The organism is Cobetia sp. 2AS, assembly GCF_029846355.1.
In the GTDB taxonomy this organism is placed as follows: domain Bacteria; phylum Pseudomonadota; class Gammaproteobacteria; order Pseudomonadales; family Halomonadaceae; genus Cobetia; species Cobetia amphilecti.
Genome location: NZ_JARWKQ010000008.1, coordinates 57,672 through 111,161, shown reverse-complemented (window position 1 = coordinate 111,161; position 53,490 = coordinate 57,672). Strand labels below are relative to the sequence as shown.

Genomic DNA, 53,490 nt, shown 5'->3' with positions numbered 1-53,490 from the left:
CTTAGCGCCGATGGTAGTGTGGAGTTTCTCCATGTGAGAGTAGGTCATCGTCAGGCACTTATACCGAACCGCCCCTGCAGCCTTGCTGCAGGGGCGGTTCTCTTTGTGCGCAGAAAAAGAAAGCCCGGCTCCCCCAGGAGTCGGGCTTTTTGCGTTCAATGTGCAAATACGGTGCCGAGAGACTGACAGCATGAGGTGCCAGGCAAAATGCCGTAGTCTCTGAGCACGACTCTTCGATGACGGGCTGGGCGATGGATGAGCTGATGTTGGTGGGCGTCATGATGGCGTTGCTGGTACTGGGTGGTTCCTTGATGGGGTGGCTCAGCATGCTGCGCATCAAGGCGCTGGAGCAGCGACTGCGCGATATGGAGGCCAGGCTTGCTCGCGAGCTTCCTGCTCATGGCGCTCCGGTTATGCACACCCCCTTGCAAGAAGGGGGTGTGGACAAATCGCCTGTCGAAGTGCCGCCCCGGGAAGGACTGGCAGCAGTCGATGCAACGCCATCGATCAGTGACTCGCGGACCACTGCATCATCCAGTGGCGGCCACTCTCTGTCCTACCGGCTACTTCAGCGCTTGTTGCATGGCGCTGCCTCCAGTCGTTCAGGCGAGAAGGGGCAGGGCGCAGATGCTGCAAGAAAGGCATCAGAGGTGCTGCCGGGGGGCATGTCACGTCTGCTGACGGTCCTTCAGGAACACTGGATGATTCTTGTGGGTGCCTTGTCTCTGGTGATGGCAGGCATCCTGCTCGTCGGGTACTCCCTTGAGCAGGGCTTGCTGGGGCCGGGGGTACGGCTGGCACTGGGTCTCGGGTTCGGCCTGAGCATGACGGTACTGGCCGAGTGGCTGAGACTGCGTACGTCCCAGTCATCGAGTCTGACAGGCGCCGTCAGCGGTGCCGGCAGTCTGGTGCTCGCGGCGAGCCTGCTGGCTGGTCATTTTCTGCTTTCGCTGGTGTCCATGCCGGTCACCTTCGTGCTGTTGGCAGCCTTGAGTCTGTGGATGCTGGAGCGTGCGCGGCATCATGGGCCGTGGCTGGCAGCATTGGGCATGTTGGGCGGATATGCTCTGCCCTTGGCGCTGCCCATTCACCAGCAGTGGCAGGAAGCCTCGACCTTGCTGTTGCTGGGGTATGCGGGTGTGATAGCGGCAGCGTGTCGTGTGCTGTACCGCCAGGTCGCGGTGAGCTGGCTGTATTGGGGCGGTCTGGTGGGAGCGCTCGCCTGGTGGTTGCTGTTGATGCCCTTCGGTATCTCCTCTGGCACGACATTGCTGGTGGGGCTGTTGCCCTGGGTGGGTGGTGTATGGCTGGCCGTGCTGGCGTTGGGGTATCTGTGGGAGGAGGCGTGGGAGTCATCCACGGGCACCGTAGAAAAGGATGAGCGACAGGCGCAGGCTTCACTTGCGACATGGTTGCCCTGGCGCGCATCTCTTGAGCTGCGCCGGCACTGGCTCGCCGGGAGCCTTGTCTCAGTGAGCGTCGTGCTGGGACTCTGGCTGCCCTGGCTGGGCAGTCTCGTGCATGGCGTCTCCTTTGGCTCATTGGTGGCGCCTTCCGATATGGCCGGCTCCGGTGTGTCCCTGTGGCATCGGGGGTGGCTGGCTAGCCTCATGCCGATGCTGGTGATTGCCTGGTCTAGTCGCCGCCATGCGGTGCTGTGGTCGATGGTGGTTGCTGGCAACGGACTCTGGTTGCTGGTGTGGGGGCTTGCTCTGACGGCATCGCTGTCGAGCAGCGCGATGTTCAGCCCGCTGATACTGAGTGTCGGCTTGTTGTCGCTGGCGAGTTGGCGACCACGTCATGATGCGGGTGAAGGAGCAGAGAGGCCGCTTGCAGCCTGCTGGTGGGCATTGGCGACCATGGTGCCGCTGCTGGCATGGGCTCTGGCCCTCTGGCAGGACGCCATGCCATGGGCGGCCGAGGCGAACGATGCAGGGAGGCTGATCAACACAGGGCTGGTCAACACAGGATTGCCGCCATTGGTCTGGGGGCTGGTGTGCTGGGCAGGTGCCATGCGCTTCCAGGCGCGCGAAGGCGCTCAGCTTGCCGCAGGACTGTGGCTGCCGGCGCAGGCCGGAATCTTCCTTGCCCTGGTGGCAGTGCTGGAGGGGCCATCGCTGACCCTGGCGCTGGCGTTGCAGCTATTGGGTTTGACCGCTTGTGAATGGCGCTGGTATCGCGAGGGGCATACCACGGCGCGCTCCGTGTTTGCTGAGCTGTCACGCTTGCTGGCGTGGGGTGTCGTGGCTCGCTTGATGTATGGCATGGCGCATGACGACTATGCCGATATCGCGCACTGGCCACTGCAGATACTGCTGCCGGTATTGGCCTGTGTTGCCATGACCAGTCTCGGCATGCGCCACCGCCCGCGGACACAGCGCTGGCTGGAAGGTGCCGTTGTCCAGCTTGCCGTCGCGACGGTGGTGATGGAAATCCGCTATGTGTTGACCGGTGGAAAGCCCTTCGAGGGCAGCCTCACCCTGGCGGAGCTTTCCCTGCAGGTGTTGGCGCTGGCCGGGGTGGCGGCAAGCTACGCCTGGCGTGCTCGTGGAGGCGACGCTGATGCGCGGGCAGGGACGCAGCTGTATCGCGTGCTGGCACTGGTGGTCGGCGGAGCGGCCGTGGTTCTCTGGAGTGTCGGCGTGCTGGGCATCTTCAACCCGCTCTGGCACCCGGGGGATGTCGGGAGCTGGCCGCTGGTCAATTGGCTTCTGCCGGCATACGGCCTGCCTGCACTCGGCGCCGCGATGCTCTGGCGCATGACATCCAGGCGCGCACCGGACGTGGATGCGGGAAGCGCCGCGTCACGCTCACGAATGCGCGGGCTGAGCGAAGTGCTCGGTCTGCTGTCAGCCGGATTGTGGTTGGCGCTCAACTTGCGTCACTGCTGGCATGGCGCTGAGCTGGGGCTATGGCAGGGCATCGAGCAGGCGGAGCTATATGCTTACAGTGTGCTGATGCTGGTCGTCGCGGCGGCGCTGGTCGTGAGTGGTGCCAAGGTGGGGCAGCAATACTGGCAGCGTATCGGACAGGGCATTCTGATCCTCACCGTGATCAAGGTGGGGGTGTGGGATACCGCCACCCTGGAGGGGCTGTGGCGAGTAGGTTCATGGCTGGGACTGGGCAGTGTCCTGATGCTGCTTTCCGCCTTGTTCAATCGCCTGGCGGGGGCGGGAATGCGTGCAGGGGAGCGGAATTGACGAAAAGAGCGTTATCTTTGGTCGTTGTTCTTGGCTCGCAAGCCCATGAATCCGATAGAATGTGCGCTTTTGCACAGGGACAGGCCTCCGCATGACCATCCGTGATCTCATTCGTCTGCTTGGAGATGGTGGCTACCACTCCGGAGAGGCCCTGGGCGAAGAGCTCGGGGTGTCGCGTACGGCGGTCTGGAAGCAGCTCAAGAAACTTGAGGCGCTCGACATTCCGCTGGAAGCCATCAAGGGGCTTGGCTATCGACTGGCCAACCCCATCGAGTTGCTCGATGGTCAACAGATCATCGAGGCGCTGCCGCGCGAGACTCGCAAATACCTGACGCGCCTGTTCGTCGAGGAGTCGGTGGACTCGACCAATACCTTCATCCGCGAGCGCTTTCGTCAGGGAGCCGGTCATGCCGAGGTCTGTCTGGCGGAGGTGCAGTCGGCTGGGCGTGGCCGTCGTGGGCGTGAGTGGGAGACTCCCTGGGGGCGCAGCCTGGTCTTCTCGCTTGGCTGGCGCTTCGAATCAGGCGCCGCATCGCTTGAGGGCCTGAGTCTGGCGATCGGCGTGGCGGTGGCGGAGGTGCTCGAGGCCGATGGCCTGCCCGCGCGCCTCAAGTGGCCCAACGATGTCCTGCTGCAGATACAGAAGGATCAACCCAAGATCGCCGGTATTCTGGTCGAGGTCACAGGTGATGTGTCCGGTCCCTGTGACGTCGTCATCGGTATCGGCATGAACATCGAGTTGCCGGCCTCTAGGCGCGAGGCGATCACCCAGCCGGTGGCTGCGGTACGTGACATCATTCCCGGTGCTTCGCGCAATCGCTATGCCGCGCGTCTGATGGAGTCATTGCTGGCGCTGTTGCCCGAGTTCGAGTCACAGGGCTTTGCCGGATGGCAGGCGCGCTGGAATGAGCGCAATGCCTTCAAGGGGCGTGATGTGGTGATTCTGCGCGGAGACAGACGAGAAGAAGCCGTGGCAGAAGGTGTCGATGTCAATGGAAATCTCGAGGTGCGCATGAATGGCGAAACCATCACTCTCGCCGGTGGCGAGATCAGTCTGCGCGCCGTCTCATGATTCTGGATCTTGATATCGGCAACACCTTGTCAAAATGGCGTCTCAAGGACACCGTTTCCAGCGAGATCCGCTCGCGCGGCGCCGTCTGGACGCGAGAGGAGTGGCGGCCGGGCGCGGACATTCCTGACCTGGATGTCGTCACGGCCGTGCGTATCTCCAGCGTGGCGCGCAAGCAGGTGCTGGATGAGACGGTGGAGTTGCTGCGCAAGCAGGTCGGCGTCGTGCATGTCGCGCACTCGACGCGGGAGGCGCTGGGCGTCACCTGCGGCTATGAAGAGCCGCAACGCCTGGGCGTCGATCGCTGGTTGGGCGCACTCGCCGGCCATCATCTCACCGGGGGCTGTTGCAGCGTCGATTGCGGTAGCGCGATCACGGTGGATTTCGTGCTGCCGGGTGGCAAGCATCTGGGGGGGTATATTCTCCCGGGACTGCGTCTGATGAAGGAAAGCCTCAAGCTGGGTACGCGCAATGTGGCCATCGACCCGGATACCGAGGTGGATACGCTGCTCGCGCCGGGTCGCAATACGGTAGAGGCCGTCAATCACGGCATCTACATGGCGGCCGTCAGTGCGGTCAATCGTCTCTATGCCGAGGTCTGCGATCGTGAAGGGGTAGCCTTGCCGCTGCTGCTGACCGGCGGTGACGCGCGGGTGGTGGCGCGCGGTCTGCGGGTGCCGCATGCGCTCTGGCCAGACATGGTGTACGCCGGCCTGGAGGCGCTGTATCCACTGACCGCTGCCGAGCGGGCAGGGCGCCTGTCAGGTGCGCCCGACCAGCCGCGAGTGCCTGATCTAGAAAAACTTCGCTCAGGGCTTGCGCTCACCCAGATGCTTTGACATACTACGTCCCGTTCTGAGGCGATACATTCCCTCAAGCGCTTGAAGTAGAATGAAATCAAGCACTTGACAGCGTATCCCAAGCGACGTAAGATGCGTCGTCACAGATGGTGGGGTTCCCGAGTGGCCAAAGGGAGCAGACTGTAAATCTGCCGCGAAAGCTTCGAAGGTTCGAATCCTTCCCCCACCACCAGATTCGCTTATGATGCCGCGTGCATCAGGGCAGCAAGAGTTGGAAAGCGGGCATAGTTTAATGGTAGAACCTCAGCCTTCCAAGCTGATGACGCGGGTTCGATTCCCGCTGCCCGCTCCAGTTCATCTCGCCAGTCGAGATTGCGCAAAGGTTTTGCTCGTGTAGCTCAGGGGTAGAGCACACCCTTGGTAAGGGTGAGGTCGGCGGTTCAAATCCGCCCACGAGCTCCATACAACGGAAGGGCGAGTCGCAGTTTGGCTCGTCTTTTTTGTTTCCGACGACCTCCCAGGTCGCGGTCAAAGATAAGGCTTGTCAGTTTGGGTTGTCTCAGCTATGATGGCGCCCGCTGTTCATTCAGCCTTGTTTTTAGTCTCTGGAACACGCAAGTGTTACAGGCCAGTAGCTCAATTGGCAGAGCAGCGGTCTCCAAAACCGCAGGTTGGGGGTTCGATTCCCTCCTGGCCTGCCATCCTTCCCCAGGATGGTATTCGACTTCTTACCGATTCTCGATTCTAGCGATCGCTGCACCCTTGAGGAGTCTCTTTGATGAAACAGAACGCCGAGGTGCAGGAAGCGCGCCACGACGGGTTCAAGTGGTCGGTCGTTGTCATTCTTCTTGTGCTGGCTGTTGCTGGCAACGCCTATTTTGCTGACCAAGCGCTGCTTTATCGCGTGCTTGGCGTCGTCGTGCTTGGTGTTGCAGCGGCTGCTCTGGCGATCACGACCAACAAAGGCCGTGATGTTGTCGAGCTGGCAAGTAGTGCGCGCCGCGAGATCCAGCGCGTCGTTTGGCCGACCCGACAGGAAACTGTCCAGACAACTGCCATCGTGCTGGGTGCCGTGCTTATCGTGGGCCTGTTGCTATGGCTCATCGATACCACCCTCGGCTGGCTGATGTCCGGCATCGTCAGTTAACGGAGTTTCCATGTCCAAGCGTTGGTATGTCATACACGCCTATTCCGGTTTCGAAAAGCAGGTCATGCGTTCGCTCAACGAGCGTGTGAAGCTTTACGCCATGGAAGATCACTTCGGTGAGATTCTCGTGCCGGTCGAAGAAATCGTCGAAATGCGTGACGGCAAGCGCCGCAAGAGCGAGCGCAAGTTCTACCCGGGCTACGTGCTGGTCGAGATGGACATGAATGATCAGTCCTGGCACCTGGTGAATGAAACCCCGCGCGTCATGGGTTTCATTGGCGGAACCCCGGAGAAGCCGGCAGCGATTACCCAGAAAGAAGCCGACGCCATGCTGCGTCGCGTTCAGGATGGCACCGACAAGCCGCGTCCGAAGACTCTCTTCGAGCCGGGTGAAACGGTGCGTGTCACTGATGGTCCGTTCGCGGACTTCAATGGCGTAGTCGAAGAAGTGAATTACGAAAAGAGCCGTCTGCAGGTCAGCGTGCTGATCTTCGGGCGTGCTACGCCGGTGGAGCTAGAGTTCTCCCAGGTCGAGAAGGACTGATCTCAGGATCATCATCTCACCTGTTTGAACACGAGCATCACGGCAACACGACGGGTCGCCTGAGGCGGCCCGGTTTTACGGGGAGCCGCAAGGCGCTACCACCCATACTGGAGTCCTATCATGGCCAAGAAAGTACAGGCTTACATCAAGCTGCAGGTTGCAGCCGGTAAAGCTAACCCGAGCCCGCCCGTGGGTCCTGCCCTCGGTCAGCACGGTGTCAACATCATGGAGTTCTGTAAAGCGTTCAACGCCGCTACCCAGAACGTCGAGCCGGGTCTCCCGACTCCCGTGGTCATCACTGTCTACTCCGACCGTAGCTTCACTTTCGTCACCAAGACGCCGCCTGCGGCCGTCCTGCTGCTGAAAGCGGCTGGTCTGAAGTCCGGTTCTGGCGAGCCGAACAAGAAGAAGGTCGGTACCGTGACTCGCGCTCAGCTCGAAGAGATCGCGACCACCAAGGAACCGGACCTGACAGCTTCCAATCTGGACGCTGCTGTTCGCACCATCGCCGGTACTGCCCGTAGCATGGGCCTGAACGTGGAGGGTCTTTGATCATGGCCAAGATTTCAAAGCGCGCCCAGGCGATCAACGCGAAAGTTGAATCCGGCAAGGTCTACAGCGTCGAAGAAGCTGTTGCTCTGCTGTCCGAGCTGTCCACCGTCAAGTTCAAAGAGACCATCGAAGTCTCTCTGAACCTGGGTGTTGACCCGCGTAAATCCGATCAGGTCGTTCGCGGCGCTACCGTGATGCCGAATGGCACCGGTAACGAAGTGCGCGTCGCTGTCTTCACCCAGGGCGCCAACGCTGAAGCAGCGAAGGAAGCCGGTGCAGACGTGATCGGCATGGATGACCTGGCAGAACAGGTCAAGAAGGGCGTGATGGACTTCGACGTCGTCATCGCCTCTCCGGATGCCATGCGCGTTGTCGGTCAGCTGGGCCAGATCCTCGGTCCGCGCGGCCTGATGCCGAACCCGAAAGTCGGTACCGTGACCCCTGACGTCGCGACTGCCGTGAAGAATGCCAAGGCTGGTCAGGTGCGTTTCCGTACTGACAAGAACGGCATCATTCACGCCGGTATCGGCAAGATCGACTTCAGTGCTGACTCCATTCAGGGTAACATTGACGCCCTGGTGGCCGAAGTCAAGAAGCTGAAGCCGAGCACTTCCAAGGGTATCTACCTGAAGAAGATCACCCTGTCCAGCACCATGGGCCCGGGTCTGACTGTCGATCACGCCAAGTACGCGTAAGGCAGTCTCAGAATGTTTCACTTTGCGGTCCCCGTGCTCAGCCGCGGGGCGCCGTCAAAGACCGCAGGCGCTGGCCTTGTCACCTCGGTGACAGGGCCGGCTTAATCGCGCCGCGATGCTTGCATTGCGCGTAGCCTGCGCAGATGGTGTCCCAGCCCTGCTGGTGGCAGCCATCCTCCAAGACTCTCCCGCGCAGTTCTGGTGAGAGAGATGGTAAACCACTGGGGAATTCGTTCCCCGGCACGAAATGGAGTCAACACCGTGGCTTTAGGTCTCGAAGACAAGAAGGCAATTGTTGCTGAGGTCAGCGAAACCGCCAAGGGTGCTCTCTCCGTAGTCGCTGCCGACTCTCGTGGTGTAACTGTTGGTGCAATGACCGAATTGCGCAAACAGTGCCGCGAAGCGGGCGTCCAGCTGCGTGTTGTTCGCAACACTCTGGCTCGTCGTGCGCTGTCCGGTACCTCTTACGAGGTGCTGAACGAGTCCTTCGTCGGCCCGACTCTGCTTGCATTCTCCATGGAACACCCGGGCGCTGGCGCTCGTCTGTTCAAGGAATTTGCCAAGCAGGTCGAGGCGTTCGAAGTCAAGGCATTGGCCTACGAAGGCGAGTTCATCCCGGCGGCGAATATCGACCGTCTGGCATCTCTGCCGACCCGCGATGAAGCACTGTCCAAGCTGCTGTCTGTCATGAAGGAAGCTTCTGCAGGCAAGCTGGTCCGTACTATCGCAGCACTGCGCGATCAGAAGGAAGCCGAAGCCGCCGCGTAAGCAGCGCTTTGACCTCCTGGCTGTCTCGTGCAGCCTGAATCGATTTCCGTTTGACTGAGCATCTTTGCTCCGCAAAGTTTAGGATTGCTAAAATGGCACTGACCAAAGAAGACATCATCAACGCCGTCGCTGACATGACCGTCATGGAAGTGGCTGAGCTGATCGAAGCAATGGAAGAGAAGTTCGGCGTTTCTGCCGCTGCCGCCGTCGCTGCTGGCCCGGCTGCCGCTGAAGCTGTTGAAGAGCAGACCGAGTTCGACATCGTTCTGACTGCTGCTGGTGACAAGAAAGTCAACGTCATCAAGGCTGTTCGTGAACTGACTGGCCTGGGCCTGAAAGAAGCCAAGGCAGCTGTTGACGGCGCTCCGGCCACCCTGAAAGAAGGCGTGAGCAAGGAAGACGCAGAAGCAGCTAAGAAGAAGCTGGAAGAAGCTGGCGCGTCCGTGGAACTCAAGTAACTCGTGTTCCAGGCTGCGCACGCTGCGTAAGCTTCCTGGCTGGTGGCGGACTCCGCCACCAGCCTTTTTCTGTTGCAAGACGAATTATGACGGCGAGCCAGCCCGCAAGGGAGGCTTGCCGTCCGCGCCTGATGGACATCGCCGCGCCATCAGGTATGAGCCGACCACGCATCGGTCACCCAAGGTGAACAAGCTGGGGAATACAGATGGCTTACTCATACACTGAGAAAAAACGCATCCGCAAGGATTTTGGCAAACTGCCCCAAGTGATGGATGTGCCTTACCTGCTGGCCATCCAGCTTGATTCCTACCACGACTTTCTCCAGCAGGACAGGGCGCCAGAACAGCGCCTGGAAGTCGGCCTTCACGCTGCCTTCAAGTCCGTGTTCCCGATTGCCAGCTTCTCTGGCAACGCAGCGCTCGAGTATGTCAGCTACCGCTTCGGTACGCCGGCGTTCGACGTCAAGGAATGTCAGCTGCGCGGAGTCACTTACTCTGCGCCGCTGCGCGTGAAAGTGCGCCTGATGATCTATGACAAGGAATCGTCGAACAAGGCGATCAAGGACATCAAGGAGCAGGAAGTCTACATGGGGGAAATCCCCCTGATGACAGAGAACGGTACCTTCGTCATCAATGGTACCGAACGTGTCATCGTGTCACAGCTGCACCGCTCGCCGGGTGTGTTCTTCGACCACGACAAGGGCAAGAGCCACTCGTCCGGCAAGCTGCTGTACTCCGCACGTGTGATTCCTTACCGCGGTTCCTGGTTGGACTTCGAGTTTGATCCGAAGGACAACGTCTACGTCCGTATCGACCGTCGTCGCAAGCTGCCGGCTTCCGTTCTGCTGCGTGCCATGGGCATGACCAGCGAAGAGATTCTCGGTACGTTCTTCGACACCACGATGTACCACATCGAGCGCAGCGGCTTCTCCGTTGAGCTGGTGCCGGCACGTCTGCGTGGCGAGACCGCCGCCTTCGACATCAAGGATGCCGACGGTAGCGTGATCGTGGAGGAAGGTCGTCGTATTACACAGAAGCACGTCCGTCAGATGGAAGCCTCCGGCCTCGAGCGTCTCGAAGTGCCGATGGACTACCTGTACGGCAAGGTGCTGGCCAAGGATCAGATCGATCCGGCCACTGGTGAGCTGGTCTGCGAAAGCAACAGCGAGATCACTCCGGAACTGCTGGAGAAGATGGCTCAGGCCAAGATCACCCAGTTCGAAGTCATCTACACCAACGACCTGGATTGCGGTCCGTTCGTGTCCGATACCCTGAAACTGGATACCACGCGTAACCAGCTCGAGGCATTGGTCGAGATCTACCGCATGATGCGTCCGGGCGAGCCGCCCACCAAGGATGCAGCAGAGTCACTGTTCCAGAACCTGTTCTTCAGCGAAGACCGCTACGACCTGTCGGGCGTGGGCCGCATGAAGTTCAACCGCCGCCTGCGTCGCGAAAGCGATACCGGCAGCGGCGTGCTCGATCAGGACGATATCCTGACCGTCATGAAGGAGCTGATCAGCATCCGTAACGGCAATGGCGATGTCGATGACATCGACCACCTGGGCAACCGTCGTATTCGCTCTGTGGGCGAAATGGCGGAAAACCAGTTCCGTGTCGGCCTGGTCCGCGTCGAGCGTGCGGTCAAGGAGCGTCTGTCCATGGCCGAGAGCGAAGGCCTGATGCCGCAGGATCTCATCAACGCCAAGCCGGTTGCGGCGGCGGTGAAGGAATTCTTCGGTTCCAGCCAGCTCTCCCAGTTCATGGATCAGAACAACCCGCTGTCCGAAGTGACGCACAAGCGCCGTGTCTCCGCGCTTGGTCCGGGCGGTCTGACCCGTGAGCGCGCCGGCTTCGAAGTTCGTGACGTTCACGCCACGCACTACGGCCGTCTGTGCCCGATCGAAACGCCGGAAGGCCCGAACATCGGTCTGATCAACTCGCTGGCGACCTACTCCAAGACCAACAGCTATGGCTTCCTCGAGACGCCGTACCGCAAGGTCGTGGATTGTCAGGTCACCGACGATGTCGTCGATCTGTCCGCGATCGAGGAAGGCGATTTCATCATCGCCCAGGCCTCCGCGACCGTCGACGAGAACGGCCGTCTGGTCGACGACCTGGTTCAGGTTCGTCACCGTGGCGAGACCACCTTCATGGCGCCGGAAAAGGTCACCATGATGGACGTGTCTCCGCGTCAGGTCGTCTCTGTCGCTGCCGCACTGATCCCGTTCCTCGAGCACGATGATGCCAACCGCGCCTTGATGGGTGCGAACATGCAGCGTCAGGCCGTTCCGACTCTGAAGGCTGACAAGCCGCTGGTCGGTACCGGCATGGAGCGCTTCGTGGCGCGTGACTCCGGCGTCTGCGCCGTGGCACGTCGTGGCGGTGTCATCGATTCCGTCGATGCCAAGCGCATCGTCGTACGTGTGCGGGAAGAAGAGATCATCGGCGGTGAAGCCGGCGTTGATATCTACAACCTGACCAAGTACGTGCGCTCGAACCAGAATACCTGTCAGAACCAGCGCCCGATCGTGCGTCCTGGCGACGAAGTCGCCATCGGCGACATCCTGGCCGACGGCCCGTCCGTCGACATGGGTGATCTGGCCCTGGGTCAGAACATGCGTCTGGCGTTCATGCCCTGGAACGGCTTCAACTTCGAGGATTCCATCCTGTTCTCGGAGCGTGTGGTGCAGGAAGATCGCTTCACCACCATCCACATCCAGGAACTGACCTGTGTCGCGCGTGACACCAAGCTCGGGCCGGAAGAAATCACTTCCGATATCCCGAATGTCGGCGAATCCGCACTCTCCAAGCTGGATGAGTCCGGTGTCGTCTACATCGGTGCCGAGCTGAATCCGGGCGACATCCTGGTCGGCAAGGTCACGCCGAAGGGCGAGACCCAGCTGACGCCGGAAGAGAAGCTGTTGCGTGCCATCTTCGGCGAGAAGGCGTCCGACGTTAAGGACACCTCTCTGCGTGCCCCGACCGGCATGAAGGCCACCGTCATCGATGTTCAGGTCTTCACCCGTGACGGCGTCGAGAAGGATCAGCGTGCGCTCTCCATCGAGCAGATGCAGCTGGCCGAGGTCCGCAAGGACCTGCAGGAAACCTACCGTATCGCGGAAGAGGCGACCTTCGAGCGTATGCAGCGCAACCTGGTCGGTCAGGCCGTCAACGGTGGTCCTAAGCTCAAGAAGGGCGACGTGCTGACCGATGACTACCTGGAAGCACTGCCGCGCCAGGAGTGGTTCAAGCTGCGTCTGCAGGACGAATCTCTCAACGAGCTGCTGGCTCAGGCCGACGAGCAGCTCGAGATCCGTCGTCGCGAGATGGACGAGCGCTTCGAAGACAAGAAGCGCAAGCTCACCCAGGGTGATGATCTGGCACCGGGCGTGCTCAAGATCGTCAAGGTATACGTCGCCGTGAAGCGTCGTATCCAGCCGGGTGACAAGATGGCCGGTCGACACGGTAACAAGGGTGTCATCTCCGCGATCATGCCGGTCGAAGACATGCCGTTCGATGGCAATGGCGAGTCGGTTGACGTCGTGCTGAACCCGCTGGGTGTACCGTCGCGCATGAACGTCGGTCAGATCCTCGAGACCCACCTCGGCATGGCCGCGCGTGGTCTGGGCGTGAAGATCGAGCACATGCTGCGCGAAGAGCGTGCCGAGCAGGTCAAGCAGATCCGCGAATTCCTCGACAAGGTGTACAACACCGTCGGCGGTCGCCAGGAAGACCTCTCCGTGCTCAGCGATGATGAAATCATCACCATGGCGCACAACCTGAAGAAGGGCGTGCCGATGGCAACGCCGGTCTTCGATGGCGCCAAGGAACACGAGATCAAGCAGTTGCTCACGCTGGCCGGTATCCCTGATTCCGGACAGATGGACCTCTACGATGGCCGCACCGGCGAGAAGTTCGATCGCAAGGTGACCGTCGGTTACATGTACATGCTCAAGCTCAACCACCTGGTGGATGACAAGATGCATGCGCGTTCGACCGGCTCCTACTCCCTCGTCACGCAGCAGCCGCTGGGTGGTAAGGCGCAGTTTGGTGGTCAGCGCTTCGGTGAGATGGAGGTCTGGGCCCTCGAGGCGTACGGCGCTGCCTACACCCTCCAGGAGATGCTCACGGTCAAGTCCGATGACGTGGAAGGCCGTACCAAGATGTACAAGAGCATCGTAGATGGCGATCACACCATGCAGGCGGGCATGCCCGAATCCTTCAACGTGCTGGTGAAGGAAATCCGCTCGCTGGGTATCGACATGGAGCTGGAAGGCTGACGCCGAAAAGCCACAAGTATTGACGGTCCGCAAAGCCTGGTGTCAGCAGCCAGGCTTTGCCCATGACAACTCCGCAACGGAGCGACCCATGAAAGATTTGGTGAAAGTTCTCAAATCGCAGGCGCAGTCCGAAGAATTCGACGCCATCAAGATTACCCTGGCGTCTCCGGACATGATTCGCTCGTGGTCTTTTGGTGAAGTGAAGAAGCCTGAAACCATCAACTACCGGACATTCAAGCCGGAACGTGATGGTCTTTTCTGTGCCAAGATCTTTGGCCCGGTGAAGGACTACGAGTGCCTGTGTGGCAAGTACAAGCGGATGAAGCATCGCGGCATCATCTGTGAGAAGTGTGGCGTTGAAGTGACCAAGGCGGCAGTGCGTCGTGAGCGTATGGCTCACATCGAACTGGCGAGCCCGGTCGCGCATATCTGGTTCCTGAAGTCTCTGCCGTCTCGTATCGGCATGCTGCTCGACATGACTCTGCGTGATATCGAGCGCGTGCTGTACTTCGAAAGCTTCGTGGTCATCGATCCGGGCATGACGACCCTCGAGAAGGGTCATCTGCTCAACGATGAGCAGTACTTCGAAGCGCTGGAAGAATTCGGTGATGATTTCGATGCCCGCATGGGTGCCGAAGCCATCAAGGCGCTGCTCGAGGACATCGAGCTGGAAGAAGAGGTCGAGCGCCTGCGTGAAGAGATTCCGCAGACCAACTCCGAGACCAAGATCAAGAAGCTGTCCAAGCGCCTCAAGCTGCTGGAAGCCTTCTACTATTCCGGCAACAAGCCGGGCTGGATGATCATGGAAGTGCTGCCAGTGCTGCCGCCGGACCTGCGTCCGTTGGTACCGCTGGACGGCGGCCGCTTCGCGACTTCGGATCTGAACGATCTGTATCGTCGTGTGATCAACCGCAACAACCGCCTCAAGCGTCTGCTCGACCTCAATGCGCCGGACATCATCGTGCGCAACGAGAAGCGCATGCTGCAGGAATCCGTGGATGCACTGCTCGACAACGGTCGTCGCGGTCGCGCCATCACCGGTTCCAACAAGCGTCCGCTGAAGTCGCTGGCCGACATGATCAAGGGCAAGCAGGGTCGTTTTCGTCAGAACCTGCTGGGCAAGCGCGTCGACTATTCCGGTCGTTCCGTCATCACCGTCGGCCCGACCCTGCGTCTGCACCAGTGTGGTCTGCCGAAGAAGATGGCGCTTGAACTGTTCAAGCCGTTCATCTACGCCAAGCTGCAGGCCTCCGGTCACGCCAGCACCATCAAGGCCGCCAAGAAGATGGTCGAGCGCGAAGCCCCGGAAGTCTGGGATTTCCTCGCCGACGTCATCCGCGAGCACCCGGTGCTGCTGAACCGTGCCCCGACTCTGCACCGTCTGGGTATCCAGGCGTTCGAGCCGCTGCTGATCGAAGGCAAGGCCATCCAACTGCACCCGCTGGTCTGCGCTGCGTACAACGCCGACTTTGATGGTGACCAGATGGCTGTCCACGTACCGCTGACGCTGGAAGCCCAGCTGGAAGCGCGTGCGTTGATGATGTCGACCAACAACGTGCTGTCGCCGGCCAACGGCGAGCCGATCATCGTGCCGTCCCAGGACGTCGTGCTGGGTCTGTACTACATGACCCGCGAGAAGATCGGTGCCAAGGGTGAGGGCATGGCCTTCGCGAACCTGGGTGAAGTCGAGCGTGCCTTCGGCACGCACAGCGCTCACCTGCACGCGATGGTCAAGGTCCGTCTGACCGAGACGCTCAAGGACGAAGAGTCCGGCGAGCTGTACGAGAAGACGTCCCTGCACGACACCACCATCGGTCGCGCACTGCTGTTCCGCATTCTGCCGAAGGGCATGCCGTTCGAGCTGATCAACCAGGTGATGAAGAAGAAAGCCATCTCCGGTCTGATCAACGAGGCGTACCGTCGTGTCGGTCTGAAGGACACCGTCATCTTCGCTGACCAGCTGATGTACACCGGCTTCCGTCTTGCGACCTGGTCCGGCGCCTCCATCGGCGTCAACGACTTCGTCATCCCGGACGCGAAGAAGGTCATCATCGACGCGGCCGAAGACGAAGTGAAAGAGATCGAAGACCAGTTCTCCTCCGGTCTCGTGACCGCGGGCGAGAAGTACAACAAGGTCATCGATATCTGGGCGCGTGCCAACGACCGTGTCGCCAAGGAGATGATGGCAGGTATCTCGAAAGAGACCGTCGTCAACTGGAAAGGCGAAGTGGTCAATGACGAAGACGGCAATCCGATGGAGCAGGACTCCTTCAACAGCGTCTTCATCATGGCCGACTCCGGTGCGCGTGGTTCCGCCGCACAGATTCGTCAGCTGGCTGGTATGCGTGGCCTGATGGCCAAGCCGGATGGCTCGATCATCGAGACGCCGATCACCGCCAACTTCCGTGAAGGTCTGAACGTACTCCAGTACTTCATCTCCACGCACGGTGCCCGTAAGGGTCTGGCGGATACGGCACTGAAGACCGCCAACTCCGGTTACCTGACCCGTCGTCTGGTCGATGTTGCCCAGGATCTGGTCATCACCGAAGCGGATTGCGGCACTCAGGAAGGTCTGATTCTGCACCCGGTCATCGAAGGCGGCGACATCATCGTCCCGCTGTCCCAGCGTGTGCTGGGTCGTGTCGTGGCGCAGGACGTGGTCGATCCGGTCTCTGATGAGGTCCTGATCGCACGCGGCACGCTGCTCGACGAAGCCTGGTGTGCACAGCTCGATACCATGGGCGTCGATGAGATCATCGTGCGTACCACCATCGGTTGTGAAACCGTGCACGGTGTCTGCTCGGCCTGTTACGGTCGTGACCTGGCGCGTGGCCATCAGGTCAACGTCGGTGAAGCCATCGGTGTCATTGCGGCACAGTCCATCGGTGAGCCGGGTACCCAGCTGACCATGCGTACCTTCCACATCGGTGGTGCCGCTTCGCGGGCATCTGCCGTGGATAGCGTCCAGGTCAAGCATGGTGGCAGCGTACGTCTGCACAACATCAAGTCGGTTGAGCGTGCCGATGGCAAGCTGATTGTCGTCTCGCGTTCCAGCGCACTGGCAGTGGCGGATGACCACGGCCGTGAGCGCGAATTCTACAAGCTCCCGTACGGTGCTGAACTGTCCGTACGTGACGGCGATCCGGTGGCCTCTGGCCAATCCGTCGCCAAGTGGGATCCGCACACTCACCCGATCGTCGCGGAAGTCGCGGGTCAGGTGCAGTTCACGGACATGGAAGATGGCCAGACCATCAACCGTACCACTGACGAAATGACCGGCCTGTCCTCCATCGAGGTCATCGAGAGCGCTTCACGTCCGTCCGCGGCCCGTGACAAGCGTCCGATGATCATGCTGGTAGACGGTAGCGGCAAGCACGTGACACTGCCGGGCTCCAACACGCCGGTCCAGTACCTGCTGCCGGGCAATGCCGTGGTGTCCGCCGAGAATGGCGCGGCCGTCGGCGTGGGTGACGTCATCGCACGTATCCCGATGGAAGCGTCTGGTAACAAGGACATCACCGGTGGTCTGCCGCGCGTTGCCGACCTGTTCGAAGCACGTCGTCCGAAAGAGCCGGCCATCCTGGCCGAGATCTCCGGCACCGTGACCTTCGGCAAGGAAACCAAAGGCAAGCGTCGTCTGACCATCACGCCGGTGGAAGGTGATCCGTTCGAGCTGTTGATCCCGAAATGGCGCCAGATCAGCGTCTTCGAAGGTGAAACGGTCGAGAAGGGTGAAGTCATCTCCGATGGCCCGAGCAACCCGCACGATATCCTGCGTCTGCTCGGCGTCGCGGAAATGACCAAGTACATCACCACCGAAGTCCAGGAGGTCTATCGCCTCCAGGGTGTCGGCATCAACGACAAGCACATCGAAGTCATCGTGCGTCAGATGCTGCGCAAGGTCGAGATCACCGATTCTGGCGACTCCACCTTCATCACAGGCGACCAGGTGGAATACGCCCGCGTCGTCGAAGAAAACATGCGTCTCGAGGCCGACGGCAAGTTCCCGGCCAAGTTCGATCGCATCCTGCTCGGTATCACCAAGGCGAGCCTGGCAACTGAATCGTTCATCTCCGCGGCGTCCTTCCAGGAAACCACGCGAGTTCTGACCGAGGCATCTGTCACCGGCAAGCGCGATTATCTCCGCGGTCTGAAGGAGAATGTCGTGGTCGGTCGCCTGATTCCGGCGGGTACTGGCCTGGCCTATCACGACGAGCGTCGCCGCCGTCGCGATGGCCTGCCGCTCGCACCGGCCCCGTCGGCACAGGACGTCGAGCAGGAATTGGGCGCTCAACTCACTGCCCTCGACGCGGACGACGACGACCTCTGAGGTCTTGCGCCCCGCCGTCTCTGACGGCGGGGTTGACGCCCTTGTGGCCCAAGCCCTAGAATATGCAGCCTTTAACAGTAGGGCAGGTGCATCCTGCCCTGTTGTTGGAAGGCAGTACAACCCATTGGAGCAAGCAAATGGCAACCGTTAACCAGCTCGTGCGCAAGCCGCGCAAGCGTCAGGCGTCCAAGAGCGACGTCCCTGCGCTGCAGGCATGTCCGCAGAAGCGTGGCGTGTGTACCCGTGTATACACTACTACCCCGAAGAAGCCGAACTCCGCACTCCGTAAGGTTTGCCGTGTTCGCCTGACCAACGGCTTCGAAGTCACTTCATACATCGGCGGTGAAGGTCACAACCTTCAGGAACACTCTGTTGTTCTGATCCGTGGCGGTCGTGTGAAGGATTTGCCGGGTGTCCGTTACCACACCGTTCGTGGTGCACTGGATACCTCTGGCGTGCAGAACCGTAAGCAGGGCCGTTCCAAGTACGGCGCCAAGCGTCCGAAGGCGTAATTCAAAGTTTAATATCGGTCTGATAAGAGTAAGGTCGGGCGTCGCGTCCAACGCGAGGCGTCCCGGGTTTACCTGAAGGACCCTTCTACTGAGGGCTTATCATGCCTAGAAGACGTGTAGCAGCTAAGCGCGAAATCCTGCCGGATCCGAAGTTCGGAAGCGAGCGCCTGGCCAAGTTCATGAACCACCTGATGATCAGCGGCAAGAAGTCTGCAGCTGAGCGCATCGTTTACGGTGCTCTCGATCGTGTTGCCGAACGCTCCAATGACGAGCCGCTGGACCTCTTCGACAAGGCGCTGGAGGCCATCCAGCCGATGGTCGAAGTGAAGTCCCGTCGTGTTGGTGGTGCAACCTACCAGGTGCCGGTTGAAGTTCGTCCTTCCCGTCGTCAGGCACTGGCCATGCGTTGGCTGGTGGACGCTGCGCGCAAGCGCGGCGAAAAGACCATGGTGCAGCGCCTCTCTGGCGAGATCCTGGATGCCGCTGAAGGCAAGGGTTCTGCTGTGAAGAAGCGTGAAGACGTGCACCGCATGGCAGAAGCCAACAAGGCCTTCTCCCACTACCGCTTCTAAACAACGGGGATACTCACCGTGGCACGCAAGACTCCACTTAAGCGTTACCGCAACATCGGTATCTGTGCCCACGTCGACGCCGGTAAGACTACCACTACCGAGCGCGTCCTGTTCTATACCGGCCTGTCTCACAAGGTCGGCGAAGTCCACGATGGTGCTGCCACCATGGACTGGATGGAGCAGGAACAGGAACGTGGCATCACGATCACCTCTGCGGCGACCACCTGCTTCTGGCAGGGCATGAGCAAGCAGTTCGACGAGCACCGTATCAACATCATCGATACTCCGGGGCACGTTGACTTCACTGTTGAAGTCGAGCGTTCACTGCGTGTTCTCGATGGCGCGGTCGTGGTGCTGTGTGGTTCTTCCGGTGTCCAGCCGCAGACAGAGACTGTCTGGCGTCAGGCCAACCGTTACGAAGTTCCGCGCATGATCTTCGTCAACAAGATGGACCGCGCTGGCGCGGACTTCTTCATGGTCGTCGAGCAGGTGCGCAAGCGCCTGGGCGCGAACGCCGTCCCGATCCAGATCAACTGGGGTGCGGAAGACGAGTTCAAGGGCGTCATCGACCTGATCAAGATGAAGGCCATTGTCTGGGACGAAGACAATCACGGCATGAACTACGAGCTGATCGACATTCCGGCCGAGCTGCAAGATACAGCTGCCGAATGGCGTGAACACATGCTCGAGTCTGCTGCTGAAGCGTCCGAAGAGCTGATGGACAAGTACCTTGAAGAAGGCGAGCTGTCCGAGGAAGAAGTCAAGGCTGCGCTGCGTCAGCGTACCCTGGCCAACGAAATCTGCCTCGTGACCTGTGGTTCTGCCTTCAAGAACAAGGGTGTCCAGGCGGTTCTGGATGCGGTCATCGAATACATGCCGTCTCCGCTTGAAGTCAAGGCCATCGAAGGTGAGCTTGACGACAAGGACGGTACCATCGAGACCCGCGAAGCTGACGACAAGGCTCCGTTCGCGGCGCTGGCGTTCAAGATCGCGACCGATCCGTTCGTTGGTACCCTGACCTTCATCCGCGTCTACTCGGGCGTGCTGAAGTCTGGTGATGGCGTCTTCAACTCCGTCAAGAGCAAGAAGGAGCGTGTCGGTCGTATCGTCCAGATGCACTCCAACTCTCGTGAGGAGATCAAGGAAGTCTATGCTGGCGATATCGCCGCATGTATCGGTCTGAAAGACGTGACCACCGGTGACACCCTGTGTGACCCGGATCACAAGATCGTGCTTGAGCGCATGGAATTCCCTGAGCCGGTCATCTCCGTCGCTGTCGAGCCGAAGTCCAAGGCCGACCAGGAAAAGATGGGTGTTGCACTGGGCAAGCTGGCCCAGGAAGATCCGTCCTTCCGCGTCGAGACCGACGAAGAGTCCGGTCAGACCATCATCTCCGGTATGGGTGAGCTTCACCTGGACATCCTCGTCGACCGCATGCGTCGCGAGTTCAATGTCGAGGCGAACATCGGCAAGCCGCAGGTGGCTTACCGTGAGACCATCCGTGCCAAGGTCGAGCAGGAAGGCAAGTTCGTTCGTCAGTCCGGCGGTCGTGGTCAGTTCGGTCACGTCTGGCTTCGCATTGAGCCTCTCACTGCAGAGGACAAGGGCGACGACGAAGAAATGACCTTCAAGTTCGAGTCCGAGATCGTCGGTGGTGCGGTTCCGAAGGAATACGTGCCGGCCGTCGAGAAGGGCGCCGCTGAGCAGCTCAAGAATGGTGTCATCGCCGGTTATCCGATGATCGACGTCAAGGTCACGCTGTTCGATGGTTCCTACCACGACGTCGACTCCAACGAGACTGCGTTCAAGGTCGCCTCTTCCATGGCGATCAAGGCCGGTGCCCCGAAAGCGGGTGCAGTGCTGCTTGAGCCGCTCATGAAAGTCGAAGTCGTCACGCCTGAAGATTTCATGGGTGACGTCATGGGCGACCTGAACCGTCGTCGTGGCCTCGTTCAGGGCATGGATGATTCTTCCACTGGCAAGATCATCAATGCACTGGTGCCGCTGGGTGAGATGTTCGGTTATGCGACCGACCTGCGCTCACAGACCCAGGGCCGCGCAAGCTACTCCATGGAGTTTGCGAAATACGACGAAGCACCGAACAGCATCGTCGAAGCCGTCATCAATCAGAAGTAACCGATTAGCTAACGAAAGAGGTTATAGCAGTGGCTAAGGAAAAATTTGAGCGTTCGAAGCCGCACGTCAACGTCGGCACCATTGGTCACGTCGATCACGGCAAGACCACTCTGACTGCGGCTCTGACTCGCGTCTCTGCAGAAGTCTTCGGTGGTGACGCGCGTGCGTTTGACTCCATCGATAATGCCCCGGAAGAGCGTGAGCGTGGTATCACCATCTCCACCGCTCACGTGGAATATCAGTCCGAAGTGCGTCACTACGCGCACGTCGACTGCCCGGGTCACGCCGACTACGTCAAGAACATGATCACCGGTGCTGCCCAGATGGACGGCGCTATCCTGGTCTGTTCCGCTGCTGACGGCCCCATGCCGCAGACTCGCGAGCACATCCTGCTGTCCCGTCAGGTCGGCGTTCCGTTCATCGTTGTCTTCCTGAACAAGGCTGACATGGTCGATGACGAAGAGCTGCTCGAGCTGGTCGAGATGGAAGTTCGTGAACTCCTGAGCGAGTACGACTTCCCGGGCGACGACACTCCGATCATCATCGGCTCTGCCCTGATGGCTCTGGAAGGCAAGGACGACAACGGCATGGGTACTACCGCCGTTGCCAACCTGATCAAGGCCCTGGATGCGTACATCCCGGAGCCGGAGCGCGCTATCGACCAGCCGTTCCTGATGCCGATCGAAGACGTCTTCTCCATCTCTGGTCGCGGTACCGTCGTCACTGGCCGTATCGAGCGTGGTCTGGTCAAGACTGGCGAAGAGATCGAAATCATCGGCGTGCGTGACACCACCAAGACTACCGTTACCGGTGTCGAGATGTTCCGCAAGCTGCTGGACGAAGGTCGTGCTGGCGAAAACGTCGGCGCCCTGCTGCGCGGCACCAAGCGTGATGACGTCGAGCGTGGCCAGGTTCTGGCCAAGCCGGGCTCCATCAAGCCGCACACCAAGTTCGAAGCCGAAGTCTACGTCCTGTCCAAGGAAGAAGGCGGTCGTCACACTCCGTTCTTCAAAGGCTATCGTCCGCAGTTCTACTTCCGTACCACTGACATCACTGGTACCTGTGAGCTGCCGGAAGGCGTCGAGATGGTCATGCCGGGCGACAACGTCCAGATGGTCGTGTCTCTGATCGCTCCGATCGCCATGGAAGATGGTCTGCGTTTCGCTATCCGTGAAGGCGGTCGTACCGTCGGCGCTGGCGTCGTGGCCAAAATCGTCGAGTAAGGTTCTCCTTACCTGACACAGAAGGGGGCCCTGATGGGCCCCCTTTTCTCGCATGTTTGACACCTGATGTCAGTCTGCCTATAATGCGCATCCTTTGAATGCGTGGGTGACGGCCTACGCCGTCGACATCCATTGGAGTTTTGGGCAATGCAAAACCAGAAGATTCGCATCCGGTTGAAAGCATTCGACCACCGTCTGATCGACCAGTCCTCTGCAGAGATCGTTGAAACTGCAAAGCGTACCGGTGCTCAGGTTCGTGGCCCGATCCCGCTGCCGACCCGTCGCGAGCGTTACACCATCCTGGTCTCTCCGCACGTCAACAAGGACGCGCGTGACCAGTATGAGATTCGTACCCACAAGCGCGTTCTCGACATCGTCGAGCCGACAGAGAAGACTGTCGACGCGCTGATGAAGCTTGACCTGGCTGCCGGTGTGGACGTCCAGATCAAGGTTGACTGATACCTCACTAGTCACTGCGGCCCAGCGCTCTCACTGATAGAGCAGCAGCCGCCACGCCGGGATGGCGTCATACAATGTGCTAGTGGAATGCTCTGGAAAGGGCAGCCATAGCGGGTGACAGCCCCGTACACTAAAGGAGACTGAACATGTCTATCGGTTTAGTCGGTAAGAAGGCCGGGATGACCCGTGTCTTCACCGAAGCTGGCGCCTCTGTGCCGGTTACCGTGATTGAAGTTGAGCCGAACCGCATCGTGACCATCAAGTCTCTCGAGACTGACGGCTACAGTGCTATTCAGGTGACAACTGGCTCTCGTAAAGCCAAGCACCTCACCAAGGCAACTGCTGGCCAGTATGCCAAGGCGGGTGTTGAGGCTGGCCGTACCCTGATGGAATTCCGCCTGAACGAAGGCGACGAAGCTCCTGCAGTGGGCGGCGAACTCACCGTATCCCTCTTTGAAGCTGGTCAAAAGATTGACGTGACCGGCACCTCCAAGGGTAAAGGTTTCCAGGGCGCAGTTAAGCGCTGGAACTTCCGCACCCAAGACGCTACCCACGGTAACTCACTGTCGCACCGCGCGCCGGGTTCCATCGGTAACTGTCAGACCCCGGGCCGCGTCTTCAAAGGTAAGAAGATGGCTGGCCAGATGGGCAACGTCCGTTCCACCGTCCAGAGCCTGGAAGTGGTCCGCGTCGACGCTGAACGCAATCTTCTGCTGGTCAAGGGTGCCGTTCCAGGTGCTCCGGGCGGCGAAGTGATCGTGCGTTCCGCTGTGAAAGCTCGCTGAGGGGAATTAACCGATGAATCTTAATCTTGCAGGTGCAGGCGGCGCAGTAGACGTCTCCGATGCCACCTTTGGTAAGGACTTCAACGAGGCTCTGGTTCACCAGGTCGTCACCGCCTATCTGGCTGGTGCACGTCAAGGTACCGTGGCTCAGAAGACCCGTTCTGACGTGTCCGGCGGTGGCAAGAAGCCGTGGCGTCAGAAAGGTACTGGTCGTGCACGTGCCGGTACCATCCGTTCCCCGCTGTGGCGTTCTGGCGGTGTGACCTTTGCAGCGCGTCCTCAGGACCACTCGCACAAGGTCAACCGCAAGATGTATCGCGCTGCCATGCGTTCCATCCTGTCCGAGCTGGTCCGTCAGGATCGCCTGGTCGCGGTCGATGCTATCAGCGTCGAAGCTCCGAAGACCAAGCTGCTGATCGCCAAGCTCCAGGAACTGGGCCTTGAGAAAGCGCTGATCGTCACTGAAGAGCAGGACGTCAACCTGTACCTGGCCGCGCGCAACATCCCGTATGTTGACGTCGTCAATGTCGCTGGCGCTGACCCGGTCAGCCTCGTCGGTTACGACAAGGTGCTGATGACTGTCGCTGCCCTGCGCAAGTTCGAGGAGAACCTGGGATGAATCAGGAACGCGTATTCAAGGTCCTGCTTGGTCCTCACATGACCGAGAAGGCCGCGGTCGCTGCCGAGAACAACCAGTACGTGTTCAAGGTTGCCAGCGACGCGACAAAGCCCGAAATCAAGAAAGCCGTCGAAGCGCTGTTTGGTAAGAAAGTCGATCGTGTTCAGGTTCTGAACATGAAAGGCAAGACCAAGCGCACCGCTCGCGGTGTTGGTCGTCGCGCTGGTTATCGCAAGGCCTATGTAACTCTGGCCGCCGGCGAGACCATCGAAGACTTCTCTGGCGCCGAGTAAGGCAGGAGTACGGAACATGGCAATTGTTAAGACAAAACCTACCTCCGCCGGTCGCCGCCACCTGGTAAAGGTCGTCAATGACGAACTTTTCAAAGGTCGCGCGTACGCTCCGCTGCTTGAAAAGCAGTCAAAGTCCGGTGGTCGTAACAATAATGGTCGCATCACTACTCGCCACATCGGCGGTGGTCATCGTCACCATTACCGTCTGGTCGATTTCAAGCGCAACAAGGATGGCATTCCGGCCATCGTTGAGCGTCTGGAGTACGATCCGAACCGTAGCGCGAACATCGCGCTGGTGAAGTACCTTGACGGCGAACGTCGCTACATCATTGCACCGAAAGGTGTCTCTGCTGGCGATCGTCTCGAGTCTGGTGTTAACGCACCGATCAAGAAAGGCAACGCTCTGCCGCTGCGCAATGTCCCGGTGGGTTCCACCGTTCACTGTGTAGAGCTGAAGCCAGGCAAGGGCGCTCAGATCGCTCGTAGTGCAGGTACCAGTGCCCAGGTCGTGGCACGTGACGGTAACTACACCACGCTGCGTCTGCGCTCTGGCGAGATGCGTAAGGTGCTGTCCGAATGCCGTGCAACTCTCGGCGAAGTGGGCAACTCCGAGCACAGCCTCCGTCAACTGGGCAAGGCCGGTGCTAAGCGTTGGAGAGGCGTGCGCCCGACTGTTCGCGGTGTCGCGATGAACCCGGTCGATCACCCGCATGGTGGTGGTGAAGGTCGTACCTCTGGTGGCCGTCACCCGGTCAGCCCGTGGGGCGTCCCGACCAAGGGTCACAAGACTCGCAAGAACAAGCGCACCGATAAGCTTATCGTCCGTCGCCGCAAGGCCAAGTAACAGATATTGAGGGGTAACGGCTGTGCCACGTTCACTGAAGAAAGGTCCTTTTATTGACCTTCATCTGCTGAAGAAGGTTGAGACAGCAGTGGAAAAGAACGACCGCAAACCGATCAAGACCTGGTCGCGTCGTTCCATGATCCTGCCGAACATGGTCGGGCTCACCATTGCCGTCCATAACGGTCGCCAGCATGTCCCGGTTCTCGTTTCTGAGGAAATGGTCGGTCACAAGCTCGGCGAGTTTGCTGCCACCCGCACATACCGCGGGCACGCTGCAGATAAAAAAGCCAAACGGTAAGCCAGAGAGGATTTAAGAGATGGAAGTAGCTGCTAAGCTGCGCGGCGCTCGTTTATCCGCCCAGAAGGCCCGTTTGGTGGCTGACCAGGTGCGCGGTAAGCCGGTCGCCGAGGCGCTGAATCTGCTCGCTTTCTCACCGAAGAAGGCCGCGAAGATTGTTCGCAAGGTTCTGCAGTCCGCGATCGCGAATGCGGAAGAAAACAACGGCATGGACATTGACGAGCTTCGCGTCTCGACTATCTGTGTCGACGAGGGCATGACGCTCAAGCGCATCCAGCCACGTGCCAAAGGCCGTGCGGATCGTATCTTGAAGCGCACTTGTCATATCACCGTCAAGGTAGCCGAGAAGTAGGAGACGACCAATGGGTCAGAAAGTTAATCCGACAGGTTTCCGACTGGGTATTGTCAAGGATCATACCTCTGTCTGGTACGCCGAAGGCGCTACCTATGCCGACAAACTGAACAACGATCTGCAGGTGCGTGGATTCCTGGAAGAGCGTCTGAAAAGCGCTTCCGTGAGCCGCATCAGCATCGAGCGTCCGGCAAACAACGCCCGTATTACCATTCACACCGCCCGTCCGGGTATCGTGATCGGTAAGAAAGGTGAAGATGTCGACCGCCTTCGTCGTGAAGTTTCCGAGATGATGGGCGTTCCCGTCCACATCAACATCGAGGAGATTCGCAAGCCGGAACTCGATGCCAAGCTGGTTGCTGCCAATGTGGCAGGTCAGCTCGAGCGTCGTGTCATGTTCCGTCGTGCGATGAAGCGTGCTGTGCAGAACGCAATGCGTCTGGGCGCCAAGGGCATCAAGATTCAGCTCTCTGGTCGTCTCGGCGGTGCCGAAATCGCCCGTACCGAATGGTACCGCGAAGGCCGCGTTCCGCTTCACACCCTGCGTGCTGACATTGATTACTCCACCTTCGAAGCTCACACCACCTACGGCATCATTGGTGTCAAGGTCTGGATCTTCAAAGGCGAGATCCTCGGTGGCATCGAAGAGGTGCGAGCCAAGGCGAAGCAGCCCGCGTCCGCACCCAAGAAGAAAGGCAAGTAAGGGGGTAATCGATGTTACAGCCCAAGCGTATGAAATTCCGCAAGATGCAGAAAGGTCGCAACCGTGGCCTGGCGCATCGCGGAAGCAAGGTAAGCTTTGGTGAGTTTGGCCTGAAAGCCACCGGCCGTGGTCGTATCACCGCTCGTCAGATCGAAGCTGGCCGTCGTGCCATCACTCGTCACGTCAAGCGTGGCGGTAAGATCTGGATCCGTGTCTTCCCAGACAAGCCGATCTCCAACAAGCCGTTGGAAGTTCGTATGGGTAAAGGTAAGGGTTCTGTCGAGTACTGGGTCGCTCAGATCCAGCCCGGCAAGGTCCTCTACGAGATCGAAGGTGTATCCGAAGAGCTGGCCCGTGAAGCATTTAGCCTGGCCGCTATGAAGATGCCGATCTCCACCACCTTTGTTAAGCGGACGGTGATGTGATGAAAGCCCAAGAACTCCGTGAAAAGTCAGTCGAGGCGCTCCAGGAGCAGTTGTTCGAACTGCTGCGTGAGCAATTCAATCTGCGCATGCAGAAGGCAACAGGCCAGCTGAGCCAGGTTCACCTGCTCAAGCAGACTCGTCGCCAAATTGCTCAGGTTAAGACTGTGCTCAACCAGAAGTCAGGTGAGTAAAATGGCCGAAGAAACTAAAGCACGCACACTCACCGGCAAGGTGGTGAGTGACAAGATGGAAAAATCCATCGTTGTCATGGTCGAGCGCCGTGAGCGTCACCCGATCTATGGCAAGTACCTGAGACGCTCCACCAAGCTGCACGCCCATGATGAGGCGAATCAGGCTCGGATCGGTGACACCGTCTCTATCGCCGAGACTCGTCCGCTGTCCAAGAAGAAAGCCTGGACCCTGGTCGAGGTGGTTGAACAGGCCAAGGGTTAATCCCTAGGCCAGTTCCCACCAGGCAGTCAGATTAGGTTTGGAGAAAACCGATGATTCAGACTCAGACAATGCTGGATGTCGCCGACAACAGTGGCGCGCGCCGGGTGCAATGCATCAAGGTGCTGGGTGGTTCACACCGCCGTTACGCTCGTGTTGGAGACATCATCAAGGTCACCGTCAAAGAAGCTATCCCGCGTGGCAAGGTCAAGAAAGGCCAGGTCATGAAGGCAGTGGTCGTTCGTACCAAAGCCGGTGTCCGTCGTAATGACGGTTCCGTGATCCGCTTCGACGGTAATGCGGCCGTTCTGTTGAACAACACCAACGAACAGCCGATCGGTACCCGTATCTTCGGCCCGGTTACCCGTGAACTTCGCAGTGAGAAGTTCATGAAGATCATTTCCCTGGCGCCCGAAGTGCTGTAAGGAGCGGAAGCGGATATGCAAAAGATCAAACGTGACGATGAAGTCATCGTCATCGCCGGGAAGGACAAGGGCAAGCGCGGTACCATCAGCAAGGTGCTGAAAGGTGAGCGTCTGCTCGTGTCCGGTGTGAATATGATCAAGCGTCACACCAAGCCCAACCCGATGCTGGGCACCCAGGGGGGTATCGTCGAGCGCGAGGCTCCGATTCACGCGTCCAACGTGGCCATCTTCAACCAGGAGACCGGCAAGGCGGATCGTGTCGGAATCCAGGTACAGGAAGACGGTACTAAGGTACGCATCTTTAAGTCGACTCAGAAGCTGATCGACGCCTAACGCGAGTCGGGTACAACATGGCGAACTTGAAAGAACGTTATCAGAACGAAGTGGCCGCCCAGCTTAAAGAGCAGTTCGGCTACGCCAATGTGATGCAGGTTCCCCGCATCACCAAGGTGACCCTGAACATGGGTATCGGTGAAGCCACCGCTGACAAGAAGCTGATCGACAACGCGTTTGCCGATCTCCAGATGCTTTCTGGTCAGAAGCCCATCGTCACCAAGGCACGCAAGTCCATCGCTGGCTTCAAAGTCCGCGAAGGATGGCCGATCGGTGTTAAGGTGACCCTGCGCAGCGATCGTATGTGGGACTTCCTGGACCGTCTCGTGAACGTGGCTATTCCGCGCGTTCGTGACTTCCGTGGTCTGAACCCGAAGTCCTTCGATGGCCGTGGAAACTACTCCATGGGTGTGCGTGAGCAGATCATCTTCCCGGAGATCGAGTATGATAAGATCGACCGGATTCGTGGCCTGGACATCACCATCACCACTAGCGCCAACACCGATGATGAAGGTCGTGCGTTGCTGGGCGCGCTGAACTTCCCGTTCAAGAAATAAGGGTGGATCATGGCAAAGAAAAGCATGGTTGAGCGCGAGCTCAAGCGCACCAAGCTGGTCGCTAAGTACGCCGCCAAACGCGACGCACTGAAGACCATCATCAACGACGTCAACGCTTCTGAAGAAGAGCGCTTCGACGCACAGCTGAAGCTGCAGCAGCTGCCGCGTGATGCCAGCCCGGTCCGTCAGCGTAACCGCTGCCGTATCACTGGCCGTCCGCACGGCTACTACAACAAGTTCGGCCTGAGCCGCAACAAGCTGCGTGAAGCCGCTATGCGTGGTGACGTGCCTGGTCTGACCAAGTCCAGCTGGTAACACCACTGCAAGAATTCAGGAGCGCAACGTAAATGAGCATGCAAGACACTCTGGCGGATATGTTCACTCGTATCCGCAATGCGCAGATGGCCACCAAGGAGACGGTTACCATGCCGTCTTCCAAGCTCAAGGTTGAAGTGGCCCGCGTATTGAAGGAAGAGGGTTATATTTCCGAGTTTGCCGTCGCAGAAGGCGCCAAGCCGGAACTGACCGTGACCCTCAAGTACTTCGAAGGCAAGTCGGTTATCGAGAGCATCAAGCGTATTTCCAAGCCGTCCCTGCGCCAGTACAAAGGCAAGGGTGAGCTTCCGAAAGTCGCAGATGGCCTGGGTATTGCGATCGTTTCCACCTCCCGGGGCGTGATGACCGATCGTGCGGCCCGTCAAGCTGGTGTCGGCGGCGAAGTCCTCTGCACCGTATTCTAGGAGTTTGGAATGTCCCGCGTAGCCAAGTATCCGGTTAAATTGCCGAACGGCGTCGAGGCAAAGCTCGACGGCGACAAGCTGACCGTGAAGGGCAGCAAAGGCCAGCTGGAACTGACCGTCCACCAGGACGTGGTCATCTCTATGGAAGAAGGTCAAATGACCTTCGCTCCGTCCGAGACCGCCAAGAACTGGGCGATGGTTGGTACCACTCGTGCTCTGGTCAACAACATGGTGTCTGGTGTTTCCGAAGGCTTCACCAAGTCTCTGGAAATCAATGGTGTGGGTTATCGTGCCCAGGCCAAAGGCCAGACAATCAACCTGACACTGGGCTTCTCACACCCGGTCGACTATGAACTGCCGGCAAGTGTTACGGCTGAAACGCCGAAGAACACTCAGATCGTCCTCACGTCTGCTGACAAGCAGGCTTTGGGTCAGGTCGCCGCAGAGATTCGCGCATTCCGTCCGCCGGAGCCCTACAAGGGCAAAGGTATTCGGTACAGCGACGAAGTCGTCCGTCGTAAAGAAGCCAAGAAGAAGTAAGGCAGGGTTATGAACGCGAAGAAAGAATCTCGTCTCCGTCGTGCCCGCCGCGCTCGTGCGAAAATCCGCGAGCTGGGCGTGTTTCGCCTGTGCGTGAACCGCACCCCGCGTCACATCTACGCGCAGATCATCTCGCCGGATGGCGGCCAGGTCCTGGCCACCGCATCCACGCTCGACAAGAGCCTGCGCGAAGGTTCTACCGGTAACTCGGACTCCGCCGCCAAGGTGGGTGCTCTGATTGCCGAGCGCGCGAAGGAAGCGGGTATCAAGCAAGTGGCTTTCGATCGCTCCGGGTACAAGTACCACGGTCGCGTGAAGGCCCTGGCCGATGCCGCACGTGAAGGCGGCCTGGAATTCTAAAGGGTTTTACGATGGCGAATATCGAACAGAAGGGCGGTGACCTGCAAGAGAAGCTCGTGCAGATCAACCGCGTCGCCAAGGTAGTCAAGGGCGGCCGTATCTTCGGTTTCACCGCTCTGACTGTCGTTGGTGACGGCAATGGTCGTGTTGGCTTCGGCCGTGGCAAGGCGCGTGAAGTGCCGGTCGCGATCCAGAAGGCAATGGACCAAGCTCGTCGCAACATGATCAAGGTTGACCTGAAGGGCCACACCCTGCAGTACCCGGTGAAGGCTCGTCACGGTGCATCCAAGATCTACATGCAGCCAGCGTCCGAAGGTACCGGCATCATTGCCGGCGGTGCGATGCGTTCCGTGCTCGAACTGGCAGGCGTCCATGACGTCCTGGCCAAGTGCTACGGTTCCACCAATCCGGTCAACGTGGTGCGCGCGACCATCAACGGTCTCGCTGCCATGAAATCTCCGGAAGACATCGCCGCCAAGCGTGGCCTGTCTGTCGACAAGATTGCGGGGTAAGGCACCATGGCAGCTAAGATCACGGTAACCCAGATCCGCAGCACCATCGGCGTCCTCGAAAAGCACAAGGCCACTATGAAAGGTCTTGGCCTGCGCCGCATCGGTCACACTGTCGAGCTGGAAGACACCCCCGCGGTACGCGGCATGATCAACAAGGTTCACTACCTTGTCCGTGTTGAGGGAGAGTAATCCATGAAATTGAATACCCTGAGTCCGGCCCCGGGCTCCAAGCACGCTGCAAAGCGTGTCGGTCGTGGTATCGGCTCCGGTCTTGGTAAGACCGGCGGTCGTGGCCACAAGGGCCAGAAGTCCCGTTCCGGTGGCAGCGTCAAGCCGGGCTTCGAAGGCGGTCAGATGCCTATGCAGCGTCGCCTGCCGAAGTTTGGTTTCACTTCCGCGAAGTCTCTGATTTCCGAAGAAGTGCGCCTGAGCGAACTGGCACTGGTAGACGGCGAGATCGTCGACCTCGAAACGCTGAAGAAGGCCAACGTGCTTCGTGATTCCACGAAGTTCGCGAAGGTCATGCTCTCCGGCGAACTGGACAAGGCAGTCACGGTTCGCGGCATTAAGGTCACCAAAGGTGCCCGTGCTGCGATCGAAGCTGCCGGTGGCAAGGTAGAGGACTAAATGGCTAAGTCAGGAAACGTACCGGCGATGCAGGGAAGTGGGTTGAGCGAACTCTGGGCGCGTTTGCGCTTCGTGTTCATCGCCATCGTGGTGTACCGAATCGGTGCACACATCCCCGTTCCCGGTATCAATCCTGACCAGCTTGCTGCCTTGTTCAGGGAAAACCAGGGCACCATCCTGAGCATGTTCAACATGTTCTCCGGTGGTGCACTGGAGCGAATGAGTATCTTCGCGCTGGGCATCATGCCCTACATATCCGCGTCGATCATCATGCAGCTCCTGACGGTGGTCTCGCCTCAGCTTGAGCAGTTGAAAAAGGAAGGCGAGGCCGGCCGTCGCAAGATCAGCCAGTACACGCGCTACGGCACGGTAGTACTGGCCCTGGTCCAATCGATCGGCATGGCAGTCGGACTGGTCGGAAACGGTGTCGCCTATTCCGCTGACTTCAGCTTCTACTTCACCGCCGTGAGTACGTTCGTGGCTGGTGCAGTGTTCCTGATGTGGCTGGGAGAGCAGATCACCGAGAAGGGTATCGGCAACGGGATCTCACTGATCATCTTTGCTGGTATTGTCGCCGGGCTGCCGAGTGCCATCGGCCAGTCTTTCGAACTGGCGCGCAATGATGGTGCCTGGAATGTGCTTCCGCTGCTGGCGCTGACGCTGCTCGCAGTCATTACCGTTGCCTTCGTGGTGTTCATCGAGCGCGGCCAACGCCGCATCACGGTGAACTATCCGCGCCGTCAGGTTGGCAACAAGATGTATGCAGGTCAGAGCAGCTACTTGCCGATGAAGGTCAACATGGCCGGGGTCATCCCGCCGATCTTCGCGTCAAGCATCCTGCTGTTCCCTGCGTCGATGGGTCAATGGTTTGGCCAGAGTGAAAGCATGCAATGGTTGCAGACGGCATCTCAGGCTCTCGGGCCGGGTCAGCCACTGTATATCTTGCTTTTCGCTGCCGCTGTAGTATTCTTCTGCTTCTTCTACACGGCGCTGGTCTTCAATCCGAAGGATGTTGCTGACAACCTCAAGAAGTCAGGAGCGTTTCTGCCGGGTATTCGCCCAGGCGAACAGACCGCCCGTTACATCGATAAGGTGATGACTCGCCTGACGCTGTTCGGCGCCCTCTACATCACCCTAGTCTCCCTGATGCCTCAATTCCTCGTTGTTGCATGGCAGGTTCCGTTCTATTTCGGCGGCACCTCTCTGCTCATCGTGGTCGTGGTGGTCATGGACTTCATGGCCCAGGTGCAGTCGCATCTGATGTCAAATCAGTATGCGTCGGTGATGAAGAAGGCCAACCTCAAAGGCTATGGCAGCGGTGGCATGATGCGCTGATTGCGCAGCCCCTGTTAGCAAACTGGAGAGAACGATGAAAGTTCGAGCTTCCGTCAAGAAAATTTGCCGTAACTGCAAGATCATTCGGCGTCGTGGCGCAGTGCGGGTCATCTGCACTGAGCCCCGCCACAAGCAGCGTCAGGGTTAATTCCCTCGACCCGCTTAGCTGAATACAAGCTCGGGTGCTGGCATACCCCCTTGTTCCCAATGGGATCAAGGGGTATGCTATTGCGCCCTTTGTGGATGTAATATCCGCCGCTAACCTTTCGGAGAAAACTGATGGCCCGTATTGCTGGCGTCAATATCCCGGACAACAAGCACGCGGCGATCTCGCTGACTTATATCTTCGGGATTGGCCGTACGCGTGCACAGCAGATCTGCGCCGCTCTCGGTTTAGAACCGAGCGTCAAGATCGCTGATCTGTCTGTTGAACAACTGGACCTGGTTCGTGCCGAGGTGGGTAAGTACACCGTCGAAGGCGACCTGCGTCGTGAGATCACGCTGAACATCAAGCGTCTCATGGACCTCGGTTGCTATCGTGGCCTGCGCCATCGTCGTGGTCTTCCGTTGCGCGGTCAGCGCACCAAGACCAACGCACGTACACGCAAAGGTCCGCGTAAACCGATTCGCAAGTAAACGAACTGGCGTTTAGACAGGAAACATCTAATGGCTAACCCGAGTAAGCGCAAGAAGGTTAAAAAGCAGGTAGTGGATGCCATCGCGCATATCCACGCCTCTTTTAACAACACTATCGTGACGATCACAGACCGCCAGGGCAATGCTCTTTCCTGGGCAACTGCCGGTGGTTCGGGTTTTCGTGGTTCTCGCAAGAGCACCCCGTTCGCTGCGCAAGTCGCAAGTGAACGTGCAGCGACCGCTGCAGCCGAATATGGTGTGAAGAACGTCGACGTGCTGGTCAAGGGCCCGGGTCCGGGTCGTGAGTCCGCCGTGCGTGCTCTCAATGCCGCAGGCTTCCGCGTGCAAAGCATCACCGACGTGACCCCCATCCCGCATAATGGGTGCCGTCCGCCGAAGAAACGCCGCGTTTAAGGAGACAGACTCATGGCTCGTTATATTGGACCGAAGTGCAAACTGTCTCGTCGTGAAGGCACCGACCTCTTCCTGAAGAGTGGCGTGACTCCGTTCGAGAAGAAGTGCAAATCCGAACAACCCCCGGGTGTTCATGGCCAGCGCCGTCAGCGTCTTTCAGACTACGGCCTGCAGCTGCGTGAAAAGCAGAAGGTACGTCGCATGTACGGCGTGCTGGAAAAGCAATTCCGCAACTACTACAAAGAAGCCGCTCGCCTCAAGGGTGCGACCGGTGAGGTTCTGCTCCAGCTCCTCGAGACTCGTCTCGACAACGTCGTCTACCGCATGGGCTTCGGCTCCACGCGTTCCGAGGCACGTCAGCTGGTCAGCCACAAGGCGATCGCCGTGAACGGCCGTACCGTCAACGTTGCTTCCTTCAAAGTGAAGGCTGGCGATGTGGTCACCGTTCGTGAGAAGGCCAAGAACCAGGCTCGCATCCAGCAGTCTCTGGCACTCGCTGCCAACCGCGGTGATGTCTCCTGGGTCGACGTCGACTCCAAGAAGATGGAAGGCACTTTCAAGGCTGTCCCCGAGCGTGGCGACCTGTCTGCCGATATCAACGAAAACCTGATCGTCGAGCTGTACTCCAAGTAATGTAACGCCGGGCCGATTCGTCGGCCCGGCTGGAGTACCCAGATTATCCGTTTGGCAGCCTTAAAGGTGTTCTTATGCAGCGCTCAGTGACAGAGTTTCTCCGTCCTCGCGATATCAAGGTCGAGGAAGTCAGCGCCCATCACGCGCGAATCGTCCTCGAACCCTTCGAGCGTGGTTTCGGCCACACCCTGGGGAATGCTCTGCGTCGCATCCTGCTTTCTTCCATGCCCGGCTGTGCCGTCGTGGAAGCTGAGATCGAAGGCGTTCTGCACGAGTACAGCGCCATTGAAGGGGTGCAGGAGGATGTAATCGAAATCCTGCTGAACCTCAAGGACGTGGCCATCAAGATGCATGGTCGCGACGAAGCTGTGCTGGCGCTGAACAAGAAGGGCCCGGGTATCGTGACTGCTGGCGACATCGCTGGCGACCACGATCTCGAAATCGTGAATCCGGATCACGTCATCGCTCACCTCAATGATGGTGGCGAGCTGAAGATGCAGCTCAAGATCGCTCGTGGCCGCGGCTACGAAGCGGCAGATGCTCGCATCTCTGCTGATGATGAATCACGTGCCATTGGCCGCCTCCAGCTGGATGCGACCTTTACCCCGGTTCGTCGGGTCTCCTATGCCGTCGAGGCTGCGCGTGTTGAACAGCGCACCAACCTCGACAAGCTGGTGATCGACCTGGAAACCGACGGCACACTGGATCCGGAAGAAGCGATCCGCCGCTCCGCAACTATCCTGCAGGAGCAGCTGGCCGCCTTCGTTGATCTGGAAGCAGACAAGGAACAGGAAGTCGAAGAAGAGGAAGATCAAATCGATCCGATCCTTCTCCGTCCCGTAGACGATCTTGAGCTGACTGTTCGCAGTGCGAACTGTCTCAAGGCCGAGAATATCTATTACATCGGTGATCTCATTCAGCGCACCGAAGTTGAGCTGCTGAAGACCCCGAATCTCGGCAAGAAGTCCTTGAATGAAATCAAGGACGTGCTGTCCGCGCGTGGTCTGTCCCTCGGCATGCGGTTGGAAAACTGGCCGCCCGCAAGCCTGAAGGACGACAAGGCTTCCGCTTAAGGAAGCCCGGTCGGCTCAAGCCCCAGACTGGTAAGGAATCACAACCATGCGTCATCGTAAGAGTGGTCGTCACCTGAACCGTACCAGCTCTCACCGTGAAGCCATGTTCAAGAACATGTGCATCTCTCTGGTAGAGCACGAAGTCATCAAGACTACCCTGCCGAAAGCCAAGGAACTGCGTCGTCATATCGAGCCGCTGATCACCCTGGCCAAGCAGGACACCGTTGCGAACCGCCGTTTGGCGTTCTCTCGCACGCGCTCCAAGGAAGCGGTCGGCAAGCTCTTCAATGAGCTCGGCCCGCGCTACACCTCCCGTCCGGGCGGTTACCTGCGCATCCTGAAGTGCGGCTATCGCGCCGGTGACAATGCCCCGATGGCATTCGTCGAGCTGGTCGATCGCCCGGTTGCCTCCGAGGCAGCGGGCGAAGAGTAAGCTTCGGCTTGCTTCGTCCACAAGAAAAGGCCAACCCTCACGGGTTGGCCTTTTTTTATGCCTGACAGTTGGCCGGGTGACACGGGCGTGTTATTTGCCGAAAGGTCCACCTCGCCCCGGGGTGTGTTGAGAGTGTGCTGGGGCGAGGTGAATCAGAGGAGCGGAAGGGACGTGAGCCGGCGCCTAGCTGCTGGTCTCGGCCTTCTTCTTGCTGCTCGAGGTGGCACTGGTGGCTTTCTGGCGCTCCAGCAGCGGGGCCAGGAAGCGACCGGTGTGCGAGATCTCCTGCGTGGCCAGTTGCTCTGGTGTGCCTTCGGCGATGATCTGGCCGCCGCCTGAGCCGCCCTCCGGACCGAGGTCGATCAGCCAGTCGGCGGTCTTGATCACATCCAGGTTGTGCTCGATCACGACCACGGTGTTGCCGTGATCGCGCAGGCGGTGCAACACGACCAGCAGCTGGCGAATATCCTCGAAGTGCAGACCGGTGGTCGGCTCATCGAGAATATAGAGCGTCTTGCCGGTATCGCGCTTGGCCAGCTCGCGCGCCAGCTTGACGCGCTGGGCTTCACCGCCGGACAGCGTGGTCGCGCTCTGGCCGAGGCGGACGTAGGAGAGGCCGACATCCATCAGCGTCTGCAGGCGGCGGGCGATGGCCGGAACCGGCGAGAAGAACTCCAGCGCCTCCTCGATGGTCATCTCCAGCACTTCGTGGATGTTCTTGCCCTTGTACTGCACTTCAAGCGTCTCGCGGTTGTAGCGCTTGCCCTTGCAGACATCGCAGGGCACGTACATGTCGGGCAGGAAGTGCATCTCGACCTTGATCAGGCCGTCGCCCTGACAGGCCTCGCAGCGGCCGCCCTTGACGTTGAAGCTGAAGCGGCCCGGCTTGTAGCCGCGGGCGCGTGCTTCCTGGGTGCCTGAGAACAGCTCACGTATCGGCGTGAAGATGCCGGTATAGGTCGCCGGGTTGGAGCGCGGCGTCCGCCCGATGGGGCTCTGGTCGATATCCACCATCTTGTCGAACAGGTCCAGCCCTTCGATGGTGCCGTAGGGCGCGGGCGTCAGGGTGGTGGCCCGGTTGAGCTCACGCGCCGCCAGTGGCATCAGGGTGGCATTGATCAGCGTCGACTTGCCTGAGCCCGAGACCCCGGTGATGCACGTCAGCAGGCCTGTCGGCAGCGTCAGCGTCACATCCTGCAGGTTGTTGCCGGTGGCACCGGTCAGGCGCAGCACCTTGTCAGGGTTGGCCGGAAGGCGGTAGGGCGGCACGGCGATCTCGCGCTCGCCACTCAGGTATTGACCAGTCAATGAGCCAGGCGTCGCCTCGATCTGCTCCGGCGTGCCCTGGGCGACGATCTCGCCGCCATGCACGCCTGCGCCCGGGCCGATATCCAGTACGTGGTCGGCGGCGCGAATCGCGTCCTCATCATGCTCGACCACGATCACCGTGTTGCCCAGGTCGCGCAGATGGATCAGCGTCTTGAGCAGGCGATCATTGTCGCGCTGATGCAGGCCGATGGACGGCTCATCGAGGATGTACATCACCCCGACCAGGCCGGCACCGATCTGGCTGGCGAGACGGATACGCTGCGCCTCACCGCCGGATAGGGTGTCGGCGCTGCGCTCCAGGGTCAGGTAGTCGAGGCCGACATTGACGAGAAATTCGAGGCGCGCCTGGATCTCATGCACGATCTTGGCGGCGATCTCGCCCTTGCGTCCCGGCAGGCTCAGCTTGCCGAACTCTTCCCATGCTTCACCGATCGGCTGACGCACGACCTCGGAGAGCGTGCGGTCATCGACATAGACGTTGCGCGCTTCACGACGCAGGCGCGAGCCGTCGCAGCTGGGGCACGGCTGGACTGCCAGATAACGTGCGAGGTCCTCGCGCACCATGTTGGATTCGGTCTCGCGGTAACGGCGCTCCATGTTGGGCAGCACGCCCTCGAAGGGATGCTCGCGGGTCACCTTGCGGCCACGGTCATTCACGTAGCTGAAGGCGATGTCCTCGCGGCCACTGCCATTGAGCACGGCGTCACGCGCTTCATCGCTGAGCGACTCCCAGGCCGCTTCCAGCGCGAAGCCGTAATGCTCGGCAACGGCCTGCAGCTGGCTGAAGTAGTAGACACTGCGGCGGTCCCAGCCCTTGATGACGCCTTCGGCCAGTGACAGCTCAGGGTGGCTGATCAGCTTGTCGGGATCGAAATACTGCTTCACGCCGAGGCCGTCACAGGTCGGGCAGGCACCCGCCGGGTTGTTGAAGGAGAACAGGCGCGGTTCCAGCTCGGCCAGCGCATAGCCACACACCGGACAGGCGAAGCGCGAGGAGAAGACGAGGTCTTCCTGTTCGCCATCCATGAAGTGCAGGCGTGCGCTGCCGTCGGCCAGGTTCAGCGCGGTCTCGAAGGATTCGGCCAGACGCTGCTTGAGGTCTTCGCGCACCTTGAAGCGATCGACGACGACGTCGATGTCATGCTTCTTGTTCTTCTCCAGCGGCTTGAGATCATCCAGCTCGACGATCACGCCGTCGATGCGGGCCCGCACGAAGCCCTGGGCGCGCAGCTCTGACAGCAGCTGGAGGTGCTCACCCTTGCGGCCACTGACCACCGGTGCCAGCAGCATCAGCTTGCTGCCTTCCGGCAGGGCGAGCGCCTGATCAACCATCTGCGAGATGGTCTGGGCTTCCAGGTCGATCGCGTGGTCCGGGCAGCGCGGCGTACCGGCGCGTGCATACAGCAGGCGCAGGTAATCGTAGATCTCGGTAATGGTGCCGACGGTGGAGCGCGGGTTGTGCGAGGTCGATTTCTGTTCGATGGAAATCGCCGGTGACAGACCTTCGATATGGTCGATGTCCGGCTTTTCCATCATCGACAGGAACTGACGTGCGTAGGTGGACAGTGATTCGACGTAGCGCCGCTGTCCCTCGGCATAGAGAGTGTCAAAGGCAAGTGATGACTTGCCGGAACCGGAAAGTCCGGTCACCACGATCAGCTTGTCACGCGGCAGTTCGACATCGATGTTCTTGAGGTTGTGGGTGCGCGCACCCCTCACCTGAATCCTGTCCATTGCCACCTCGGGCTGCGTCGATAAAAGCAACGATTATAAGGCGCGGGTGAAACACCCGGCAAAGGCTGCATGCTTTCAAAGCCGCCTAGCGGGCCTTAGAATATGCAGTCCACTGGTGGGCGACCACCGTTGGACGTCACATCTCGGCGACCCACGTGGTCGGCCTCCCTCTTCTTGACTGTCATGCTCCGGAGCCCGCCGCCGCCCATGAAAACCTCTCGACTGCTCGCGCCGGAACGCCGCGCCATCGTCGGCCTTGCCAGCCTCTATGCGACTCGCATGCTGGGGCTGTTCATGGTGTTGCCGGTGCTGGCGCTCTATACCCGTGACCTCGCCGGAGCGACGCCGACACTGGTCGGTGTGGCGCTGGGTGGCTACGGGCTGACCCAGGCATTGCTGCAGATTCCGTTCGGCTGGCTGTCAGACCGGCTGGGGCGCAAGGCCGTGATCGGCTTCGGGCTCGGGTTGTTCATTCTGGGCTCGCTGGTCGCGGCGACGGCCGACAGCATCGAGATGATCATCCTCGGGCGCTGTCTGCAGGGCAGCGGCGCCGTGGCGGGAGCGATCATGGCACTGCTGGCCGATCAGACCCGGGAGGAGGTTCGCACCATGGCGATGGCCTCCATCGGCATGTCGATCGGGGTCGCCTTTGCACTGGCGATGGTCGCAGGGCCACTGGCTGCAGATGCCTTCGGCCTGTCGGGGGTCTTCTGGTTGACCGCCGTGATGGCCGTCGCGAGCCTGTTCGTGCTCTGGAAGCTGGTGCCAGCTGCGCCCAGGCGTCAACATCAGGATGTGGGGCTTGATAGGCGCCAGCTCAAGGGTATCCTCGCGAATTCCGCATTGTTGCGCATGGATGTGTCGATCTTTGCGCTGCACATGATCCTGACCGCCTGCTTCGTGGCCATTCCCCAGCAGCTGGTCAATTTCGGCATCGCCCCGGCGCATCACGGCTGGATCTACCTGCCATTGATGGGGCTGGCCTTTGTCGCCATGCTGCCGCTGGTCATCGTGGCCGAGAAATATCGGCGCATGAAGCCCGTCTTCCTGGGGGCCGTCGCGACCATCGCGACAAGCTTGCTGCTGCTGGGAGTCGATGGCATCGAGCATGCGGGGCTTGCGATGTTCCTCGGCCTGCTGTGGCTGTTCTTCGTCGCCTTCAATCTGCTTGAAGCGACCTTGCCGTCGATGATCTCCAAACTGGCCCCGGCCGGTGCCAAGGGCACGGCGATGGGAGTCTATTCCACCAGTCAGTTCCTGGGCGCCTTCGTGGGCGGTGTCGGGGGCGGCTGGTTGACCGGGCATTTCGGTCTGAGTGGCGTGTTCTTCGCCATGGGGCTGGTCGCCATTCTGTGGCTGGCCGTGGTGTGGGGCATGCAACCGCCGCGACATCTGGGCAGTGAAGTGATCGGCCTGTCACCCGAGGCCTCTCAATTGTCGGCCGTCGAGCTGCAGACACGCCTGCTGGCGATCGCCGGCGTGGAAGAGGCGCTCGTGGTGCGTGAGGAACGGGTCGCTTATCTCAAGGTCACACGCGATACACTGGATGACAAGGCGCTGGCCCGCTTCACTCGCCAGCGTGATGACGAAACTCCGGCAGGCGCGGAAGTGCCTGCCAGCTGAACCCTGACATCGGCAACACATTGCCGGTGCACTCGATACCTTCTCCGGTGCCCATGGCGCGCCGGTCTATTTGCAGGAGTAATCTTCATGGCTCGTGGCGTAAACAAGGTCATTCTGATCGGTAATCTCGGTCAAGACCCGGAAGTTCGCTTCACCCCGTCCGGTAGTGCGGTGTGCAACCTGAACCTCGCGACGACGGACACCTGGAATGATCGCCAGAGCGGTCAGCGACAGGAACGTACCGAATGGCACCGTGTGGTGATGTTCAACAAGCTGGCTGAAGTGGCCCAGCAATACGTCAAGAAAGGCTCACGCCTGTATATCGAAGGCCGCCTGCAGACGCGCAAGTGGCAGGATCAGAACGGCAATGACCGTTACAGCACCGAAATCGTGGCCAACGACATGCAGATGCTGGATACGCGTGGTGAAGGTGGCGGCGGCAACTTCGCTGGTGGTCGCCCGCAGCAGGCGCCTCAGCAGGGCGGCCAGCAACCGGCCGCAGCCCCCCAGCAGGGTGGCCAGTTCGGTGGTCAGCAGCCGGCCCCGCAGCAAGGTGGCCAGTTCGGTGGTCAGCAGCCGGCCCCTCAGCAAGGCGGTCAGTTCGGTGGTCAGCAGCCGGCACCTCAGCAGGGCAACAACTTCGGTGGCCAGCAGCCTGCGCAGCAGAACAACTCCCAGAACAACAATTTCGGTGCGCCGCCCGCGGGCAGCTTCGATGATTTCGATGATGAAATCCCGTTCTGAATAAAGTTTTTCGCCTGTGCGCCGATAGAACGCGCAAGCGATAACGATGAAAAGGCCCTCGTTCAGCGAGGGCTTTTTTTTGAATCAATCATGAGATGTTCGCGTTTTTGTTTCTGTAAGCGTCTGTTTCTCATGGATTATTGCTGGCCATGAAAAATGATGCCGAGTGCGACATCCAGTGGCTTGTGCCGCGCGTAAGGGAGGTTGAGCGCCAGTCCATTGCGGCTCATACATGCGTTGCAAACGAGCGTTGTGCAAAAAACGCTTCATGGCCGTATTCTCTTGGTATCTCGCCGTTGGACTGCCAGTGTTGTCGGGTGGCAATCCATGGTCTGAGAAGCCTGTCGTGGTGCTCCAGAGAGAGTGCCGGCGACATGACGCCGTTGTCGGATTTCCGCCCCTATCTTGCCGACTGTGGCATGCCCCTGATGATTGAGGTTATTCATGCATGGCAGTTATTCCTACCCACTGGTCGCCCTGTCAATCGTGGTCGCCGTGCTGGCTTCACATGCGGCGCTGCAGCTGATTCGTCAGGTCGCGCTGGCCCCTTCGCGCGCTACCAGCCTCGGCTGGCTGGTGGGCGGAGCCGTGGCGATGGGGCTGGGTGTCTGGGCCATGCATTTCATCGGCATGCTGGCGTATGAAAGCCAGGCTTCGGTCACCTATGCGCCCGGCCTGACGGCGTTGTCGGTGCTGATCGCGATGCTGGCCTCGGGGCTGGCGCTCTGGGTGAATACGCTGCCACGCCTGACGCCGATGCTGTTGATGACGAGCGGGACCATCATGGGCGGCGGCATCGCCACGATGCACTACACCGGCATGGCGGCGATGCAGATGCACATGCCATACCGCTATGACCCGCTGCTGTTCGCGGTGTCCATCGTGGTGGCGGTGGTGGCCGCGACGGCGGCCCTGTGGCTGGGAGGCTTTTTCTTGCGCCAGCGCCGCCCCAATCGCATCTATCAGGCCCTGGCGGCCGGTGCGATGGGACTTGCCATCGCCGGCATGCATTACATCGGCATGGCGGCGATGGAGATGATGCCGCTGACCACGCCCATCATCTCTCCCGCCGGGGTGGGCATGAACTCCGGGCAGAATCTGTGGCTGGCCCTGGCCATCGCGATCGCGACCCTCGCCGTGCTGGGGCTGGCACTCCTGGCCATCAGTGCCGAGCAGCGCATGCGTCGCAGTCGCCATTACCGCTCGCGTCTGGATGGCCTGCTGGAGTATCGGACCCGGGAGCTGCGTCATGAGCGCGATCAGGTGGCGGTCATGCTGGATTCCATCGATGAAGGAGTGATCAGCCTCGATCGCGAGGGCCATATCCAGCACATCAATCCCATCGCTGCCGAACTGTGTGGCTGGGACCCGTCGTTGGCCCGCGGGCGCCCCTGGGCGCGCATCTTGCAGCTGCGCCATGAAGGTACGTTGCAGTCGGTTGCCAGCCAGCTGGAAGGGGTCTTGCAGCGTGGCGAAGTGGTGCACATGTCCAGCCAGACGCTGCTGGTGGCACGTGATGGCAGTGAATGTGCCGTGGAGCTCAAGGCCTCGCCCGTGCGGCGTCGCAGTGGAGATGTCGAGGGGGCCGTACTGGTCTTCCGCGACATCAGCTATCGCCAGGCCATGATTCGGCGCCTCAACTTCCAGGCGCATCACGACAGTCTGACCGGCCTGCACAATCGCACCGCCTTCGATGACGCTCTCACCGCGGCGCTGGCCGATGGCGGCTTTCACCAGTTGCTGTACCTGGATCTCGACTTCTTCAAGGTGGTCAACGACACCTGCGGTCACGCGGCCGGAGACACCGTATTGCGCGAGCTCTCCGCGCTGATGCGAGCACATGTGCGGGAAACGGATGTACTGGCACGCCTGGGGGGCGATGAATTCGCCGTGCTGCTCTATCGCTGTTCTCGCGAGCAGGCCATCGAGCGTGCCGAAGCGCTGTGCGCAGCCGTCAGTGCCTATCGCTACTACGATGAGGGGCGGCCATTCCAGTTGGGCGTCAGTATCGGGGTCGCGCCGGTCGAAAGTGGTGTCCAGGCCTCCGAGGTCCTGCGTCAGGCGGATGGGGCCTGCTACATGGCCAAGCAGAGCGGGCGCAATCAGGTGCATGCCTACCATGACGGAGATGCGGGATTCGAGCGCGCCCAGCGCGAGGTGCAATGGCTGCCGCTGCTGCACGAGGCGCTGGAGAATGATCGCTTCACGCTGTACATCCAGCCGATCCGCTCGCTGAGTGATGCCACCAGCAAGCCCTACTACGAGGTGCTGCTGCGCTACGTCAACGACTCGGGCGAGCACCTGGCCCCGGCGCACTTCATGGCGACGGCGGAGCGATTCGGCCTGATGCCCGAGATTGATATCTGGGTCGTCACCCAGGCGCTGCAGGTGCTGGAGTCCGATGATGGCCGCATCGAATCGGATGCCGTGCTGGCGATCAACCTCTCCGGTCAGAGCATGGGCGATCTGCGCATGCGCGATCAGCTGGCGGCGCTGGTCACGCAAAGCTCCGTCATGCCCCAGCGGCTGTGCTTCGAGATCACCGAGACGGCGGCCATCAGCAATCTGGCCCAGGCGCGCGAGTTCATCTACAGCATGCGCCGGCTCGGCTGCAGCTTCGCCCTGGACGACTTCGGCAGCGGCATGTCGTCCTTTGCCTACCTCAAGGAGCTGCCGGTCAATCAGCTCAAGATCGACGGCGCCTTCGTGCGCAACCTGACTCGCGATAGCCTCGACGCCGCCATCGTCTCCGCCATCTGTGGCATCTGTGCCCAGATGGGCATCATCACGGTGGCGGAATATGTCGAGCGTCTTGAGCTGATCCCCGCCCTCGAGCTGATCGGTGTCGACTTCGTGCAAGGCTACGGCATCGGCCGTCCTCACCCGATCGGCGCCCCGTTGATCCCCATCACTCCACGCAACAACGGGCCTGCAGCCAGTCTGCAAGGTTGATAGAATGACACCTTTGCATCGTCGCCTCTTGCGGCGATGCGCCTGTTTGCTGGAGCCTGCCTGTGAAACTCTTGCTGCTAGATGCCGGGCATTGTCTTGGCCTGGGTCTGATTCGTGCGGCTGGTACGCGCGCCGATCTTGAGCTCAACGCCGTCGAGTCTGACCGTATTGGCGCCGATGACATTCGCGCCAGCCAGGCGGATGTCGTCATCGTGCCGCCGTTCGCACGCCCGGCCGATTCCGCACCTGCCGAGGTGATGGCGCATGCCGAGGCGGTGGAGCAAGTGCTGGCCGCCTGCATCGAGACCGGCACACCGCTGGTGTGGTGCGTGGCAGATCAGATGTTCGAGCAGGGCGGCGAAGGCTTGCTCGACGAGGACGAGGTGCCCTCGCCGATCGATACGGCGCTGCGCCGCGTCATCGCGACCGGTGATCGCATCCGTGCCGAGCTGCCCGATCACCTGATCGTGCGTCTGGGCCCGCTGTTCGGCCCGGAAGGGCGTGATGCCTGGCTGCCGACGCTGATCGAGCGCCTGCTGGCGGGGGAAGAGGTGCGTGCCGCCGAGGACGTCATCCTGTGCCCGACCAGTGTCGATGCCGTGGCGATGGCGTTGATCGGCATGCTCCAGCAACAGCGCTGCGGTGCGGGTGCCTGGGGGGCCTACCATCTGGCCGGCACCGAGCCCATCAGCACCTACGCCTTCGTCAGTGTCGTACGCACCCAGTTGATCACCCGCCTCGAGGGGCTGGGCGAGACGGTGGCCGCGGGCCCGCTCAAGGCGCTGACCCTCAACGCCGGTACGCCGCTGCGGCGTGTGCTCAACTGCCGTCGCGTGCTGGACACCTTCGGTGTGCATCAGAAGCCGTGGCGCCTCGAACTATCCCGCCTGATGGATGACTGGATCGCGCAGCGCGCCTCCGGCTCATCTCGCCCTGATTCGATCTGACCTGTGGAGACTGTGCCTGTGAATGCGCTGCGTAGCGTGCTGTTTTATGTAGGTTATTTCATGGCGTTGCTGCTCAGCGCCGTGGTGCTGGTGCCGCTGGCGGCCTGCCTTCCGCTACAGGCGCGCTACCGTGTCCTGCATAGCTACAACCATATCGTGCTGTGGTGGTTCCGTCTGGCCTGCGGCGTGAAGGTGCAGGTGAGCGGGCATGACGCCTTGCCTGAGGGGGCCTGCGTGCTGCTGGCCAACCACCAGAGCGAGTGGGAAACCATCTATCTGCAGGTGGCCAAGCGCCCGCTATGCACCGTGCTCAAGCAGGAGCTGCTGAAGATTCCGGTCTTCGGCTGGGGGCTGAAACTGCTGGAGCCGATTCCGCTGGATCGCACCCAGCCGGCCAAGGCACTCAAACAGGTGCTGTCAGTGGGTACCCAGCGCCTCAAGGACGGCTTTACCGTGCTGATCTTCCCGGAAGGCACGCGCATCGCGCCGGGGACGCGCAAGAAGTTCAACAAGTCCGGCGCCGCGATTGCCTGCCGTGCCGGCGTGCCGGTGGTGCCGGTGGCGCACAATGCCGGTGAGATCTGGCCCAATGACAGCTGGATCAAGCGCCCGGGCACCATCCATGTCGCCTATGGCCCGGCCATCGAGACGGCGGGGCGCAAGCCGGATGCGGTGATCGCCGATGTCGAGGCCTGGGTCGAGACCAAGCTGCAGGAAATTTCCAGTGTCCAGCGTCCGCCGCTGGAAGAGGAAGCGGCAGCCGATAGCGTCGGCGCCTGACAGCTTGTCGCGCTTCTGATGCATCCGGTCCCCGCCAGCGAGTACCGGACAGCCACTAAAAAGGCCGCCCCGAAGGGCGGCCTTTTCGTGTCTCACACCAGCGCATATCTGCAGACTGCATGTCTGCTGAACGCGTGCTGAATCAGTCCTGGAAACGTTCTAGAATCAGGCAGGCGTTGGTGCCACCGAAGCCGAAGCTGTTGGACAGCACACGGTCGATCTTGACGCCATCACGACGGGTCGTGACGATGTCGAGGCCTTCGGCGCGGTCATCCAGCTCGCTGACGTTGGCAGACGCGGCAATGAAGTCGTTCTCCATCATCAGCATGGAGTAGATGGCTTCCTGCACGCCAGTGGCGCCCAGCGAGTGACCCGTCAGCGACTTGGTCGAGCTCATTGCCGGGCTGGCGGCGCCGAAGACTTCCTGGATGGCCTTGAGCTCGGCCACATCGCCCACCGGCGTCGAGGTGCCGTGGGTGTTGATGTAGTCGATATCGCCATTCACGGTCGCCATCGCCTGACGCATGCAGCGCGCTGCACCTTCGCCGGACGGTGCCACCATGTCGTGGCCATCGGAGGTCGCGCCATAGCCGGTCACTTCGGCGTAGATCTTCGCGCCGCGTGCCTTGGCGTGTTCCAGCTCCTCGAGCACCAGCATGCCGCCGCCACCTGCGATGACGAAGCCATCACGGGTCTTGTCGTACGGACGCGACGCGGTTTCCGGCGTGTCGTTGTAGCTGGTGGACAGGGCGCCCATGGCGTCGAACAGGCAGGACAGGGTCCAGTGCTCTTCTTCACCGCCACCGGCAAACACGATGTCCTGCTTGTTCAGCTGGATCTGTTCCACGGCGCTGCCGATGCAGTGGGCAGACGTGGCACAGGCCGAGGAGATCGAGTAGTTGATACCCTTGATCTTGAACGGCGTGGCCAGACAGGCAGAGACGGTCGAGCCCATGGTGCGAGTGACGCGGTAGGGACCTACGCGACGCAGGCCCTTGGCGCGCATCACGTCTGCGGCCTCGACCTGGTTCGCGGAGGAAGCGCCACCGGAACCGGCGATCAGGCCGGTACGCTCGTGGGAAACCTGCTCTTCGGTGAGACCGGAATCGGCAATCGCCTGCGCCATGGAGATGTAGGCATAGGCCGCAGCATCCCCCATGAAGCGCAATTGCTTGCGATCGATGTGGTCTTCGAGATTGATGTCGACAACGCCGGCCACGTGGCTACGGAAGCCCAGCTCGGCGTATTCCTCTTTGCGGCGGATACCAGAACGTCCTTCGCGGAGCGATTCCAGGACCTGCTGGCGATCATTGCCCAGGCAGGAAACAATGCCCAGCCCGGTGACTACCACTCTACGCATGGGAGCCTCCCGTTCAGAAGTTCGCAGTGGAGGTGAACAGACCGACGCGCAGGTCGTTGGCCTGATAGATGTCGCGACCGTCAACTGTCACTGTACCATCGGCGATGCCGAGGATCAGCTTGCGAGTGATGACTCGCTTGATGTTGATGGTGTAGGTCACTTTCTTGGCGGTCGGCAGCACCTGGCCAGAGAACTTGACCTCGCCGCAGCCCAGCGCGCGGCCACGGCCCGGATTGCCCAGCCAGCCGAGGTGGAAGCCCACCAGCTGCCACATGGCATCGAGGCCCAGGCAGCCCGGCATCACCGGATCACCCGGGAAGTGGCAGTCGAAGAACCACAGGTCCGGAGAGATATCCAGCTCAGCAATCAGCTGACCCTTGCCGTGGCTACCGCCTTCCTCACTGATGTGAGTGATGCGATCCAGCATCAGCATGTTGGGAGCAGGCAGTTGCGCATTGCCCGGGCCGAAGAGTTCGCCCTGGCCACAGGCCAGCAGCTCGTCGCGAGTAAAGGAGTGTTGCTTGGTCACTGAGTCATTCCGAGTAGCGGGATGGTAATGCCGTACGAGGCACCTGAGCGCCTGAATGGGGCTAGTCTAATGGCTGGCACCCCTGAATGCACGTGGGGGCCAGACTAAAGGGCAGCAAGGGCGGGTGCAAATAAGTCCTACAGCTGGCGGGAAAGTGGTCGATAGGAGCTAGTGTGTGATTCGCGCGGGATCCCCTTTGCCGGCATCGGTCGCAATCCATTGGAGCCGTGCCGAGAGTGGCTCGCTGCCTGCAAATGCAGGATCATCCCCGATGACCCCTTCCACCGAGAGCTGCTTATGTGGCCGCAAGCCCACTTCAATCGGCCCCTGATCATCGGGGCGTTCGTTGCCTTGACAGCGCTGCCCTGGTTGCCGGGGCTCGAGCTGCGTCTTGCCGCGTTGCTGCCCGCCGTTCTGGCGGGGCTGGACATCGCGCGCCAGCGTCGTCGCCAGCTGCTGCATCGTCAACTGCTGGAAGCCGCCGTGCACCTGAGCAGTGATGGTCTGGTGATCAGTGATCGCCACAATCGGGTGCTGGCCGTGAACGCTGCCTTCAGTCATATCACCGGTTACGCACCGGAAGAGATCATTGGTCGCAACCCTTCCCTGCTGTCTTCCGGGCGCCATGACGAGGAGTTTCACGCCCGTTATCGCCAGGCGCTCGAGGTCAATGGCCACTGGGAGGGCGAGGTCTGGAATCGGCGCAAGCAGGGGGATGAATACCCCGAGTGGCTGCGGGCACGCCGTATCGAGCAGGGCGGCGACGTCTTTCATGTCGCTCTCTTTACCGATATCACCCGCCACAAGGCACGCGAGCAGGACCTTCAGCGTCTGGGGCTGGAAGACGCCCTGACGGGCCTGCCCAATCGCCGCCGGCTGGGCGACCTGCTGGTCAGTCGCCTCAATGGCCTGCGCGCCGGGGAGGCGATGGACCTGGCACTGATCGATATCGATGAGCTCAAGAGCATCAATGATGCCCTGGGCGCGGAAGGGGGCGATCGTCTGCTGCAGCAGTTCTCCCAGCGTCTGACGGCGCTGGCGCGTGGCGGCGTGGTGGGGCGCATCGGCGGCGACGAGTTCGTCATTCTGCGTTCCACGGCGGGTGGCGAGCATACCGCCTGGGTGGATGAGCTGCGCCAGGTGCTGACCAAGCCCTTCGAGATCGGCGATCAGGCGCTGCACCTTGCGCTGTCGATCGGCAGCTGCCGCGCCCCGGAGGATGGCGTTGACGCCGATGTGCTGATGCAGCGCCTGGAAAGTGCCCTGTATGCCGCCAAGCGACATGGCCGCAATACCGACATGCGCTTCCAGCCTGCACTGGATGCGGGCGGTGACCTGCAGCTGGGGCTGGCGAATGACCTGCGGGTCGCCATCGAGAGCCAGGGGCAATTGCAGCTGCACTATCAATGTCAGCACGACGCCAGCACCGGCAAGGTCGCGAGTGTCGAGGCGCTGTTGCGCTGGAAGCACCCGCTGCGGGGGGCCATCTCACCGGCCGAATTCGTGCCGCTGGCCGAGCGCCACGGCCTGATGCTGCGCCTGGGCAACTGGGTACTGCGCGAGGCAGTACAGCAGCAGGCCAGCTGGCGGCGTGCCGGTCACCGCCTGTGCATCTGGGTCAATGTCTCGGCCTTGCAGCTGATCCAGGGTGGCTTTGAGGCCTCGCTGGCGGGCCTGTTGATGGAGTATGACGTGCCCGCCAGCTCCATCGGGTTGGAGCTGACGGAATCGGTGTTGCTGGATGAGCGTGCCGGCGACGTCTCACGGCGCCTGGCGGCACTACGCGCTCGCGGCCACCAGATCGCGGTGGATGACTTCGGTACCGGCTATTCGTCACTCGCCTATCTGAAGGACCTGCCGGTGGACAAGCTCAAGCTGGATCGCGCCTTCATCCGCAGCCTGCCCGGTGAGCGTACGGATGCCGCCATCACCATGGCGGTGCTGGCGATGGCCAAGGGCCTGGGTATGGAGATGATCGCGGAAGGCGTCGAGACCGCCGAGCAGCGTGAATATCTGGTATCGAATGGCTGCGGCTGGATCCAGGGGTTCTACTTCTCGCGGCCGGCGCCCGCGGGGGAGGTCATCGAGCGGCTCAACGGTTACGAGGCCGGCAATCTGGCCATCAAGGCCGCCTGAGGCGCTCAGACGCGCTCGGCATGTCCCTGCAGGCGTGCGATACCCAGACACAGACAGCCCCAGATCAGCGCCTGGGCCGGTAGCAGCCAGTCGGCGAGGGTCACATTGGCGAGCTGCCCCCCGCCGTAATAGGACAGCGGCGCACTGATGGCACCGCCAGCCGCCGCAAGCCAGGACCTCTGCCACAGCCAGCGCAGCGCATGATGGATCGTGCTGGCGAACAGCGGCCACAGACACCACATCCAGACAGGCAGGGGCAGCCAGTGCGCCCAGTCAGGCGTGTCCGAGGTGATGGTGTAGCCGCCGGCCAGTGACAGGCTGCCATCCACCACCATCCCCAGCGCCACGAAGGCGGCCAGCCAGCGCAGCTCGCGCAGGCGCTCACCCATCGGCACGATCAGCCACAGATGCACGGCCAGTATCAGCGGCGTGGCCAGCAGGGCGGCCGTCGAGCCGCCCAGCACGCAGCAGAACCAGCCGAGCTGGAAGAGCCCGGCATTGAGCAGTACTCCAGGGCGCTCGGACAGCATGTTCAGGCGTCCCAATCCTGGAGCCCCGCCTGTACCGGACGTGCCCCCGGCCCCCCCAGTAGCAGCTGACAGGTGCCGATGGTGCGCTCGCGGAAGCCCCCCTCGCAGTACGCCAGGTAGTAACGCCACATGCGCACGAAGCGCTCGTCGTAGCCCTGCGCATAGACCTCCCCGAGACGCGCCTCGAAGCGCTGTCCCCAGGCCTTGAGCGTGGCGGCGTAGTGCAGGCCGATATCCTCGAGCTGCAACAGGTTCAGCTGGGTATCCTGTTGCATGGCGCTGAGAATCGCCGCATGGGACGGCAGGAAGCCGCCGGGGAAGATGTAGCGCTTGATGAAGTCCATCTCGCGGCTGGCGGCCACGAAGCGCTGATCGCGGATCGTGATGGCCTGCAGCGCGATCAGGCCTGCCGGTTCGAGCAGGCGCTCGAGGGTCTTCAGGTAGGTTGGCAGATACTGGTGGCCGACCGCCTCGATCATCTCCACCGAGACGATGCGATCGAAGCGACCTTCCAGTGCCCGGTAGTCTTCCTTGAGCAGCGTGATGCGATCCTCCAGCCCTTCCGCGGCGATACGCGCCTTGGTATAGGCGTGCTGCTCATCGGAAATGGTCGTGGTGGTCACGCGGCAGCCACGTGTTCTTGCGGCATGGATCGCCAGCCCGCCCCAGCCGGTGCCGATTTCCAGCAGGTGATGCTGCGGCCCGAGTTCCAGCAGGTTGAACAGCTTCTCCAGCTTGTGGGTCGAGGCCGCCTCCAGACTGGCCTCGGGATAGGGGAACACCGCCGCGGAATACATGCGGTGCTCGCGATCGAGAAACAGCTCGAAGAGATCATTGCCGAGATCGTAATGTGCCGAGATATTGCGCTTCGAACCCGCCAGCGTATTGCGCGCCAGCGCGTAGGCGACGCTCAGCGCCCACTTGGACAGGCGCGACGTCCCGCTGTCCACCGAGTCATTGACCTGTTCGAGGTTGTAGGCGAACAGGCGCACCAGCCCGACCAGATCATCCGTCTCCCACTGGCCATCCATGTAGGCCTCCGCCGCCGCGACGGTGCCACCCAGCGCCATGCGCCGCCACGCGCGTGAGTCATGGATACGCAGCGTGACGTTGCGCGCGCCGCCCTTGCCCAGCACGTGGCGCTCACGGCCTTCCAGCACCGTCAGGCTGCCACCCTCGAGCTTGTCGAGCATGCGCAGCAGGCGTGGCCGCAGCAGCCGAGTCAGGCGGTCTGCCTGCGCCCGGGTCGTGGCCAGTGTGGGGGGAGCGGGTTCGAATTGGCTCATGATGAGTTCCTCATGATGAAGACGGCGAGCGCGGATGGTCGAAGATCGGCACGCGCTTGAGCGCCAGACGCAGCGCCTCGAAATGAATGCCTGCGACCGTCTTGAGCGTCATCCAGGGGAAACGCAGCAGCAGGCGATGAAAGGCGCGCGGGGTAGCCGGTTCCAGATGCAGGCTCAGGCTGGCATCGAACAGCGAGTGCTGCGCTTTCCGCGCCGTATCCCCGGTGAGGGGATGGTTTTCCATGTGCAGCAACAGCTCATCCGCGCTGGGGTCGTTGAAGCGCCAGTGATAACGCATGCCCATCGGCATGAAGGGCGAGACATGCATGCGCTTGTCGAACTGCGCCGCCTGCATGCGTCGCTGCGGGTCCGTGCGGGCGGCATACAGTACGCGCTCTCCCCAGGGGATATTGGTTACCTCACCGAGCACGGCGCCCAGCTGGCCTGAGGCGTGATAGAGGTAATAGAGGCGGATCGGGTTGAAGCCGATCCCGAAGTGGCGCAGCTGGGTCAGCAGGAAGATGCGCCCCTGCGGCAGCGGTGCGTGATCACCACTGCGGGCAAGCTCGCGCTGGCAGGCGGCGCGCACCCGTTCCTCGAGTGGGCCATCGGCAATGTCGTGGACCGCGGCCGGCAGATGGTCACTGTCGCGAAAGGCCAGTGGCGCGGCGTGACTGGCACTCACCAGACGCTTGCCGGCCATCAGCGTCGGCAGCTCATCCAGTGCCAGCCACGCCATGGCGACGCGATAGCGAAAGGCATGCTGGCGTGGCGCGTGGCGACGGTGGCGCAACGTGCCATAGCCGATGCGGCTGGCGGGCGCCTTCAATCGTCTGCCTCGCGCGCACCCAGTGCCTCGGCGACACGCAGCGCACTCCATACACCATCCTCGTGAAAGCCATTGCGCCACCAGGCGCCACAGAAATGGGTGCGGCCCACCGCGCCCTCCGCCTTGGCCTGCGCGCCGGAAATCTGCGTGAAGCGTGCCTTGGCGGCTTCGGCGGCCAGCGTGAAGCGCGGGTGGTCATAGGCATAACGGCCCAGCACCCGAGCGGGATCAATCGCGTCGCTGTCATTGAGCGTGATGCAGAAGGTCTCGCGGGGCGGGTGATCGCGCTCATCAAGGCGTTGCAGGATGTTCATGTCGTAGGTGACGCTGGCCCGCTGGGCGTCGTCGCGCCCATCGAGGCGGTAGTTCCAGCTCGCCCAGGCCGCCTTGCGCCTGGGCAGCAGCGAGGTGTCGGTATGCATCACCACCTCATTGCGCTGGGTCGTGATCGCCCCCAGCACCGCGCGCTCCTGCTCGCTGGCATCGCCGAGCAGCGCCAGTGCCTGCGGCGCATGACACGCCATCACCACCTGGTCGAAGCGCTCACGGCGGCCATCGGCATGCTCAAGCGTCACG

The 53,490-nt window shown here is 60.8% G+C and carries 56 protein-coding genes and 4 tRNA genes (1 of these 60 cut by a window edge); 53 read left to right on the top strand and 7 right to left on the bottom strand.

What is annotated here, in order from left to right; genetic code table 11:
* The first annotated feature begins 236 nt into the window (after window positions 1–236).
* From QD356_RS16925 to rplQ, 47 genes are all read left to right on the top strand, one after another.
* Entirely contained in the window at window positions 237–3,200 is a 2,964-nt protein-coding gene (locus QD356_RS16925) for a DUF2339 domain-containing protein (protein WP_192839469.1), read from the top strand.
* 91 nt (window positions 3,201–3,291) lie between these two features.
* Window positions 3,292–4,272 (top strand): biotin--[acetyl-CoA-carboxylase] ligase, encoded by a 981-nt coding sequence (locus QD356_RS16920; RefSeq protein ID WP_192839468.1) that lies wholly within the window; start codon window positions 3,292–3,294, stop codon window positions 4,270–4,272.
* A complete protein-coding gene (locus QD356_RS16915; RefSeq protein ID WP_054556896.1) occupies window positions 4,269–5,108 on the top strand; it encodes a type III pantothenate kinase in 840 nt (279 codons plus the stop codon). The genes QD356_RS16920 and QD356_RS16915 overlap by 4 nt, the downstream gene beginning before the upstream one ends.
* A 109-nt stretch (window positions 5,109–5,217) precedes the next feature.
* Window positions 5,218–5,301, top strand: a tRNA-Tyr gene (locus QD356_RS16910).
* Between the two features lie 46 nt (window positions 5,302–5,347).
* Window positions 5,348–5,421: transfer RNA gene (locus QD356_RS16905), tRNA-Gly, on the top strand.
* A gap of 35 nt (window positions 5,422–5,456) precedes the next feature.
* Window positions 5,457–5,531 (top strand) — tRNA-Thr (locus tag QD356_RS16900).
* Window positions 5,532–5,694: 163 nt separating this feature from the next.
* A tRNA-Trp gene (locus tag QD356_RS16895) sits at window positions 5,695–5,770 on the top strand.
* Between the two features lie 77 nt (window positions 5,771–5,847).
* A complete protein-coding gene (secE, locus tag QD356_RS16890; protein ID WP_043334897.1) occupies window positions 5,848–6,216 on the top strand; it encodes a preprotein translocase subunit SecE in 369 nt (122 codons plus the stop codon).
* A 10-nt stretch (window positions 6,217–6,226) separates the two neighbouring features.
* Entirely contained in the window at window positions 6,227–6,760 is a 534-nt protein-coding gene (gene nusG, locus QD356_RS16885) for a transcription termination/antitermination protein NusG (RefSeq protein ID WP_043334895.1), read from the top strand.
* 120 nt (window positions 6,761–6,880) lie between these two features.
* Window positions 6,881–7,312: a 50S ribosomal protein L11 gene (gene rplK, locus QD356_RS16880; protein ID WP_043334893.1), complete on the top strand. Its 432-nt coding sequence runs from the start codon at window positions 6,881–6,883 to the stop codon at window positions 7,310–7,312.
* A gap of 2 nt (window positions 7,313–7,314) precedes the next feature.
* Window positions 7,315–8,007, top strand: a complete 693-nt coding sequence (gene rplA / locus QD356_RS16875) for a 50S ribosomal protein L1 (protein WP_054556897.1) — start codon at window positions 7,315–7,317, stop codon at window positions 8,005–8,007.
* A gap of 261 nt (window positions 8,008–8,268) precedes the next feature.
* Entirely contained in the window at window positions 8,269–8,775 is a 507-nt protein-coding gene (rplJ, locus tag QD356_RS16870; RefSeq protein ID WP_054556898.1) for a 50S ribosomal protein L10, read from the top strand.
* A 92-nt stretch (window positions 8,776–8,867) separates the two neighbouring features.
* Entirely contained in the window at window positions 8,868–9,233 is a 366-nt protein-coding gene (gene rplL / locus QD356_RS16865; RefSeq protein WP_054556899.1) for a 50S ribosomal protein L7/L12, read from the top strand.
* A gap of 206 nt (window positions 9,234–9,439) precedes the next feature.
* On the top strand, window positions 9,440–13,516 hold the full coding sequence (rpoB, locus tag QD356_RS16860; RefSeq protein ID WP_043334884.1) for a DNA-directed RNA polymerase subunit beta: 4,077 nt from the start codon (window positions 9,440–9,442) through the stop codon (window positions 13,514–13,516).
* Window positions 13,517–13,604: 88 nt separating this feature from the next.
* The gene (rpoC, locus tag QD356_RS16855) at window positions 13,605–17,846 is read left to right on the top strand and encodes a DNA-directed RNA polymerase subunit beta' (protein ID WP_192839467.1); all 4,242 of its coding nucleotides are present in this window, start codon (window positions 13,605–13,607) and stop codon (window positions 17,844–17,846) included.
* A gap of 137 nt (window positions 17,847–17,983) precedes the next feature.
* Window positions 17,984–18,358, top strand: coding sequence for a 30S ribosomal protein S12 (rpsL, locus tag QD356_RS16850; RefSeq protein ID WP_043334880.1), 375 nt, complete (start codon window positions 17,984–17,986; stop codon window positions 18,356–18,358).
* Between the two features lie 101 nt (window positions 18,359–18,459).
* Window positions 18,460–18,930 (top strand): 30S ribosomal protein S7, encoded by a 471-nt coding sequence (rpsG, locus tag QD356_RS16845; RefSeq protein WP_043334878.1) that lies wholly within the window; start codon window positions 18,460–18,462, stop codon window positions 18,928–18,930.
* Window positions 18,931–18,948: 18 nt separating this feature from the next.
* Window positions 18,949–21,066 carry an elongation factor G gene (gene fusA / locus QD356_RS16840; protein WP_192839466.1) on the top strand — a complete coding sequence of 706 codons (2,118 nt, stop codon included), beginning with the start codon at window positions 18,949–18,951 and terminating at the stop codon, window positions 21,064–21,066.
* A 29-nt stretch (window positions 21,067–21,095) separates the two neighbouring features.
* Window positions 21,096–22,289, top strand: a complete 1,194-nt coding sequence (gene tuf, locus QD356_RS16835; RefSeq protein ID WP_043334873.1) for an elongation factor Tu — start codon at window positions 21,096–21,098, stop codon at window positions 22,287–22,289.
* Window positions 22,290–22,436: 147 nt separating this feature from the next.
* Window positions 22,437–22,748 carry a 30S ribosomal protein S10 gene (gene rpsJ / locus QD356_RS16830; RefSeq protein WP_024950650.1) on the top strand — a complete coding sequence of 104 codons (312 nt, stop codon included), beginning with the start codon at window positions 22,437–22,439 and terminating at the stop codon, window positions 22,746–22,748.
* Window positions 22,749–22,894: 146 nt separating this feature from the next.
* Window positions 22,895–23,533, top strand: coding sequence for a 50S ribosomal protein L3 (rplC, locus tag QD356_RS16825; protein ID WP_192839465.1), 639 nt, complete (start codon window positions 22,895–22,897; stop codon window positions 23,531–23,533).
* Between the two features lie 13 nt (window positions 23,534–23,546).
* Window positions 23,547–24,152, top strand: coding sequence for a 50S ribosomal protein L4 (gene rplD / locus QD356_RS16820; RefSeq protein ID WP_054556901.1), 606 nt, complete (start codon window positions 23,547–23,549; stop codon window positions 24,150–24,152).
* Window positions 24,149–24,445: a 50S ribosomal protein L23 gene (rplW, locus tag QD356_RS16815; protein WP_043334865.1), complete on the top strand. Its 297-nt coding sequence runs from the start codon at window positions 24,149–24,151 to the stop codon at window positions 24,443–24,445. The genes rplD and rplW overlap by 4 nt, the downstream gene beginning before the upstream one ends.
* A 16-nt stretch (window positions 24,446–24,461) precedes the next feature.
* Window positions 24,462–25,289, top strand: a complete 828-nt coding sequence (gene rplB, locus QD356_RS16810) for a 50S ribosomal protein L2 (protein WP_043334862.1) — start codon at window positions 24,462–24,464, stop codon at window positions 25,287–25,289.
* Window positions 25,290–25,311: 22 nt separating this feature from the next.
* Window positions 25,312–25,587 carry a 30S ribosomal protein S19 gene (gene rpsS, locus QD356_RS16805; protein ID WP_024950655.1) on the top strand — a complete coding sequence of 92 codons (276 nt, stop codon included), beginning with the start codon at window positions 25,312–25,314 and terminating at the stop codon, window positions 25,585–25,587.
* 19 nt (window positions 25,588–25,606) lie between these two features.
* A complete protein-coding gene (gene rplV, locus QD356_RS16800) occupies window positions 25,607–25,939 on the top strand; it encodes a 50S ribosomal protein L22 (RefSeq protein ID WP_043334859.1) in 333 nt (110 codons plus the stop codon).
* Window positions 25,940–25,949: 10 nt separating this feature from the next.
* Window positions 25,950–26,642 (top strand): 30S ribosomal protein S3, encoded by a 693-nt coding sequence (gene rpsC, locus QD356_RS16795; protein ID WP_043334856.1) that lies wholly within the window; start codon window positions 25,950–25,952, stop codon window positions 26,640–26,642.
* A gap of 11 nt (window positions 26,643–26,653) precedes the next feature.
* Window positions 26,654–27,067 (top strand): 50S ribosomal protein L16, encoded by a 414-nt coding sequence (gene rplP / locus QD356_RS16790; protein WP_043334854.1) that lies wholly within the window; start codon window positions 26,654–26,656, stop codon window positions 27,065–27,067.
* Entirely contained in the window at window positions 27,067–27,258 is a 192-nt protein-coding gene (gene rpmC, locus QD356_RS16785) for a 50S ribosomal protein L29 (protein ID WP_024950659.1), read from the top strand. Before rplP ends, rpmC begins: the two co-directional genes overlap by 1 nt.
* 1 nt (window position 27,259) lies before the next feature.
* Window positions 27,260–27,520, top strand: a complete 261-nt coding sequence (rpsQ, locus tag QD356_RS16780) for a 30S ribosomal protein S17 (protein WP_043334852.1) — start codon at window positions 27,260–27,262, stop codon at window positions 27,518–27,520.
* Between the two features lie 50 nt (window positions 27,521–27,570).
* Window positions 27,571–27,942 (top strand): 50S ribosomal protein L14, encoded by a 372-nt coding sequence (gene rplN, locus QD356_RS16775; protein ID WP_043334850.1) that lies wholly within the window; start codon window positions 27,571–27,573, stop codon window positions 27,940–27,942.
* Between the two features lie 15 nt (window positions 27,943–27,957).
* The gene (gene rplX, locus QD356_RS16770) at window positions 27,958–28,275 is read left to right on the top strand and encodes a 50S ribosomal protein L24 (RefSeq protein ID WP_043334846.1); all 318 of its coding nucleotides are present in this window, start codon (window positions 27,958–27,960) and stop codon (window positions 28,273–28,275) included.
* A 17-nt stretch (window positions 28,276–28,292) separates the two neighbouring features.
* Window positions 28,293–28,832 carry a 50S ribosomal protein L5 gene (rplE, locus tag QD356_RS16765; protein WP_043334844.1) on the top strand — a complete coding sequence of 180 codons (540 nt, stop codon included), beginning with the start codon at window positions 28,293–28,295 and terminating at the stop codon, window positions 28,830–28,832.
* Between the two features lie 9 nt (window positions 28,833–28,841).
* Complete coding sequence (rpsN, locus tag QD356_RS16760; protein WP_043334842.1) at window positions 28,842–29,147, top strand: 30S ribosomal protein S14; 306 nt, start codon at window positions 28,842–28,844, stop codon at window positions 29,145–29,147.
* 32 nt (window positions 29,148–29,179) lie between these two features.
* Window positions 29,180–29,572: a 30S ribosomal protein S8 gene (gene rpsH, locus QD356_RS16755; protein WP_043334840.1), complete on the top strand. Its 393-nt coding sequence runs from the start codon at window positions 29,180–29,182 to the stop codon at window positions 29,570–29,572.
* Between the two features lie 9 nt (window positions 29,573–29,581).
* Window positions 29,582–30,112 carry a 50S ribosomal protein L6 gene (gene rplF, locus QD356_RS16750; protein WP_166020051.1) on the top strand — a complete coding sequence of 177 codons (531 nt, stop codon included), beginning with the start codon at window positions 29,582–29,584 and terminating at the stop codon, window positions 30,110–30,112.
* 9 nt (window positions 30,113–30,121) lie between these two features.
* Entirely contained in the window at window positions 30,122–30,472 is a 351-nt protein-coding gene (rplR, locus tag QD356_RS16745) for a 50S ribosomal protein L18 (RefSeq protein WP_024950667.1), read from the top strand.
* A gap of 11 nt (window positions 30,473–30,483) precedes the next feature.
* On the top strand, window positions 30,484–30,984 hold the full coding sequence (gene rpsE, locus QD356_RS16740; RefSeq protein WP_054556902.1) for a 30S ribosomal protein S5: 501 nt from the start codon (window positions 30,484–30,486) through the stop codon (window positions 30,982–30,984).
* 6 nt (window positions 30,985–30,990) lie between these two features.
* Window positions 30,991–31,173, top strand: coding sequence for a 50S ribosomal protein L30 (gene rpmD / locus QD356_RS16735; protein ID WP_024950669.1), 183 nt, complete (start codon window positions 30,991–30,993; stop codon window positions 31,171–31,173).
* A gap of 3 nt (window positions 31,174–31,176) precedes the next feature.
* Window positions 31,177–31,611 carry a 50S ribosomal protein L15 gene (gene rplO, locus QD356_RS16730; protein ID WP_043334834.1) on the top strand — a complete coding sequence of 145 codons (435 nt, stop codon included), beginning with the start codon at window positions 31,177–31,179 and terminating at the stop codon, window positions 31,609–31,611.
* A complete protein-coding gene (secY, locus tag QD356_RS16725; RefSeq protein WP_043334831.1) occupies window positions 31,612–32,946 on the top strand; it encodes a preprotein translocase subunit SecY in 1,335 nt (444 codons plus the stop codon).
* Window positions 32,947–32,980: 34 nt separating this feature from the next.
* The gene (gene rpmJ, locus QD356_RS16720) at window positions 32,981–33,094 is read left to right on the top strand and encodes a 50S ribosomal protein L36 (protein ID WP_077373351.1); all 114 of its coding nucleotides are present in this window, start codon (window positions 32,981–32,983) and stop codon (window positions 33,092–33,094) included.
* Window positions 33,095–33,225: 131 nt separating this feature from the next.
* Complete coding sequence (rpsM, locus tag QD356_RS16715) at window positions 33,226–33,582, top strand: 30S ribosomal protein S13 (protein ID WP_024950672.1); 357 nt, start codon at window positions 33,226–33,228, stop codon at window positions 33,580–33,582.
* A 30-nt stretch (window positions 33,583–33,612) separates the two neighbouring features.
* Entirely contained in the window at window positions 33,613–33,996 is a 384-nt protein-coding gene (gene rpsK / locus QD356_RS16710; RefSeq protein ID WP_043334827.1) for a 30S ribosomal protein S11, read from the top strand.
* Window positions 33,997–34,008: 12 nt separating this feature from the next.
* Window positions 34,009–34,629, top strand: coding sequence for a 30S ribosomal protein S4 (gene rpsD / locus QD356_RS16705; protein WP_043334824.1), 621 nt, complete (start codon window positions 34,009–34,011; stop codon window positions 34,627–34,629).
* Window positions 34,630–34,703: 74 nt separating this feature from the next.
* Window positions 34,704–35,702: a DNA-directed RNA polymerase subunit alpha gene (gene rpoA / locus QD356_RS16700; RefSeq protein WP_043334822.1), complete on the top strand. Its 999-nt coding sequence runs from the start codon at window positions 34,704–34,706 to the stop codon at window positions 35,700–35,702.
* A 46-nt stretch (window positions 35,703–35,748) separates the two neighbouring features.
* Window positions 35,749–36,135: a 50S ribosomal protein L17 gene (rplQ, locus tag QD356_RS16695; protein ID WP_043334820.1), complete on the top strand. Its 387-nt coding sequence runs from the start codon at window positions 35,749–35,751 to the stop codon at window positions 36,133–36,135.
* Window positions 36,136–36,318: 183 nt separating this feature from the next.
* Here the strand turns inward: rplQ and uvrA are convergent, their stop codons facing one another.
* A complete protein-coding gene (uvrA, locus tag QD356_RS16690) occupies window positions 36,319–39,198 on the bottom strand; it encodes an excinuclease ABC subunit UvrA (RefSeq protein ID WP_192839464.1) in 2,880 nt (959 codons plus the stop codon).
* A gap of 207 nt (window positions 39,199–39,405) precedes the next feature.
* Here uvrA and QD356_RS16685 point away from each other — a divergent pair, with 207 nt between their 5' ends.
* From QD356_RS16685 to QD356_RS16665, 5 genes are all read left to right on the top strand, one after another.
* Window positions 39,406–40,821, top strand: a complete 1,416-nt coding sequence (locus tag QD356_RS16685; protein WP_052384727.1) for an MFS transporter — start codon at window positions 39,406–39,408, stop codon at window positions 40,819–40,821.
* A gap of 87 nt (window positions 40,822–40,908) precedes the next feature.
* The gene (gene ssb, locus QD356_RS16680; protein WP_131432841.1) at window positions 40,909–41,565 is read left to right on the top strand and encodes a single-stranded DNA-binding protein; all 657 of its coding nucleotides are present in this window, start codon (window positions 40,909–40,911) and stop codon (window positions 41,563–41,565) included.
* A 444-nt stretch (window positions 41,566–42,009) separates the two neighbouring features.
* Entirely contained in the window at window positions 42,010–44,517 is a 2,508-nt protein-coding gene (locus tag QD356_RS16675; protein ID WP_192839463.1) for an EAL domain-containing protein, read from the top strand.
* A 62-nt stretch (window positions 44,518–44,579) separates the two neighbouring features.
* Complete coding sequence (locus QD356_RS16670) at window positions 44,580–45,464, top strand: sugar nucleotide-binding protein (protein ID WP_192839462.1); 885 nt, start codon at window positions 44,580–44,582, stop codon at window positions 45,462–45,464.
* A 60-nt stretch (window positions 45,465–45,524) separates the two neighbouring features.
* Complete coding sequence (locus tag QD356_RS16665; protein ID WP_192839472.1) at window positions 45,525–46,244, top strand: lysophospholipid acyltransferase family protein; 720 nt, start codon at window positions 45,525–45,527, stop codon at window positions 46,242–46,244.
* 142 nt (window positions 46,245–46,386) lie between these two features.
* On the opposite strand, the gene fabB is transcribed toward QD356_RS16665, so the two are convergent.
* The gene (gene fabB, locus QD356_RS16660) at window positions 46,387–47,604 is read right to left on the bottom strand and encodes a beta-ketoacyl-ACP synthase I (RefSeq protein ID WP_043334810.1); all 1,218 of its coding nucleotides are present in this window, start codon (window positions 47,602–47,604) and stop codon (window positions 46,387–46,389) included.
* A 13-nt stretch (window positions 47,605–47,617) separates the two neighbouring features.
* Window positions 47,618–48,133 (bottom strand): 3-hydroxyacyl-[acyl-carrier-protein] dehydratase FabA, encoded by a 516-nt coding sequence (gene fabA / locus QD356_RS16655; protein ID WP_043334808.1) that lies wholly within the window; start codon window positions 48,131–48,133, stop codon window positions 47,618–47,620.
* Window positions 48,134–48,430: 297 nt separating this feature from the next.
* On the opposite strand from fabA, the gene QD356_RS16650 reads away from it, so the two are divergent.
* Window positions 48,431–50,269 (top strand): GGDEF domain-containing phosphodiesterase, encoded by a 1,839-nt coding sequence (locus QD356_RS16650; RefSeq protein ID WP_192839461.1) that lies wholly within the window; start codon window positions 48,431–48,433, stop codon window positions 50,267–50,269.
* 5 nt (window positions 50,270–50,274) lie between these two features.
* On the opposite strand, the gene QD356_RS16645 is transcribed toward QD356_RS16650, so the two are convergent.
* The 4 genes in view from QD356_RS16645 to QD356_RS16630 are tightly spaced (at most 10 nt apart) and all read right to left on the bottom strand, a layout consistent with a single transcriptional unit that may run on beyond the window.
* Entirely contained in the window at window positions 50,275–50,799 is a 525-nt protein-coding gene (locus QD356_RS16645) for a DUF2878 domain-containing protein (RefSeq protein WP_192839460.1), read from the bottom strand.
* 2 nt (window positions 50,800–50,801) lie between these two features.
* Entirely contained in the window at window positions 50,802–52,085 is a 1,284-nt protein-coding gene (locus tag QD356_RS16640) for a cyclopropane-fatty-acyl-phospholipid synthase family protein (RefSeq protein WP_192839459.1), read from the bottom strand.
* Window positions 52,086–52,095: 10 nt separating this feature from the next.
* On the bottom strand, window positions 52,096–52,914 hold the full coding sequence (locus tag QD356_RS16635) for a DUF1365 domain-containing protein (protein ID WP_225996679.1): 819 nt from the start codon (window positions 52,912–52,914) through the stop codon (window positions 52,096–52,098).
* On the bottom strand, window positions 52,911–53,490 hold the end of the coding sequence (locus QD356_RS16630; protein WP_192839457.1) for an FAD-dependent oxidoreductase. Its footprint extends 767 nt past the window's final position; only the last 580 of its 1,347 coding nucleotides appear in the window; the start codon falls outside the window, past its right edge; the stop codon is at window positions 52,911–52,913. Before QD356_RS16630 ends, QD356_RS16635 begins: the two co-directional genes overlap by 4 nt.

Coding starts and splice junctions, on each gene's coding strand:
- QD356_RS16925 (WP_192839469.1), top strand. CDS start 237: ATGACGGGCTGGGCGATGGATGAGCTGATGTTGGTGGGCGTCATGATG.
- QD356_RS16920 (WP_192839468.1), top strand. CDS start 3,292: ATGACCATCCGTGATCTCATTCGTCTGCTTGGAGATGGTGGCTACCAC.
- QD356_RS16915 (WP_054556896.1), top strand. CDS start 4,269: ATGATTCTGGATCTTGATATCGGCAACACCTTGTCAAAATGGCGTCTC.
- secE (WP_043334897.1), top strand. CDS start 5,848: ATGAAACAGAACGCCGAGGTGCAGGAAGCGCGCCACGACGGGTTCAAG.
- nusG (WP_043334895.1), top strand. CDS start 6,227: ATGTCCAAGCGTTGGTATGTCATACACGCCTATTCCGGTTTCGAAAAG.
- rplK (WP_043334893.1), top strand. CDS start 6,881: ATGGCCAAGAAAGTACAGGCTTACATCAAGCTGCAGGTTGCAGCCGGT.
- rplA (WP_054556897.1), top strand. CDS start 7,315: ATGGCCAAGATTTCAAAGCGCGCCCAGGCGATCAACGCGAAAGTTGAA.
- rplL (WP_054556899.1), top strand. CDS start 8,868: ATGGCACTGACCAAAGAAGACATCATCAACGCCGTCGCTGACATGACC.
- rpoB (WP_043334884.1), top strand. CDS start 9,440: ATGGCTTACTCATACACTGAGAAAAAACGCATCCGCAAGGATTTTGGC.
- rpoC (WP_192839467.1), top strand. CDS start 13,605: ATGAAAGATTTGGTGAAAGTTCTCAAATCGCAGGCGCAGTCCGAAGAA.
- rpsL (WP_043334880.1), top strand. CDS start 17,984: ATGGCAACCGTTAACCAGCTCGTGCGCAAGCCGCGCAAGCGTCAGGCG.
- rpsG (WP_043334878.1), top strand. CDS start 18,460: ATGCCTAGAAGACGTGTAGCAGCTAAGCGCGAAATCCTGCCGGATCCG.
- rpsJ (WP_024950650.1), top strand. CDS start 22,437: ATGCAAAACCAGAAGATTCGCATCCGGTTGAAAGCATTCGACCACCGT.
- rplC (WP_192839465.1), top strand. CDS start 22,895: ATGTCTATCGGTTTAGTCGGTAAGAAGGCCGGGATGACCCGTGTCTTC.
- rplD (WP_054556901.1), top strand. CDS start 23,547: ATGAATCTTAATCTTGCAGGTGCAGGCGGCGCAGTAGACGTCTCCGAT.
- rplW (WP_043334865.1), top strand. CDS start 24,149: ATGAATCAGGAACGCGTATTCAAGGTCCTGCTTGGTCCTCACATGACC.
- rplB (WP_043334862.1), top strand. CDS start 24,462: ATGGCAATTGTTAAGACAAAACCTACCTCCGCCGGTCGCCGCCACCTG.
- rplV (WP_043334859.1), top strand. CDS start 25,607: ATGGAAGTAGCTGCTAAGCTGCGCGGCGCTCGTTTATCCGCCCAGAAG.
- rpsC (WP_043334856.1), top strand. CDS start 25,950: ATGGGTCAGAAAGTTAATCCGACAGGTTTCCGACTGGGTATTGTCAAG.
- rplP (WP_043334854.1), top strand. CDS start 26,654: ATGTTACAGCCCAAGCGTATGAAATTCCGCAAGATGCAGAAAGGTCGC.
- rpmC (WP_024950659.1), top strand. CDS start 27,067: ATGAAAGCCCAAGAACTCCGTGAAAAGTCAGTCGAGGCGCTCCAGGAG.
- rpsQ (WP_043334852.1), top strand. CDS start 27,260: ATGGCCGAAGAAACTAAAGCACGCACACTCACCGGCAAGGTGGTGAGT.
- rplN (WP_043334850.1), top strand. CDS start 27,571: ATGATTCAGACTCAGACAATGCTGGATGTCGCCGACAACAGTGGCGCG.
- rplX (WP_043334846.1), top strand. CDS start 27,958: ATGCAAAAGATCAAACGTGACGATGAAGTCATCGTCATCGCCGGGAAG.
- rplE (WP_043334844.1), top strand. CDS start 28,293: ATGGCGAACTTGAAAGAACGTTATCAGAACGAAGTGGCCGCCCAGCTT.
- rpsN (WP_043334842.1), top strand. CDS start 28,842: ATGGCAAAGAAAAGCATGGTTGAGCGCGAGCTCAAGCGCACCAAGCTG.
- rpsH (WP_043334840.1), top strand. CDS start 29,180: ATGAGCATGCAAGACACTCTGGCGGATATGTTCACTCGTATCCGCAAT.
- rplF (WP_166020051.1), top strand. CDS start 29,582: ATGTCCCGCGTAGCCAAGTATCCGGTTAAATTGCCGAACGGCGTCGAG.
- rplR (WP_024950667.1), top strand. CDS start 30,122: ATGAACGCGAAGAAAGAATCTCGTCTCCGTCGTGCCCGCCGCGCTCGT.
- rpsE (WP_054556902.1), top strand. CDS start 30,484: ATGGCGAATATCGAACAGAAGGGCGGTGACCTGCAAGAGAAGCTCGTG.
- rpmD (WP_024950669.1), top strand. CDS start 30,991: ATGGCAGCTAAGATCACGGTAACCCAGATCCGCAGCACCATCGGCGTC.
- rplO (WP_043334834.1), top strand. CDS start 31,177: ATGAAATTGAATACCCTGAGTCCGGCCCCGGGCTCCAAGCACGCTGCA.
- secY (WP_043334831.1), top strand. CDS start 31,612: ATGGCTAAGTCAGGAAACGTACCGGCGATGCAGGGAAGTGGGTTGAGC.
- rpmJ (WP_077373351.1), top strand. CDS start 32,981: ATGAAAGTTCGAGCTTCCGTCAAGAAAATTTGCCGTAACTGCAAGATC.
- rpsM (WP_024950672.1), top strand. CDS start 33,226: ATGGCCCGTATTGCTGGCGTCAATATCCCGGACAACAAGCACGCGGCG.
- rpsK (WP_043334827.1), top strand. CDS start 33,613: ATGGCTAACCCGAGTAAGCGCAAGAAGGTTAAAAAGCAGGTAGTGGAT.
- rpsD (WP_043334824.1), top strand. CDS start 34,009: ATGGCTCGTTATATTGGACCGAAGTGCAAACTGTCTCGTCGTGAAGGC.
- rpoA (WP_043334822.1), top strand. CDS start 34,704: ATGCAGCGCTCAGTGACAGAGTTTCTCCGTCCTCGCGATATCAAGGTC.
- rplQ (WP_043334820.1), top strand. CDS start 35,749: ATGCGTCATCGTAAGAGTGGTCGTCACCTGAACCGTACCAGCTCTCAC.
- uvrA (WP_192839464.1), bottom strand. CDS start 39,198: ATGGACAGGATTCAGGTGAGGGGTGCGCGCACCCACAACCTCAAGAAC.
- QD356_RS16685 (WP_052384727.1), top strand. CDS start 39,406: ATGAAAACCTCTCGACTGCTCGCGCCGGAACGCCGCGCCATCGTCGGC.
- ssb (WP_131432841.1), top strand. CDS start 40,909: ATGGCTCGTGGCGTAAACAAGGTCATTCTGATCGGTAATCTCGGTCAA.
- QD356_RS16675 (WP_192839463.1), top strand. CDS start 42,010: ATGCATGGCAGTTATTCCTACCCACTGGTCGCCCTGTCAATCGTGGTC.
- QD356_RS16665 (WP_192839472.1), top strand. CDS start 45,525: ATGGCGTTGCTGCTCAGCGCCGTGGTGCTGGTGCCGCTGGCGGCCTGC.
- fabB (WP_043334810.1), bottom strand. CDS start 47,604: ATGCGTAGAGTGGTAGTCACCGGGCTGGGCATTGTTTCCTGCCTGGGC.
- QD356_RS16650 (WP_192839461.1), top strand. CDS start 48,431: ATGTGGCCGCAAGCCCACTTCAATCGGCCCCTGATCATCGGGGCGTTC.
- QD356_RS16645 (WP_192839460.1), bottom strand. CDS start 50,799: ATGCTGTCCGAGCGCCCTGGAGTACTGCTCAATGCCGGGCTCTTCCAG.
- QD356_RS16640 (WP_192839459.1), bottom strand. CDS start 52,085: ATGAGCCAATTCGAACCCGCTCCCCCCACACTGGCCACGACCCGGGCG.